Genomic DNA, 57,671 nt, shown 5'->3' with positions numbered 1-57,671 from the left:
GAACAGGCCCTGCAGCCGCTTGGCCTCCTCCTCGGCCTCGGTCTGCTCGGCGTTGGCCGCCTTCGCCTCGGCGGCGAGGGCGGAGGCCTGCTTCAGCAGCTCGGCCTTCTCCTCGCCCTGGGCGCCGCGGATCTGGTTGCCGATCAGCTTCTGGGCGTTGCGGAGCTCGTCGAAGCGGGAACCGGAGGACCTGCGCCGCTCATCAGCACTGAGGAGGGCGTCGACAAGGGCGACGTCCTCTCCTCGGGCACGCTGCGAGGCGCGCACACGGTCAGGGTCCTCACGGAGCAGGCGAAGGTCAATCACGGGGACGAGCCTACCGGTCCCGGGCTCCGCCCTGCCGCTGCTTATGCGGCGCAGCGGCCGATCCGCGGTGCGTGGGGCCGGAGGGCCTGGTGCGCGGTGGTTTGTCACATATTCGTCCCGGAACCTCACCAGGGCAGTACAGCCGTTTCACAGCAGCGTCCGCTCCTGCGAGGGTGGGGCACGGCAATCGAACGACCCCAGGGGGATGTCCATGAGCAGGATGCGAATAGCGCTGGCGGGTGCGGTGGCCGCGGCCGTGGCGGCGACGCTGGCGGGATGCGGGTCCGGCACCGCGGTGCGGGCCGCCGGGAGCGGGGCGTCCGGCTCGGCCTCGCCGTCCGCGAGCGCGACCGGGAAGAGCACTTCGGGCGACAACGTCCCGCCCGGCGGGACCAAGCCGGTCAACCCGCTGATCGAGTACACCACCGGGTCCAGGGGCCGTGTGGTGGCGCTCACCTTCGACGACGGCCCGAGTCCGGTGTGGACGCCGAGGATCCTGGCGCTGCTGGCCCAGTACCACGCCCATGCGACCTTCTGTGAGATAGGTCCCAACGCCAAGGCCGCTCCGGCGATGGTCAAGGCGATCGAGGCGGCGGGCGACCGGCTCTGCGACCACTCGGTGTCGCACAACGAGGCCATGAGCAAGTGGAGCGAGCAGCGGCAGACCTATGAGATCGCCGGCGCCAAGAAGATGATCGAGGACGCGGGCGGCGCCGGGACCCAGGTCGACTGGTTCCGAGCCCCCGGCGGCGACTTCTCCCCGCTGAACCGGCATATCTCCGTGCAGAACGGGCTGCGGCCGCTGGGCTGGACCGTGGACAGCCAGGACTGGATGCGCCCCGGCGTTCCCAAGATCCTCTCCAATATCCACAAGGAATTGGTGCCGGGGGCGATCATCCTGATGCACGACGGCGGCGGTGACCGGTCGCAGACGATGGCGGCGCTGCAGCAGCTGCTGCCGGAGCTCGTCAGCAAGGGCTACTCTTTCGAATTCCCCGTCAAATGATCACAGATTGACACTCTCTGTCCTAGTCTGACGGCAATGAGCGAGTCTGCGACAATGACGCTGCCTGGGGATAACCCCCTCCATCCTGTGGATATCTCGATGACTCCCGAGGATTCATTGATTTGTCCACAGTTGCCGAGGCGGTCCTGTGGATCGCCGGGAGGGCTGGGGATACTACTCCGAACCCGTCCCGGGGGCGGCTAAACCTCGACTTCGAGGGCGCGGGTGTGATTTTTGGCGAACCCCGGGCGGCGAAAAGGGAAACAGGCAGCCATTAGCCCGAAATGTCCGATTCGCTGGGCAGGGTCGGCTGGGCCGCCCATAGAGGGATTTGTCGATTCATCCCCAGCCTGTGGATAACTCACCCTTCATCCACACCGGGTCTGGCCTGGGGAAAACTCATACCGCCGGGCGAAGGCTCGTCAACGGGACACCGCAAAAAGGTGATCCAAAACGATCTCACATGATCACGCCAGGTTGATCACCAGGGTGGCCCGCTGCTCCGCTACTTCTCCCCGCGCCCGTCCAGGCACCGGGAGAGCCAGTCGGCGGCGTGGCTGAACTCCTCGTCCGAGGTACCGGGGCGGACCTGCGGCGCGACCTGGTCGGCCCGCGGATAGGAGCCGAGGAAGCGCACCTTGGGGCAGATCCGGTGCAGGCCCATCAGTGCCTCGCTGACCCTGCGGTCGGTGATGTGGCCTTCGGCGTCCACCGAGAAGCAGTACTGGCCCAGGCCCTCGCCGGTGGGGCGGGACTCGATCCGCATCAGGTTCACCCCGCGCACCGCGAACTCCTGCAGCAGTTCCAGCAGCGCGCCGGGGTGGTCGTCGGCGAGCCAGAACACGGCGGAGGTCTTGTCGGCGCCGGTGGGCGAGGCGGTCCGGCCGGGGCGGCCGACCAGGACGAAGCGGGTGGTGGCGGCCGCCGCGTCGTGGATGTCGGTGGCCAGCGGCTCCAGGCCGTACAGCGGCGCGGCGAACTCGCCGGCGAAGGCGCCGGCGAAGCGCCCCTCCTGCACCAGCCGGGCGGCGTCCGCGTTGGAGGCGGCCGACTCCCAGTGCGCGGTCGGCAGGTTCTCGGCCAGCCAGCGGCGCACCTGCGGCTGGGCCACCGGGTGCCCGCTGACCGTCTTCACGTCAGCCATCGCCGTCCCCGGCCGTACCAGCAGCGCGAAGGCGATCGGCAGCAGCACCTCGCGGTAGATCATCAACGGCCGCCCGGTGGCCAGTTCGTCCAGGGTGGCGGTGACCCCACCCTCCACCGAGTTCTCGATCGGTACCAGCGCGCCGGCGGCTTCGCCGTTGCGCACCGCGTCCAGTGCCGCGGGCACCGACACCGAGGGCACCAGCTCCCGCGTCGCGGCCTCGGGCAGCGTGCGCAGCGCCGCCTCGGTGAAGGTGCCCTCGGGACCGAGGTAGGTGTAGCGGGTCGCAGACAACCGGGGCCTCCGTGGGACGGGGTGCCGGCCATCGGCCGACGACAGTGGACCACAGCAACGTTAACCACTGCCGCCCCCCGCAGTCCCCCGGTCTCATCCTGTGGTCGCTACTGGGGAAGTGAGTAGTAACCCTCCAGGTCGGCGATCACGTCGACGCTGCCGACGGCGTTGTAGACGGTGATGCAGCCGTCTGCGCCGATGGGCACGGTGGCAAGGACGGGCCGGGTTTGGCCGGGGACGAGATTGATGTTGGAGGCACTGGGAGTGCTTCCGCTGCCGTAGGCGGTGAGATAGGTGGCGGAGGTGGGCCCGGTGCCGGTCAGATTGACGATGACGGCGGTGGCATTGGCGGGGATGCCGTGGGTGTCGGTGACCTTGATCCGCAAGGTGGAGTTCGCTCCGAGGCGCTGCTTCGTGGTTCCGAGCCCGGAGCGGGTGTCCAGCAGTCGGGTGGGGGTGACCGGGATGTAGAACGAGCCGATGGGGTTCGCGTTCGAAAAGGTGCCCAGGACATCCGCGATGATGGCGGTCTGACCGGCCCGGTTATAGAACTTGATCGTGTGGGAGCTGTCCACGGGGATGACGGCCAGGTTGGAGGTGGTCTGGCCGGCGTCGAAGTTGAGATTGGACGTGGTCGGCAGTGTTCCGTTACCCGGGTAGGCCGCGATCCAGCCGCTGGCAGTCGTCTGAGTTGCTGTCAGATTGACCACGGCCGCAGTGGTGCTGGTGTCCACCAGGGACGCGGGCAGCGTCAGTGTGGTGGTGCTGCCTGGCGCTGCAGGCTTCGCAGTCGCACCGATGCCGTGGCGGGTGTCGAGGATCCGGTTGTAACGTTCAGGATGGTGACGCCCGCGACTTCGAGGTCGTCGACCCCGTCCGCGTTGACGGCGGCGCCGACCGACAGCAGCGCGTCGCTTGCCAGGACGATATGAGCTGCCCCAGCCTTGGCGGCTATCGCGCTCCCTGAACTGCCTTGGCTCTGGGAGTGGCTGATCACGACATCGGACGACGAGCCGTCGATGTCGACACCGTCTGCGGGGGCCGTGTTGGGAGCAAGGGTGGTGTCGGAGCCGATCACGTCGACGTGATCAAGTTTGATGTGCTGAGAGTTGATGGAACTGACCGCTGTTTCCGCGTGCGACTCGAGCCGCATATTGCTCAGCGAGACGTACTGCGCGTTCTCGATGGAAACCAGGACCTGACCTGTGTTCGGCCCCGAGGGCGCGGTGAGGGCGGTGAAGTCGGGCGAAGTGCCGGAGCCGACGAAGGAGACGGGTGCGTCCGGCGTGCCGGATCGACTGATGACTATGGGTGCCGTCGGCTGAGCCGAACTCAGGATGTGCACGGTCTGCCCAGGGTCCACCACGTCGGCGGCCTCCTGGACGGAGCAGAACGGAATCGCCTGAGTGCCGGGGCCGGTCTGGTTGCAGGTACTGGAACTGCTGTTGACGTAGAGGTCCGTGACCGGTGTGTCGGCATGGGCCGTGGCTGTGCCGAGGGCGCTGAGCAGGAGGGCGGCAGTGGTGACGGCAGTGAGTGCGCGGGTGCGCTGCATCTGGGAGGTTCCCTCTGGGCTGTTCGGTCCGGCGGGGCGGCTAGGGAAGCGGTGCGGCGGGCGCGTAGTAGCCCTCGAGGTCGGCGACGACGTCGACGGTTCCGGCGGCGTTGTAGACGGTGATGTAGCCGCTGCTGTCGACGGGGACGGTGGCCAGGACGGGCCGGGTCTCGCCTGCGGTGAGGTCGATGTTGGACGCGGTGGGGCGGGTGCCGCCGCTGTAGGCGGTGAGGTAGGTGGCCCTGTCGCTGCCGGTGCCGGTCAGGTTCACGGTGACGGCGGTGGCGCCGGCCGGGATGCCGTTGGTTCCGGTGACCTTGATGCGCAGGGTGGAGTCGGCGCCCAGACGCCGCTTGGGCGCCCCGGTGCCGTCGCGGGTGTCGACGAGGCGGACCGGCGCGACCGGGAGGTAGCCGGTGGCGGGTTGCTGTGCCAAGGAGAAGTAGTACCCCTGCACGTCGACGATCAGGTTCACATGTCCCGCGTGGTTGCAGAACTGGACGGTGTCGTCGGGGACGGGGACGACGACGAGGTTGGAGGTGGTCTGCCCGGCCTGGAAGTTCAGGTTCGAGGTGACGGGCTGAGCTGATTCCGAGGGGTAGACGCCGATCCAGCCCCCTGAACCAGCCCCTGTCGCAGTGACGTTGAGCGCCACCGCCGCCACCGCGCCGCTGTTGGGCAGGACTGCTGGGAACTGATGGGAGAGGCACTGACCGGGCGTCAGCGGGGCCTTCTGACCGCCGGTGCCGATCCGGGTGTCGACGACCCGGGTCGGCGTCGTCGGCAGGTAGTAGGTACCAGGCGGCTCGATGTCGTTGGTACCGGCCACAGGGATGTTGCTGAAGAATCCCTGGATGTCGGCGGCGAGGTCGACCGTGCCGCTGGCGTTGTACAGGTCGACGTAGCCGTCCTGGCCGACCTGGACCGTCACCAGGTTGGGGTTGACCTGCCCGGCGCGGAAGTTGAGGTTGGAGGTGCCCGGTCGGGCCGAGCCGTCCGGGTAGGCGGTGACCACGCCGCCGGTGGAGGCGTTGACGTCGGTCACGTTCATCGTGACCGCTGCCACTCCTGTGGACGGTATGCCCGCCGCACCGGCGACCTTGACCTTCACGGTGCCGCCGGGGCCGAGCTTCGCCCTGGGCGCCCCCGCGCCGATACGGGTGTCGAGGAACCGCTGCGGGGTCGTCAGCGAAACGTAGGTGGTCCCCACTGTCAGCGGCTGGCTGACGGTCGCCGTCCGACCGCCGGCGTCCGTCGCGGTGTCGGTGACCGTGTAGGTGCCCGGCCCGGGGAAGGTGTGCTGGGGCAGTTGGGGCTTGGGCCCGTCGGCGTGCACCACGGGCGAACCGTCACCGTAGTCGACGGTGTGGCCGGTCACCGCCCACGGTGAGGTGGCGGAGGGCGTGGTCCCCACGGACACCGGCTTCCAGGATTCCGTGGTGAAACCCAGACGCGGGACCAGCGGCCCGGGGCTGCCGACCTGGATGGTTCCCGAACCCTTGGTCGACACACCGTCGGCCCGGTGCGCGGTGACGGTGACGGTGTACGTCCCGCCGGCGGGGGCGACGGGGTTCTGGAACGTGTGGCTGACGCTCGGTTCCGTGGAGTCCTGGGTCGGACTGCCGTCGCCGAAGTCGAAGGTGTAGCCGGTGACGGGAGTCGACCAGGTGTCCTGGACGGTAGCGGTCACCGTCACCGGGAGGGGCGCCGGTCCCTGGGTCGGCGCCATCGCCACGGCCGAGACGCTGAACGGGTTCTGGAACTCGCTGGCGCCGCGATCGGTCGTCCCGGCACCGGTCCCCGTGTTGGGCACGAGCGGGTCGTCGACACGGGCATGTCCGCCGAGGTCGGTCGCGGACTCGCCCGGGGCGTCGGCGTCACCGGAATCGATCAGCGGGGACCCGTCGGCGACAGCGGGGAACGAGTCATCCGTCAGGGTGTCCAGATCGTGCCGGCCCTGCCCGGTGGCCGCGTAGAAGTCCGCGCTCGAGGCGTACCTCTTCCCGCCCCAGTTGTAGGCGGTGAGGTAGGTGTAGCTGCCGGTGTCCGCCCTGACGGCGTTGTAGTCCGCAGTGATCGAGGCTGCCGACTCGGCTGCAACCTTGATCTGTGTCAGGGACCGCGGTGAGATCGCAGTGTTCTCGATGGAACCGGTGGAGACTCCGGTGATGCTGACACCTGTCCCGTTGTTCGAGTCCACGCTGACGCCCGCGACACGCAGATCTGTTGTGCCCTCCACATCGAGACCGGTGCCGTTCGCCTGAAGGACATAGAGCCGAGAACTGGCCAGGGTGATGTGGGACGCGCTGGCGGCCACCTTGATCGCGGCGCCGGCGTAGGCCTGGCAGTTGCAGGCCGTCACGTTCACATCGGACGAACCGCCGTCGATGTCCAGAGCGTCCAGGGGCCCTGAGCCCGCTGCGTACAACGTCAATCGACTCAGGTTGACGTGCTGTGCATCGACCAGGCTGACCGCCGCCACATCGCTGACCGCATGCACCCGCACGTTGTCCAGATCGATGTACTGGGCGTTCTTGACGGTCAGTAGGGCACCGCCGCCGGTGTTGAAAGCACTTGTGCGACTGAAGACACCGGAGAAGGTGATCGGTGCCTGCGCCGTCCCCGAACGCGTCAGCACGACCGGTTGTGTGGTCGGCGCGCTCAGGACCATGACGGTCTGTCCGGGATCCACGGTGTCGGCTGCGGCCTGGGCCGTGCAGAACGGCACAGCACTGCTGCCTGGTCCGGTGTCGCTGCAGGCGGCGGACGAACTGTCGACATACAGGGTCGTCGGAGCGTCGGCGTGTGCGGTGGCGATGCCGAGGACGGCGAGGAGCAGGGCGGTGGCGGTTGTTGCAGCGGGCAGGGCGCGGCTGCGCGGCATGCGGAGTCCCCCCGGGCCCGGGGGCGCGAGTGCCGCGCTGCTCACCCTGGCCGGTGATTCGTGTGAGTCCTGTGTGGGCGCTGAGCGTAGCGCGTGGGAATGGGACCAGGTCAAGGGGGGACGGTGCGTTTGATCAGGATTCCAGGAGGGCCTGGCCGACATATCCCCCAGGGGTGGGCACACCGCCCGGGACGGCGTAGAGGCCGCTGGATTCGTGGCGGATGAAGACGGAGAGGGCGTCGCCGCGGGCGAGTTTGCGTTGGACCGGGACGAAGCCGGTGAGGGGGTCGGCCTGGAAGGCGGTGAAGAGCAGGCCGGCGTCGGGGGCGCCGTCGCTGCGGAAGCCGTCGTGGTAGGAGTAGCCGCGGCGGAGCATGGCCGCGCCCTGGTTGGCGTCCGGGGTGGCGACCCGGATGTGGGCGTCGCCGGCGACGGCCAGTGAGCCGTCGGCGTTCTGCCTGTCCAGGTCGACCGCGGTGGTCTCGGTGCCGCCGGACAGCGGGGCGCCGGAGCCCTTGCGGCGGCCGATGACCCGCTCCTGACGGTCCGTCGACTGCTGGTCCCAGCTGTCCAGCAGCATCCTGATCCGCCGGAACACGGCGTAGCTGCCGCCGGCCATCCACTGCGGGTCGCCCTTGGCCGGGACGAAGATCCGGGCGTCGAAGGTGGCGTCGGTGGGCTTGGGGTTGTTGGTGCCGTCGATCTGCCCCATCAGATTGCGTCCGGTGTGCGGCTGCGCGGTCGCGCCGGGGGAGCGGCTGAAGCCGCTCATCTGCCAGCGGACCGTTGCGGCCCCGGCGGCCAGCCGCTGCAGGGTGCGCATGGCGTGATGGGTGACCAGGGCGTCGTCCGCGCAGACCTGGACCCAGAGGTCGCCGTCGCTGCGGCTGCGGTCCAGGGCGTCCTCGGGGAAGGCGGGCAGCGCCGCGAGCGCGGCCGGGGCGGTGGCGGAGATCTTGGGGAAGACGGAGGCCCCGAAACCGAAGGTGACGGTCAGTGAGGACGGCCCCGCGTCCAGGGCCACGTCGTCGTCGGCCAGGCCGGGCGGGGTACGGCCCTCGGCCATCGCCGCGGCCGCTGCGGACCAGCGCTTCATCAGCGAGACCAGGCCGGGCCTGGCCGTGCCCGGGGTGAGGTCGAAGGCGGTGGCGACCAGCCGGGACTGCATCGGCTGGACGATCCCGGCCTGGTGGGCGCCGTGGAAGGGGACCCGGTCCGCCCCGAGGGCGGTCAGGGCGGTGGCCGCCCGGACGGCCGGTGTGGCCGCCAGGGCGTGCGCGCCGAAGCCCGCGCCGGCGCCGACGGCCAGGCCCGCGGCGCCCGCCGTCCCGGCGGCGGTGAGCAGCCGCCGCCGGGACAGCCCGTGGGTGTTCTCGTCGTTCTCGTCGTTCGGGTCGTGGGGCATCTCAGTTGCTCACGTTCATGGTCGCGGTCACGGTCGTCTCGTCGATGGCGTCCGAGCGGACGCTCACCGCCAGCTGCCAGCTGCCGGCCATCGGCAGTTGCAGACCGGAGGCGGCCCAGTGGCCGATGTCGAGCTTGGACAGCTTCACCGGCAGCGGGCCGAGGCTCTTCGCGGGGAGGGTGAGGGTGACGTCCACCTCGGGCTCGTCCACCGGCTTGCCGCTGCTGTCGTAGATATAGGCGTGCAGCACATTGGTGCCCACCCGGGCCGGGTCGACCTCGATGCTGACCTTGCCCTTGGCGTTGGCCCCGGGGCCGCCGGTGTCGAACGGCAGGGTGAGGTCGGCCGGTCCGCTGGTGATCCGCTTGACCTGTCCGGCGGCCTGGGACTGTGCGGTGACGGAGCGTCCGGGCGGGGCGTTGGTGAGCAGGGTGGTGACGATCAGCACGATGACGGCGAAGGTGACCTCCAGCAGGACGGAGCGCAGCAGCATCCCGCGCGCCGGGCTGGCCTCGCGGACCCGCTGCGCGGTCGCCGTACGGCGGGCTGCGCTCTGGCGTTCCAGCTGGGCCCGGCGCACCGGGTCGGGATCGACGGAGCCGTCCTCCACGGCGGCCTGCACCATGGGTTCGGCCGCGGGCTCCGGCTCGCCGGCGAGCAGTGCGGTCCAGCGCCGGGACATCCACGCCGCGGCGAGGATCACCACCACCGCTCCGACCTTCACCAGCAGCAGTCGGCCGTAGGTCGTCGAGACCAGCGCGCCCCAGCTGCCCAGGCCGCGCCAGGCCTGGTAGACGCCGGTGGCGACCAGCGCCGAGACGGAGCACATGGCCACCGTGGAGAAGCGCCGTACCTGCGCGACGCCGATGCCTCCTTCGGCAGCCGGGGTCCGCAGCCCCACCAGCACGGTGGCCAGGCCGCCGAGCCAGAGCGCCATGGCCAGGATGTGCACCACGTCCAGCGGGACGGCGAGGGGGACCTGGATGCCGACCGAGGCGTGGTCCGCCAGTGCCCAGGTGCAGGCCAGGGCAATCGCGATGACCGCGCCCGCGACGCCGAGGGTGGCCCGCAGCCTGGCCTCGGCGCGGGGGTCCGGTTCTTCGTTCGGTCCGTCCGACGGTTCGTCCGGGGGATTGTCCGACGGTTCGTCGGACGGCTCTCCGGACGCGTCTCCGTCCGGCTGGCCGACGCCGTTCTGGCCGCCCAGCATCGACAGGAACACGCCCGCCGCCGCCAGCAGCAGCATCCGTACCACCAGCATGGTGCCCAGGTGCTCGCCGAGGGTGTGTTGAATCACCGTCAGGTCCACCGCCCGGCCGATCCCGCTCGCCGCCTCGTACGGCCCGCGCAGCAGCAGCTCCGTGACCGTGGCCAGCAGCAGCCCCGCCCAGCCGGCCAGCATCAACCGCTGCACCGAGCGCCGCCGCACCCCCGCGGGCCAGCACAGCAGCACCAGTGCCACCGAGCCGACCAGCAGCGCGAACGCGCCGTACTGCAGCGTGCGCGAGCCCCCGTAGAGGGCGCCGACCAGGGTGGTGCCCGTGACCGGCTGCTCGCCGGCGACCGGGGTGGTGCTGGAGGTGTGCCCGTAGGAGAAGGTGAAGGCGCCCGAGACGGGGTGGGTGTCGGCGGAGATCGCGCGCCAGGCCACCGTGTAGGTGCCCTGGGCCAGGCCGGGGACGAGAGCGACCCTCGCGGTGGTGGTGTCGCTGCCGTTGTGGCCGGTCGAGCCGCTGTCCACCCGCTTGCCGCTGGGGTCGAACACCCGCATGTCGTCGGCGGCCAGCGTGACCTGCTCGCTGAAGTGCAGCACGACCTGGGTCGGAGCGGTCTGCACCACGGCGTTCTCGGCCGGGTCGCTGGACAGCAGCGCGGCGTGCGCGGAGGCGCCGCTCGCGCCCGCGAGCATCAGCGCGAGCAGCAGCCCGAGCAGGGAGACCAGGGCGGCGACTCGGGTACGGGGGGCAGTCTGCAGGGCCATGGCCGTCACTTCGTCGAAGACGCGGGGGTGGGGGCGGAGCTGGGCTGGTAGGTAAGCGGCTGCACGGTGGCCTCGACGGTGACCGTGCCCGAGTGCTGGAACGACAGCCGCAGCTGGACGTGCTGACCCAGCTTCGGCGCCGGCTTGAGGCCCATCAGCATCACATGCGTACCGCCCCTGGCCAGTTGGGTGCTGCCGTGGGCGGGCACGTCCACGCCGTCGATCTGCTCCATGGACGTCTCGGTCGACCGGTTCAGCGCCGCGCTCTGCACCGAGGGGCTGCTGACTCCGGTCAGCCGGTCGGCGCTGCCGCCGGTGTTGCTGATGTCGAAGTAGGCGACGGCCATGTCGGGGGTGGCGGACAGCGGTATGTAGGCGTTGCTGACGCTGATGCTCGCGGGCGAGGCTGCCGCGGACGTGCCGGCGGCGGAGCCGGAACCGCCGCAGGCGGTCAGTGCGAGGCTGCCCGCGAGCACCGCCGCACCCGCGGCGCCGGCCAGCGCGGTCCTGGGCAGCCTCATGCCGTCACGCCCTTGATCAGCAGCGGCAGGTCGTGCAGGTAGGTCGCCGAGGTGGTGCCGCTGGTGTAGAGGATGTGCGCCTTGTCGTCGGTCGGCGCGTACGCCAGCACCTGGGCGCCGTGCACCGGCTCCTGGCCCTTGGCGGGGGCCTCCACCGCAACGCCGACCGACTTGGCGGCCGCGATGATGGTGTTGATGTCGCCGGTCAGCCCGATGAAGCCGCTGTTGAAGGAGTTCAGCCAGCTGCGCAGGGTGGCCGGGGTGTCCCTGGCCGGATCGGTGGTCACGAACACCACCTCGACCGACTTCTGCTGGGCCTTGGGCAGCTTGGAGATCGCAACCGCGATGTCGCCGATGGTGGTCGGGCAGACGTCGGGGCAGTGGGTGTATCCGAAGTAGAGCAGTACGGCCTTGCCGGCGGTCTGCTTGGCGATGTCGAAGGGCTTGCCACTGGTGTCGGTGAGGGTGGCGCTGGGCTTGTCGAAGCTGCGGCCCAGGCTGACGCCCTGATAGGCGGAGCTGCTGCCCTGGCCGTTCAGCTGGGTCACGGCACCGGCGTTGCCGCCGGAGGAGGAGCCGGACGAGCCGGAGGAACTGCCGCAGGCGGCGAGCAGCAGGCCGGCGGAGGCGGCGACGGCACCGGTGAGCAGGGAGCGGCGGCTGAGGTGCGACATCTGGGGGTCCATTCGTACTACGTGGCTGGTGGTCAGGCTGCGGTCTGAGGACGACGTGTTGCCGGTGGCGCGGGTGGGGTGGGGCCCTCGGGTCCCGGGCCCCACCCCCGCGCGACCGCTGACTACCCGGCGGACCTGCCGCCGGTGCCGCCGCGGCGCCAGCCGAGGAAGCCGAAGCCGACGCCGAGCAGGCCGACGACCAGGCCGACGCCGGCCAGCACCCGGGCGGTGGTGTCGCTGCCGGACGAGCCGGAAGCGGTGGTGGTGGTGACGGTCGGCCGCGCCGAGGCGGAGGCGCTGTCAGTACTGGCGGAGGCGGTCGCGGCGGTCAGCCGGAGCACCGGGGCCGGGTTGGCCGGCTCAGCCTGGCCCGCGACGGTCGGCTGGATCCAGCGGACGACCGAGCCGTCGCTGTAGGTCTGCAGCGCCTTGAAGGTGAGCGAGTCGGTGTCGGTGGGCAGCGGGCCCAGCGACAGCGCGAAGTCCTGGAACTGGCCGGGCTTGATCGTGCCGCCGGACCAGGTGATCTCCGAGACGGCCTCGGTGATCTGCCCGTCGTCGGTCGTGATCGGCTTGCTGAGCTTGGTCTTCTGCACGGTGGCGGTCCAGCCGGGGACGTTCTCCGTGGAGACGGAGGCGATCGGGTGGTCGGTCGGCAGATAGAACTCGATCTTCGTGGTGTCGGCGCCGGTCTCCTCGTTGGGGACGCGGACGTTCACCTCGGTGTAGCTGCCCTTGGCGGCGCTGCCGGGGTTGACCGTGACGTGCGCCGAGGCGGGCCCGGCGATCAGCAGCAGTGTTGCCGCGGCCAGGCCGGTGACGGTGGCGGCGCGGCTGCGCAGCGCCGTGCGTGGGGGGGACGACAGGAAGGAACGCATGGTGGCAACTCTCCATTGCAGGAGGGACGGGGGCAGGAAGGCATGGCCGACCTGCCCTGCCCGTACCGCCGGAGGGGTGCCTCGGGGCGCGTCGGGACCGGGTCAGGCCGGGAGGGCCCGCAGCGGGGGCCCGCGCCGGACGACCTGATGCCGCAGCAGCGCACCGCGGGCCCGTTGCCGGGGTTCCCGGCCGTGGCCGCGGCGGAGCGCCGTGACGCCCCGGTCGAGGCTGCCGAGCCGGCCGCGCAGCAGTGCGGCGGCCAGGGCGAGCAGGGTGCGCAGCGGTGCGGTCCAGCTCTGCGCGAGCACCTCGGTGACCTGGGCGGTGAGCCGCAGCAGCCGCCAGAGCGCCGCCTCGCCCCGGCTCAGCCACCAACCGGCGGTGAGCGCGGCCAGGAGGTGGCCCAGCAGCATCAGCGGGGTGAGGCCGAGCAGGCCGCTGTCGGTCCAGAAGGGCGCCAGGTGCGGGGCGCCGCCGATGACCAGGTGCGGGTCGAGCCCGGCCTGGGCGACCAACTGGGCGGCGGTGGTGCCGCGCGGCAGTGCGGTGGCGGGCGTGCCCGCCGGGTTGCAGAGCAGCTTGGCGGCGAGGGCGGCGAGGCTGCTGCCGGTACCTGCGGTCGAGCCGGTCATCCCGGCCATCCCACTCATACCTGCTATGCCATCCATGCTGCTCATGCCAGACATGCCTGACATCCCAGCCATGCTTCCCATGGAACCCATCGAGCCCATGGCCGTCTGGTGGAACAGCAGGTGCAGACCGATCTGGCCGACCGCGAGTGCACCGGCGATCGACGGCAGTCGGCGCTCCCGTCCGGCCAGCGCCACCGCGACCGCCCAGACGGCGAGGCCTCCGAGCAGCAGCGCGGCCACCGGGATCGGTCCGCCGCCGGCCAGGCAGTGCCCGAACGCGGACACGACGACGCAGACCACCGCGAAGGGCAGTGCCCTCAGCATGCGGAGGTCCAGTGCGGCGGCGCGGCCCGGCGTGGCTGCCGGGGCGGCTGGGGACACAGACATGACGTCGGCCAGTGTCTCACCGAGCCTGGGAGCGCCCGCGCCTGGGTGCCGGGAACCCGCCCCGGACGCCGTGCGGCGCTGGAGCGCGCGCCCCGCGCACACTCCCGCAGGACACACCCCGGGGTGCTGTCGCGTACCTGTTCCACTCCTGTGCGTCCGCCAAGGGTGTGACAAGTTTCCGTCGTGACGATTGATTCCCCTGACGGTCGGTTATAGGTAGTGGTATGTGGAGCCGCAGCCAGGAGGAGCCTGCCGTGGACATCTGGTGGTCTCTACACCTTCGGCGTGAGCCGGCGAGCGTCCCGCTCGCCCGACGCATCCTGTTGGGGACCATGGCCTCGGCCGGCGTCGATCCGGACATCTCGCACGAGGTGGGCGTCGCCCTGACCGAAGCCTGCGCCAACGCGGTGGAGCACGCCGCGCATCTGACGGACACCGGAGAGGACAGCGGGTTCCAGGTCACCGCGACCATCGAGGACGGCTGTCTGCGGGTCGAGATCACCGACACCGGACCGGGCTTCTCGGCCGACCCGGGCTGCGCCTCACCCGCCCCCGGGGCTGCGGCCCAGTCGTCGCCGGCCCGGCCCCTGTCGGCCCAGTCTCCGTCGGCCCCGCCTTCGTCCGCTCAGTCTTCGTCCGCCCGGCCCTCGGCGACGACCCGGATCCGTCCCTGCACCCCGGCCCGCGGGACCCGCGGACGGCGTCGGACGGCGACACGGCCGCGGTCGCGAGCAGTGGCGGTACCGGCGGGGATGCGGTCGCTTCCGCTGGACCTGGGGCTCGACCTCGGCCTTGACCTCGGCACCGATGTCGACCTCGGCGCGGACATGGCGGCCTTCGCCGAGGCGGGCCACGAACTCCCGGACCTCTGCGCGGAGAACGGCCGCGGGCTGTTCCTGATCCGGGCACTGATGGACCACGTGCAGTTCCGGAACCACCCCCGCAGCGGCGCCGTGGTCTCCTTCGACAAGATGCTCAAGTACCGCGACCGCCCGCTGCTGCACGCCTCCTGAGGCCGCCATTCCCTTCCGGGCCCTCCGGCTTGACCCTCACGCGACGTGAGGAACCAGGCTGGACGGCGGAAGGGAGAGAGAGCCATGAGCTACTCGGTAGGCCAGGTCGCCGGGTTCGCCGGAACCACCGTGCGCACCCTGCACCACTACGACGAGATCAAGCTGCTGTCGCCGAGCGGCCGTACCGCGGGCGGCTACCGCCGGTACGACGACGCCGACCTGGACCGGCTGCAGCAGATCCTGTTCTACCGCGAGCTCGGGTTCTCCCTCGAAGAGATCGCCGGCATCCTGGACGACCGCGAGGTCTCCCCCTCCGAGCACCTGCGGCGTCAGCACGCGCTGCTCACCGGGCGGATCGAGCGGCTCCAGCAGATGGCGGCGGCCGTGGAGGAAGCACTGGAGGCACGGAGTATGGGTATCAACCTCAGCCCCGAGGAGAAGTTCGAGATCTTCGGTGAGGGCTACCAGGAGTACGAGGACGAGGCCCAGCAGCGGTGGGGCGGGTCCGAGGCGTGGAAGCAGTCGCAGCGGAGGGCGGCGGAGCTCAGCAAGGACGACTGGATCCGGATCAAGGCCGAGGGCGACGAGATCATGCGACGGATCTCGGCCGCGGTACGGAGCGGCGTCGCCTCGAACAGCGGTGCGGCGATGGACATCGCCGAGGAGCACCGGCAGCACGTCTGCCGCAACTTCTACGACTGCAGCTACACCGTGCAGCGGGGCCTCGCCGAGATGTTCGTCGCCGACGAGCGCTTCCAGGCCACGTACGAGCAGTTGGCCGAGGGGGCGGCGCAGTGGTTCCACGACGCCGTCATCGCCAACGCCGACCGTCACGAGGTCCGCTGAGGGGCTCCTCCGCCGTTGCGCGCAGTTCCCCGCGCCCCTGAGGGGGCGCGGGGAACTGCGCGGACCTCGACCGCCGGCCGACGCGCACCCGCTCACGCCGCGGTGCCGAAACTGCGGCGGTAGGCCGTAGGCGTGGTCCGCATCGCGCGGGCGAAGTGGTGGCGGTAGGTGGCCGGGCTGTCGAAGCCCACCGCGGCGGCGACCTCCTCGACGGAGCCGCCTCCGGCTTCCAGCAGCGGGAGGCTGGCCGCCACCCGCTGGGCGATGACCCAGCGCATCGGGCTGGTGCCGTTGCGGCGGGTGAAGTGCCGCAGGTAGGAGCGTTCGGACATGCTCGCCGCGCGGGCCAGCACCGGCACGGTCAGCGGTTGTGCCAGCCGGTCCAGGGCCCAGGCCATGCTGCGGCCCACCCCGTCGTCCTCCTCCGGCACCGCCCGCACCGCCGCCTCGATGAACTGGGCGTGCCCGCCCTCCCGGTGCGGCGGCACCACGAAGCGGCGGGCGACGGTGTTGGCGACCCTCGCGCCGTGGTCGCTGCGCACCAGGTAGAGGCACAGGTCGATGCCGGCCGCGCTGCCGGCGCTGGTCAGCACGGCGCCGTTGTCGACATAGAGGACGTCGGGATCGACCTGGACCGCCGGGAACCGCTCGGCCAACTGCTGGGCGTAGCGCCAGTGCGTGGTGGCCCGGCGGCCGTCCAGTAGTCCGGCGGCGGCCAGCGCGAAGGCGCCCGAGCAGATCGACACCAGCCGTGCGCCCCGCGCATGGGCCGCGCGCAGGGCGGCGACCAGCGCCGGTGACGCCTCGCCCCGGGCGTCGGGGACGCCCGGCACGATCACCGTGTCCGCGGCCGCCAGCACGTCCAGGCCGTGCTCGGCCTTCAGACTGAATCCGCCGACGGCCCGCAGATCACGTCCCGGCTGCTCGGCGCAGACCTTCAACTCGTACCAGGGCAGCTCGCCGAGTTCGGGCCGGTGCAGCCCGAACACCTCGACCACCACGCCGAGTTCGAAGGGAGTCATGCCGTCGAAGGCGAGCACGGCGACCGTGTGCGCGGTCTCTGACGGCGGCCGTGCGGCGATGGTCAGCATGGCGGGATCCTAACGGGGCCCGCGGTTACCGCCATCGCCACCACCACCACCACCGCCGCCACGGCCGCCATCGCCGTGGACCGGCTGTCAGTCCTTGAGGCCGGCCATCCAGGCCTCGACCTCGGTCGAGCTGCGGGGCAGCGCGGCCGAGAGGTTGAGGCTGCCGTCGGCGGTGACCAGGATGTCGTCCTCGATCCGGACGCCGATGCCGCGGTACTCCTCCGGCACCGTCAGGTCGTCGGCCTGGAAGTACAGGCCGGGCTCGACGGTGAGCACCATGCCCGGCTCCAGCACGCAGTCGACATAAGCCTCGGTGCGCGCCTGGGCGCAGTCGTGGACGTCCAGGCCGAGCATGTGGCCGGTGCCGTGCAGGGTCCAGCGGCGCTGCAGCGCCAGCTCCAGCACGCGGTCCACCGGGCCCTCGACCAGGCCCCACTCGACCAGGCGCTCGGCCAGCACCCGCTGGCTGGCCTCGTGGAAGTCGCGGTAGCGGGCGCCCGGCCTCACGGCCGCGATGCCGGCCTCCTGCGAGTCGTAGACCGCGTCGTAGATCTTGCGCTGCAGCTCGTTGAAGCTGCCGTCGATCGGCAGGGTGCGGGTGACGTCGGCGGTGTAGAGGGTGTGCGTCTCGACGCCGGCGTCCAGCAGCAGCAGCTCGCCGGGGCGGACCTCGCCGTCGTTGCGGACCCAGTGCAGGGTGGTGGCGTGCGGTCCCGCCGCGCAGATGGAGCCGTAGCCGATGTCGTTGCCCTCGACCCGGGCCCGCCGGTAGAAGGTGCCCTCGATCCAGCGCTCGGAGCTGGCCACGGCCTGGGCCAGCTCGCGCACCACGTCGGTGAAGCCCTTGGCGGTGGCGTCGCAGGCGGCCTGCAGCTGGGCGACCTCCCACTCGTCCTTGACCAGGCGCAGCTCGCTGAGGAAGACCCGCAGCTCCTCGTCGCCGTGCTTGGTGGTGTGCTCGGCGAGCGCGGACTCCAGTGCGGCGTCGTAGGAGCGGACGATCCTGGTGGCGGCCGGCTTCTCCTCGGCCGCCAGGGTCAGCTCGGCGACGACCTGGCGGACGTCGCGGGTGGGCAGGCCGAGCAGCGCCTCGCCCTCGGCGAGGCTGTGCCGGCGGCCGACCCACAGCTCGCCCTGGCCGTCGAGCCAGAACTCGCCGTTCTCGCGGTTGGAGCGCGGCAGCAGGTAGGCGGTGGCGTCGTGGCCGCCCTCGGCGCGCGGCTCCAGCACCAGTACGGCGTCCTGGGTCTGGTCGCCGGTGAGGTGGACGTACTCGGTGGCGGCCCGGAACGGGTACTCGGTGTCGTTGGCGCGGGTCTTCAGGCTCCCGGCCGGGATCACCAGGCGGTCGCCGGGGAAGCGGGCGGACAGCGCGGCGCGGCGCTTGGCCGCGTAGGCCGACTGCTCCAGCGGTGCCAGGTCGCGCAGCTCGGTGTCGGCCCAGCCGGACTTCATCACCTCGGCGAGCTCGTCCGAGAGCGCCGGGTAGAGGCCGTTCTTACGGGCCTTGATCGGCTGGTCCTGCTCCTCGTCGACGGCCTCGACAGCCTCGGCGGCCTCGGTCGTGATCGGCTCGGTCGCGGTCGCCTCGGTCGCGTCGTTCACCTGCGTCGCCTCCTGCTCGTGCGGGACCACCCGCTGACGGGGGCGGTCCCTACGATCCTAGGACCTGGGAACAGGTGGTCGAAAGGGGCGGAGGACCTCTTCGTCCCTTACGTCGGAGCTACTACGCCGGACCTGCTCCGTCAGACCTGCTCCGTCGGAGCTACTACGCAGGCGCTGCTCGGCCGCTGCGAACAGCCGCCTACTCGAAGCCCGCCGCCAGCAGCACGATGTCGTCGGCTCCGGCCGGGCCGTCCGCGCCGTCCAGGCAGGTGCTGAGCAGGTGGGCGCAGAAGCGGTCCGGGTCGTGCCGGGCCTCGCGCGGGGCCGCCGCCGCGGCCGAGCGCAGCTTGGCCTGTCCGGCGTGCAGCGAGCTGCCGCAGCGGCGGGCCAGGCCCTCGGTGTAGAGCAGCAGGAGGTCGCCGCGGTCCGCCCGGAGCTCCACGCCCGGGGCCTCCCAGCAGCTCAGCATGCCCAGCGGCGCGGACAGCGAGGTCTCCACGAAGCTGGCGCCGAAGGAGGTCACCAGCAGCGGCGGGCACTGCCCGGCACCGGCGATGGACAGCTGCCGGGTGCGCGGGTCCAGGTAGGCGTAGAGCGCGGTCGCGGTACGGGCCGGCTCGGTGGTCTTCAGCAGCAGCTCCAGGTCGCCGAGGACGGAGACCGGGTCCTCGCCCTCCAGTACGGCGTAGGCGCGCAGCGCCGCGCGGATCCGGCCCATCGCGGCGGCGCAGTCGGGGCCGCCGCCGTTGACGCTGCCGACGCTCAGGGCCAGGCTGCCGTCCGGCAGGGCCAGCGCGTCGTACCAGTCGCTGCCCGCGGAGAGGTCCAGCCCGGCGGGCAGGCAGCGGGCGGCGAGCTGGATCCCGGGGACCCGGGGGAGCCGGTCCGGCAGCAGGCCGCGGCGCAGCGCCTCGGTGGTGCGGCGGAGCCGGTCGCGCTCGATCTCCTTGGCGATCAGCCGGGAGGCGGCGGAGCAGTAGAGCGCGGCCAGGCGCTGCTGGCCTTCGGTGGGGACCGCGGGCTTGTCGTGTTCCGCTCTCCCGGGGCGCGACGTCCCGTACCCCTGTGCACCCCAGACCGGGAGAACCTCCGCGGAGTCGAGCGCGCCGGGTGCGGCTGAGAAGAACCAGATGGCCGCGCCGAAGGGTTCACCGACTTCACCGGGGGCCGCGAGAGGGAGGGCGAAGGAGGCGTCGATGCCCATCTGTGCGGCCACCTCGCGGAAGCGGTCACCGACGACCCCGGCGCTCGCCCCGGCCGCGGCGGGCTCGGGGCTCAGCAGCCCCCAGGTCATGGCCTGGCTCGCGCCTTCGAGCAGGCCGGCGTAGGGGCCGCTGTCGCGCGGCACGGTCTCCAGCGCGCCGAGGGAGGGACGGTCCAGGCCGTAGCCGATGGTGGTGCCGGGGGAGTCGATAGTGCCGAACGCGGCGAGGCCGTCCGGGGCGTCGGGTACGTCGGCGCTGTGCACAGGGGCGTCGGCGAGCAGCAGCATGCCGCGCTGGGCGCCGAGGATGGCGGCGCCGGCCTTGAGGGCTCCGCGCAGGGTCTCCTCCAGGCCGGAGGCCGCGGTCAGTCGCTCGGTCAGCTCGTAGAGGGTGGTGAGCTCGGAAAGCTCGGACTGTTCGGCGCCGGCCCTGGCCGAGGCGCCGGTGGGGCCGTTGGTGGGGACGCCGGTGGGGCTGCCGGTGCGGCCGAGGCCGGTCGGTGCCGGCCCGGTGGAGGGCGCCGGGACGGCGGTCGCCTGCCCGTCGAGTGTGCGGCCGGAGCGGGGTGAAGGGGAGTCAGCCATGGTGTGCGCCCTTCGCTGCGGGTGCGGGCTGGAAGGGGGACGCACCGAGGGGGAAGACAGAGCGTGAATGGATTTGTCCGAAATAACTAATTTTGCACCCCCGTGTCATGCCGTGAGGCAATTAGTGACTTACTTCTACACACACCGATCGGGTGATGTCCAGGACTGTGAGGTGCCAGGTGATTGGTGTCTTTGCCCGAATATCTGGCCGAAAAACATCGCTGGTCATCCGCGGTGCGCGGAGAGCGTCCGGCCGACCTCGCGCCATTGCCCGAACTCCCGCAGCGCGGCCCGTACTCCCCGCCGTCGCGGCCGGTGGGACCAGTCGACCTGCACGTCGGCGACCCGGAATCCACGTCGCATCAAGTCGATGATCAGACCGGCTGACGCACCCGCTCCGTCGGAGAGCGGTTCGGCGGCCGCAAAGGCCTCCCTGGTCAGGCATAGTTCGGTCGCGACGGGACGGCCGACGGGAAAACCGGTGGCCCGCTCGATGCCCCGGCGCGCACGGCGCGCGGCAGCGCCGGGCTCCGGTTCCGCGCCCCCGACCCGGGCGATCACGGCATCGGCCTCGCCGGCCTGGACCGGCTCCAGCAGCCGGACCGCCTCGGCGGCGCCGGACTGGATGTCGGGCTCCAGGAGGAGCAGATGCCGCGGGCCGGACCGCCCTGATCCGGCCACCGCTGATCCGGCCTCCGTCGCCGCCGCCTGCGCTGCTGTCGCCGCCTGCGCTGCCGCCGCCGCAGCGTCCAGCTCTGCGACCCTCGCCACGCCGCGCAGCAGCGCCTCGGTGCGCCCGGTCCGCGCCCCCAGCCGGAGCACCTCGGCCCCGGACTCCTCGGCGACCCGAGCGGTGGAGTCGCCCGAGCCGGCGTCCACCACCACGACCAGGTCCACCCCGGGCAGCCGCCGTGCCGCGAGCACGGTCAGCGCGATCCGTGACGCTTCGTCATGGGCCGCCATCACCACGGCGACAGCGCGTTCGGCCGGGCGTTCGGCGGGGGTGTCCGTGGTGCCCGCGGAGGGCGGTTGCGCGTCCATGAGCGGATCGTACGAGCACGAGGGGTCCGGCGTTGCCTGTTCCGCGCAGTGTCTCATCTGGAGCATGCCAAGTCGCTGACCGCGGCCGCTGCGGCTCAGGGCAACCCGTTCGGTGGAACCGTCGCCGGTTCTTCCGCGTCATTCCGGACGATGCGTCAATCTCGTGAGTGAGCGCGTTCGTGAGGCCCGACGGCGGGGCCGCCCGGGGAAGCAGCCCGAAAACATCCCGCAAGCCGGAGCGGGAATGCTGAGGCAACATCCGGGTTCCGGGGTACAAGTCCAGACAGGGCCGGCGAAACAATCGCCACCCTGCGCCACCCCCCGCCAGGTTCCGCAGAGCGCGTCGGGCGTGGTGCGCTTCTCGTTGCGCGAGATCACGTACCGATCCTTGACTGGTCACGGAAAGGAACGAGTGCTCATGCGCGGGGTTCTCAGCACGATCCGCCCTCGGAACCTGCTTGTACGAGGGCTCGCACGGGCGCTTTCCGCCGGCCGCCGCCGGGAGCGGTCACTGCTCCTGTCCGCGGCCACGACCATCGCGCAGGACTGGGGCTGGCCGGTGCTGCCCGGGGCCGCCGCAGGGTGGGAGGGGTGCGGCTGCCCGCGCCCCGACTGCCCCACTCCGGGGGCCCATCCCTTCGATCCGCCGCTACTTGCTGCGACCACCGACTCCAGGATGGTGCGCTGGTGGTGGCAGCGGCACTCGGACGCACCGCTGGTGCTGGCGACCGGCGGTCCGGTTTCCGCGGTGAGCCTGCCGGCCTCGGCCGGGGCGCGGGTACTGGAGTACTTCGACGCGCTGCGGATCAGGACCGGCCCGGTGGTCGCGACGCCCACCAGGTATGTCCTGCTCGTGGCGCCCTACTCGATGCAGGAGCTGGCGGAGCTGCTGATCGCCCAGAAGTGGGTGCCGACCAGCCTGCGCTACCACGGCAGCGGCGGGTACGTGGTGCTGCCGCCGTCCAGGACCGGGGCGGGGGTGCTGCGTTGGGCCCGGGAGCCGGTGCCGGACCCGGAGGCCGGGGGGGCGCCCTGGCTACCCTCGGTGAGCGATCTGATGGGTGCTCTGGTCGCCGCCAGCGCGGCCGTCCCCGACGGGGCCCGGCTGGCCTACTGAACGGCGCTGCCGGGAGTTCTCACCGGCACAAGACAATGCTCGGCCGCTGGCGACGGGGGATGCACCAGCGACCGAGCTGTTTAAACCGTAACAAGTTTTGGCGCTCAAGCAAATTCCCCGGGAGGAGTCGGAGGCACTGTTTTCGGCTCCACTCGGGGAATTGTGATGCACATCACGGGCTAAATGGGTCAGTGTGCCCGCATTGTCGCCCACCGTGGCCGATCGGACGCAATCCGTAAAGGCGGACTTCCGACGGGCCGTCAGCCGAGGGTGACCTGACGGTTCACCAGACCGGCGCGCGCCCGGCGCTCCGCTGCGGTAAGCGGCGCGTTTTCGGCGAGTGCGCCGGCAAGGCGCTCGACAAAGGCGGCGGCCGGCTTCTCGCACTCCTCCGCCGTCATCTCCGCCGGCAGGTCCCAGACCGGCACGGTCAGCCCGTGCGCCCGGAACGAGCCGACCAGCTTGGTGTCCGCGCCCAGGCCGGCCCCCGCGTCGGCCGCCGCCACCCCGGTCCGACGGGCTTCGCCCGGCGCCTCCTGATCCTTCGCCGCCAGCCGCGCCAGCGCGTCCAGCAGCTCGTCCTCCGCGTACGGCATCACCCAGCGCAGGTGGTTCTTGTCCGTCACCGAGCACCAGTAGGCGGTGTCGACCGAGGTCAGCCGCACGGTCGGGATGATGGTCGCGTTGGCGGACTCCAGCGAGGCGGCGACCTCGCCGGTGGCGGACTCCGCGTCGTCCAGCCAGAACTCGAAGCCGCTGTGCAGGACCGGCTCGAACGGCGCGGAGTGGTCGAGCAGCTCCTGCAGCCGCGGGGCGTCCGCGGCCGGGCGGCGCGGCGGCACCGGCGTGCCCGGCTCCACGGCCAGCGCCTGGACCAGCGCGTCGCCCAGGTCGCGGCTGATGTCGCCGGAGGAGCCGTGCGTCTGCAGACCCAGCAGCACGCTGCCGTCCTGACGCCGCATCGCGGGCCAGGCCATCGGCAGCACCGTCGCCAGCGTCACCGAGGGGACCTCGCCGTTGGCGCCCTTGAGGGCCTCGGCGGTCAGCGTCAGCGGCACCGTCGCGGCCGGGACCAGCTCGCGCAGCGCCACCCAGTCGCCCTCGCCGGCCAGCCCCTCGAACGGACGCGGCACCAGTTCCTGGACGGCGTGCGAGGCCTCGCGGCCGTGGCACGCCTTGTACCGGCGGCCCGAACCGCAGGGGCACGCCTCGCGCGCGCCGACGACGGGGATCCCACCCGCGACTGCGGTGGCGGCGTTGTTCGATCCGGCGCGCGCGGGCGCCTTCTTCGCGGGCTTCTTGGCCATGGTGCGGTTTCTCCCGGTGCGGCAGCGGCTTGCTTCGCACCGAGCCTAGTGGTGCGCCGGTGCCCTCCGGTCACGGTGCTTCTCCGACTGCGGCGTGTGCGTGGTCGGCCGCGCAGTTCCCGCGCCCCTGTCCGGCTGCAACCGGACCACGGTCCGCAGTCGAAGGTCCGTCAGAACCGCGAACGCGCTGACGCGGCGTCAGCCCGTGGCCACCCCGTCGCGCCGGGCGTGCCGGGCCCGCACCGGCAGCACCGCCCAGACGGTCACTTCGCCCGGGGCGTCCCTGACGCCCCAGTCGCTGGCCAACTGTCCGACGATGCCCAGGCCTCGACCCCCGCGGGCGGTCAGCGAGGGGCTGCCCCGGCGCGGCCGGGTCGGGCCGCCGCCGTCCGTGACCTCGACGGTCAGCAGTCCGTCGCTGTGCAGTTCCCAGCCGACCACCACCAGGCCGGAGTCCGCCTGGGCCGTGCCCTGTCCCAGCCACGCGGCCTGGGCATGCGCCCGCGCGGTCGCATCCGCGGTGGACCCGGGGTGCAGCCCGTCGTGCGAGGAGGCCGGTACCGGCTCCAGCGGCCTGGCGTGCCTGCAGGCATTGCTCAGCAGTTCGGAGAGTATGAGCACCGCGTCATCGATGACGACGTCCGGCACCTGCCGCGCGGCGAGGTCCTTTCGCAGTCGACGCCGCGCAGCGCTCACGCTCTCAGGACCATGGGGCACGGCCATGGTCGCCGAAGAAGTCGGCACATCACGCGCTACCACCAGCGCCACCCCCGGACCTCCTCCTCAGCTGTCAGCCAGGGTGTGAATGCCCGTTGCAAGCGCGGCGGAAACGAGAACAGAAGCACCTCGACATGCCGAAATAGCGCGCGAAGTCGAAGGCGCGCCACCCATTTTACTATGCGTAGTCGGATCGTCACGGAGGGTTTGTCGGGGGTGGTGAAGAATGGCGATCCGGGTGAATTTCCGGCCATTCCGCTGCGCCCGCGTACGCCTGTCCACGCAGGCTCCCGACTCCGCCATAGTCCGTACTAGCGGCCCAACTGGTCAAGTACCCGGCGCGGATGATTGGTGATGATGGTGTCCACGCCGAGCCGCAGACACAGCTCCACGTCCTCCGGATCGTCCACCGTCCACACGTGGACCCGCTGCCCGGCCCGGTGCAGTGCGGCGACATAGCCGGGGTTGGCCCGCACCAGGTCGATGCCGGGTCCGGCGATCCGCGCACCGTGCGGAAGGCTGCCGTCGCGGAACCGCAGCGGGACGCGTTCCATCAGGAACACCGTCGGAATGGCCGGGGCGAGCTCCCGCACCCGGCGCAGCGAGAGCTGACTGAAACTCATGATCCGGACCGGGGTGCGCTCGCCGTCCGCCGGGGTGACCAGATCGAAGCGGTGGAGCAGCTCCAGGAGTTTGCGCTCGACGAGGCCCGCGTAACGGGTGGGGTGCTTGGTCTCGATCGCGAGTTCGATGCGGCGGCCGCAGGTGGTGGCGAATTCCAGCAGTCGTTCCAGGGTGAGCACCAAGGTGTGCTCGACGTCGGCCCAGTCCGCCTCGTCGGGGTCGATCGCCGAGCCGACGCGGGAGTCGGCCGCCGAGTCGACCTGGGACTCGGCTGCCGACCCGACCTGGGAATCCGCCGCCGAGTCGGCCGCGGCGCCCCGTCCGGCCTTCCACGAACCGAAGTCCAGTTCCGACAACTGGGCCAGCTCCAGGGTCGAGACGACGCCCCGCCCGTTGGAGGTCCGGTCCACCCTGCGGTCGTGCACGCAGACCAGGTGCCCGTCGGCGGTCAGCCGGACATCGCACTCCAGGGCATCGGCCCCCTGGTCCACGGCCAGCTTGTAGGCGGCCAGGGTGTGCTCGGCGAGCGTGCCGGAGGCGCCGCGGTGGGCGACGACGCGGGTGGCGGTGCGATTGGGCAGCACCTGCTGCCGACGGGCGTTCGACTGCGGGGCGTTCGACACGCCACCAGCCTAGGACGGACGCCCGTGCGGTCCCGGCAGCGGCAGATGAATTCTGACGGTGTGACCGGTTAACGACCCCGGTCACAGCCCCTTGCGCAGCAGGGGCGTCAGCGCCCAGGTGATCAGCGCCGGGACGACGAAGGAGAACAGCGACGCCGACGTCCACACCTGCGGATGGATGTGCAGGACGTTCTGGGCGTGGGCCCAGAAGGAGGGCCAGAAGCCGGCCCACCCGGTCAGCTGGGCCGGGGCGATCAGCTGGTACACCACGAATCCGACCGCCCACGGCAGCAGCGTCAGCCACCGCGTCGGCGCGGTCTCGCTGAGGTCCCAGCCGCCTTCCCGCTTCCCGGCCCCGAAGTAGAAGTCCACCGCCAGCACCGCAGACAGCGGCACGAACACCGCGCCGATCAGCCCGAGGAAGGACTCGTACCCGCTGAAGTCGGTCACCAGCAGGGCGAGCACGGTGACCAGGAGGCCCAGTCCGACGGTGAGAATCCGCCGGTCCACCCGCGGCAGCAGGTTCTGCACCGACATCGCCGTCGAGTAGACGTTGGCGAAGGACTGGTCCGCCTCACGCAGCACCAGCACGGCGAAGAACAGCCAGCCGGCGGTGATGCCCATGAAGGTGGTGAAGATCTTGTCGGGGTCGCCGCCGACCTGCAGCAGCGCCAGCAGCCCCACCACGTAGCACCACACCTGCGAGACGGTGTAGCCGCTGAACGCGCCCCAGAACGAACTGCGGGTGGTCCTGGCATGCCGGGTGTAGTCGGCGGCCAGCGGCACGAAGGAGATGGAGACGGCGATCACCGAGTCGACGGCGGGCAGGAAGCCGGTCCAGTTGCCAGGGGCCGGGTCGTGCACCCCGTGCCGCAGCAGCTCCACTGTGAAGAAGAGCATCGCCACGCCGACCGCGACGGCGACGTACCTGCGCAGCACCGCGATGGCGCCGAGCGGACGGATCGTCATCGCCGTGGTCAGCACCCCGGCCAGCACGACGTAGAGCCAGTGCGGGCCCCCGCCGAAGAGCGCGTCCGCGCCCATGGCGATCACGGTCAGTTCGAACACGCCCCAGCCGAGGCACTGCACGATGTTGAGCACGGTCGGCAGATAGGACAGCCGGGTGCCGAACAGCCCACGCAGGATCGCCATGGCCGGCGCCCCGGCCCTGGTGCCGATGACCGCGGCGACGCCGAGCATCACCGCGCCGATCACGGTGCCGACCACGATCGCGGTCACGGAGGCGGCGAGGGAGAGGTCCTTGCCGTTGAAGACCAGTACGGTCGCGGCGCTCTGGAAGCCGATCAGGCTGACGCCGAGGTTGGTCCAGAAGGCGGCCTGGTCGCGGAAGCCCAGCGTGCGCGGGGGCGCGGTGTCCAGTACCAGCGGCGCCTCGGCGCGCGGGGACCCCGGTGCCCGGTCCAGGACAGGAGAGGGGGAAGGGGACGGCGAAACGGACGTCACGAGGCTCAGCTCCCTACGCCGGCATTACCCGGTCAGGTTCAGGCGGTCGGCACCCCGTGTTCGGCGCCCTCTCAGCCTGGATGGGTCCAAGCTCCCGCGTATGTGTTCGAGGACATGCTAGGTGCAGTCGAGCCGCTGGCCAAGGATGAATGTCCGATGAGCTGTAGATGAGCTGTGGGCGGGCGGCGTAAGGAAGCTCTCAGATCGGTGCGCTATAGATGCGCCGAGGGGAAGCGCATGGCTGGCCCTTACGATGCCCTGACAGTGGGTGGGCAAAGCTTTGGGACGCGGAGTCCCGCAGGAGGAGGTCATTCGTGAGCACCGAGCACGAGGGTGGGGCTGTCCCCACCGGCGGGGAGCCGGTGGAACCCTCCCTGGACGCGCAGTCGCAGGACGTGCCGAGCGACGCAGCGCCCGCAGCAGCCGCACCCGCCGCACCTGCCGCTGACGACACCGTCGTCCAGCCGGTCAGCACCGACAAGCAGGACCGGCCGCAGGCCGCACAGTCGCAGGACGTGGTCGCAAACACGGCCGACACGGGCGCAGGCACCGTCGCGAACACGACCGCGGACACGGTCGCCGACACCCCCGCGCTCCCGTACGGTTCGGTCGAGCCGCCGGCCGACCCGGCGCTCGCGGCGTTCCCGCCGCCGGCCCCTTCGGCCCAGGCCCCGGCCCCGACGCAGGCTCCGCACCAGGCCCAGCCTCCGGCCCCGGCCCCGGCTTCACAGCAACAGCAGCCCATAGCGGATCCCGTGGTGCCCCCGGTTCCCCCGGCCCCCGTGGCCGCTGCTCCCGCTCCCGCCGCCCCGGCGTACCCGCAGGCCGCGCATCAGGAGCAGCCTTACCCGGCCGCGCCCTCGACGCCGCCCGCGCCCCCGACGGGAGCGCCGGCGCCCGGCAGCGAGCCGACCACGGTCCAGCCCCCCTACGATCCGGCCTACGGCGCCCAGCAGTTCCCGTACGGTGCCCAGCAGCCCCCCTACGGCGGTCAGCCCCCGTACGGCGGCCACCCCGGTCTGCCCTACGGCGGCTACGGCCAGCCCGTCCCGCCGCGCAAGAAGCGCCGTGGCGCGCTGATCGCCCTGCTCGCGGCGACCGCGATCATCGCCGGCGGCATCGGCGGCGGCATCGGCGCGGCGCTGGAGAACAACGACAGCTCCAGCGGCTCCACCACCGTCACCAGCAGCGTCGACCCCAAGGCGCTCAGTCGCGCCCCCGAGAGCATCGCGGGCGTCGCCGCCAAGGCGCTGCCCAGCGTGGTCACCATCTCGGCCAGCAACTCGCAGGAGTCGGGCACAGGCACCGGGTTCGTCTTCGACACCGACGGCCACATCCTCACCAACAACCACGTCGTCGCGCCCTCGGACAACGGCGGCAAGCTCTCGGTCAAGTTCTCCGACGGCACCAGCTACCCGGCCACGATCGTGGGCCGCGCCTCCGGCTACGACGTCGCCGTCATCAAGATCGTCGGTACGCCGAAGAAGCCGCTGGTCCCGCTGGCTCTCGGCGACTCCGACGCGGTCGCGGTCGGCGACACCACCATCGCCATCGGCGCCCCCTTCGGGCTCTCCGGCACCGTCACCTCCGGCATCGTCAGCGCCAAGAACCGCCCCGTCGCCTCCGGCGACGAGACCGGCGCGCAGACGTCCTACATGAACGCGCTGCAGACCGACGCCTCGATCAACCCGGGCAACTCCGGCGGCCCGCTGATGAACGCCTCGGGCCAGGTCATCGGCATCGACTCGGCGATCCAGTCGACCGGCAGCAGCACCTCGACCGGCACCCAGTCCGGCAGCATCGGCCTGGGCTTCGCCATCCCGATCAACCAGGCCAAGTGGGTGGCCCAGCAGCTGATCAAGACCGGCAAGCCGACCTACCCGATCATCGGCGTCCTCCGCGACGACACCTACACCGGCGACGGAGCGAAGATCGCCTCCGCCCCGGTCCAGGGCAGCGCCCCGGTCACCGCCGGCGGCCCCGCCGACAAGGCCGGGCTCAAGCCGGGCGACATCATCACCTCGCTCGACGGCGTCCACATCGACAGCGGCCCGACCCTGGTCAGCGAGATCTGGTCGCACCACCCGGGCGACGTGGTCACGGTCATCTACACCCGCGACGGCCAGAGCCACACCACCAGCCTCACCCTCGGCTCCCGCGTCGGCGACCAGTAACCAGCCAGCCCGCACCGCGTACCGCGCGAGCCCCCTCACGACCCCATAGCCCCGTACGGCACAGGCACCACCGCCGTACGGGGCTATTCGCTACCCAAGCACGCCCCCAAACATGAGAAGATCCCTGAGCGCGGGCAACCACCGGGGGCGCGCCCCCATCGTGCTGCCCACCCGCGCAAGGAGAGCTGCCCGAGCGGCCTAAGGGAACAGTCTTGAAAACTGTCGTCACGGGGAACCGTGACCGAGGGTTCGAATCCCTCGCTCTCCGCAGGTAGAGAAGTACAGGTCAGAGCCAGTATCGAAGTTTGTCAATGCTGGCTGTTTTCGATTCTTGACGTACGTCCGTTCGATTCCGAGGGCCCGAGACGGCCCTCTGTGGACCAGGCGTGGACCAGATCGGCTGCTCGGCGCCGCGTCCTCGGACGTGTTCGCAGGTCACCCCCCGCTATCGCCCGGTGACGGGAACAGTCGGGGCGGCTGTCGCGATGGTGCTCCCACGTGCGCGGGGGTGCCCCTGGCGGTGGTGTTCGCGGTGGTGGGGATCTGGGTGAGTCGGACGGCGTAGGTGACGGCCCACGGTGCCGGGTTCGCGCTCTGCGAGCCGTCGGCCTCGTCGCGCGCCCACGGAGTAGGTGAGCCGTGGACAACCCCGGGTGAGATGAGGGTGAGCCCGGGCAGCCCGAACCCGCCGCCAACGGCGGTCGCCCTTGCTCGGCGATTCGGTCAGGGCCAGGGCTTGACGGCCGGCGACCTGGCCCAGGTCGAGGCCGCTATCCCCGGGAGCGTCACTGGTGGGACGTGAATTCCCCCGTGACGCCTCGCCTTGGAGTGTTGCTGTGTGGGTGAAATATGCGCACCGAAGTACATAGGCACGTTGATGTACTTCTCTGGCCTGCTTGTGCATCTTTCAGATGATCTTCTATCACGGTCCGGCTTCGATTCGCCCTGGGGATGGCAGCGAAGGGGACGTGATGTGCCGTCAGACGACGAAGCATCAGTGGGGCAAATCGGGTCTAACCCTTTTTCGAGTAACGATACGTCACACCACGAACACCCGAATGGACGTCGGGTTGCGAGCGGGGGCACGTAACTGGTGCTCGGGCTGACGGGGGGCGGTTCGGATGGCAGGGTCCACGAACGAACATGTGGTTTTCTTGTGCGCGTCCAGTGGTCAAGTTTTGTCGAAGCTGCAAGAGAGGCTGACTCTCCGTGCTGTCACGCAAGTTCGCGGGCGGGCTGATATCCCGGCCTGTTCGCAGGTGGGTGTCCGTGATGGCGTCGGCCACTCTGGCGGCCTCGTTGCTGTCCGTGCTGTCGGTGGCCGCGCCTGCGGTGGCGGCGACCCCGGGTGGGGATTTCGTTGCGGTCTCGCCGTCGCAGAAACTGGTTGACACCGCCTCTGGTGTGGGGATCTCGACGACGCTCGGGGCTGCTTCCACGACGGCGTTCCAGGTTCTGGGGCAAGCGGGTGTGCCCTCCAGTGGGGTGAGCGCGGTCTCGGTGGACGTGGAGGCGACCGGTTCGAGCGCGGGGGGCTATCTGGCGCTGTGGGCGGACGGCACCGCCAAGCCGTCCACGAGCACGGTGAACCTGACCACCGGCGTGACGGCCGACAATGCCGCGATCCTGGCGGTGGGCTCGGACGGGAAGGTCGACGTCTACAACGCGGCGGGCACGGTGGACGTGCGGGTGGTGGTCAACGGCTACTACACCACCACGGCCGGAACCGTCGCCCCCGGGGGCTATGTGCCGATCGCGCCGACCCGGCTGGTGGACACCCGGGTGGGCACCGGCGCTGTCATGGCCCAGGTGCCTGCTGGCGGCAGTATCGACGTCCAGGTCGACGGGGTGGCCGGGATCACCGGTGAGTCCGCGGTGTTCGCCAACCTCACCGTGCCCCTTCCGGCCGCGGGCGGAAGCCTGTACGCCTACCCGAGCGGGGCCGCCAGCGGCGGCCAGCCGATCATCGACTTCTCCAGCACCACCCGCAGCAGCGGCGCGATCGTGGCGGTCGGCTCGAACGGGAAGATCACCCTGCGGAACGGTTCGACTACCGCGGCGATCGACGTGATGATGGACATCTCCGGATTCTTCGCCGCCGCCGCTTCCACCGGCGGCGGCTTCACCCCGGTCGCCGCGCGCCTGCTGGACACCCGCACCACCGCAGCGATCCCCGCCAACAGTGCGGTCAACCTCCAGGTCGGCGGCACCAACGGCATCCCGGCCCACTTCGGAGCCGCCGCGCTGAACCTGGTGGCCATCAGCGGGAACAGCCCGGGCCACCTGGTCGCCTGGCCTACCGGGCAGAGCATGCCCACGCTCTCGCTGGACCAGTTCCAGGCCAGCGCTGTCACCGCCGCGATGAGCGTGGTGGCAGCGAACAGCACCGGCAGTGTCAGCGTCTACAACTCCAGCGCGGCCCCCATCCAAGTGGTGGTGGACCTGCAGGGCTGGTTCGCCTACATCCCGCCGCCGTCGAACGGCGCGGCGTTCGACCCGGCCGCGGCCGCGCAGGTGCGCGAGGACCAGTGCCTGATGTCCACGATGGTGCGCTTGGGCGGTCCGGTGACCCGTCAGGTCGCCACTGCCGGACTGGACGGCACCGACGCGCAGCTGCACACCGCGGCCGATCGCAACTACGCCAATGAGACCGCGACCCCGCTGCACGCCGGCTACACCCAGGACGCCGCCGCCTACAAGGCCCAGGGCGCTGCTCTGTTCAATGAGGACGGCGTCTGGGAGAAGCCGCTGCAAGGCCTGCCGGTGCCGCTCGACTACCCCTCGGACGCCGCATTCCTGCAGGCGCCGGGGCAGCTGGGTGGTGACAGCTACTTCGACACCGTCGGTCTGGGACCGTGGCTGGAAGACCGGATGGGCAGCAGCGAGGACAAGCTGTACACCGACCCCACCCCGCTGGCCGGCGCTGACTCGGTGACGGCCGCAACCGCGCTGGGCAACGCGCTGTACTCGCAGCCGACCGACGGCAACGATCCGAACTTCGCGCGCGAGTACAACGAGTACAACGCCTGGCAGGACATGACGTTCATGCACGGGCTGTTCGCGGACGACACCCGGATGCTGCTGGAGAACGGCGGGTTCGCTCGCACCGCGTCGGCGCCGGGTACTGCGGAGTTCCGGGTGGCGGTGGAGGACCTGAAGACCCGGTTCGCGTCGTGCGAGTGGCGCAATCCGGAGGACCCGAACAACGTGCTGGGCGCGGAGGTGCAGGCGGCGTCGACCGAATGGCAGGCGGAGATCGCAGGCCAGGTCGAGCAGCGCGACGCGGTCTTCGCCGACAGCACCAAGGCCACCGCGGCCCTGGCGGCCGGCTCGAAGGCGCTCGGTGAGGCCCTGGGCCAGTCCTGGTCGGCCGACCACCTCTCGCACTGGCAGGCCTACTGGGGCCCCGGGGGCGCCGGTTTCGCCGGTACCGGGCCGATCACCTTCCAGTTGAAGTCCGCGACTACCCAGTGCCTGGACGACAAGGGCGGCTCGACCGCCAACAGCGCCGTGGTGGAGTCCTACACCTGCAACGGCGGTAGGGCGCAGCAGTGGACCCCCACCTCCAACGGAGTCCTGGACGGGCCGCTGGTCAACACGGCGGGCAACACCTGTCTGGACGTGGACGGCACCCACGGCCCCCAAGTACCGGGCACCGTGGTGCAGTTGTACAAGTGCAACGGCACCGCCTCGCAGCACTGGCAGTACACCACCACCGCCGGGGTGACCCGGCTGTACAACGTGGGCTCCAAGCTCTGCCTGAACTTCGCCTCCACCGCGCAGGGCGCGGGCGCGACCGTGGGCACCTGTAACGGCAGCGCGCCCGAGCAGTTCACCGCCCAGCAGAACAACACCGGCACCAGCACCGGGATCTACAGCCCCAGCTACCCGACGGCCGCGCAGTTCACCTCCGTGAAGAACGCACTGCCGGTGGCGCAGGCCGCAGCGAAGGCACAGCTGGTGGTCGCCCAGCAGCAGGCGGCTATCGCGCAGCAGGCGGCGGACGACACGACCACCGTCGAGCAGCAGGCCTACGCCATCGCGGACTCGGCCGGTGAGCCGCGCGGACGCGGTCTGCTGGCGGCCCAGCAGGAGGCCCAGGTCACGATGGCCTCCTCGGCTGCGCTGCAGGCGATCGTGAAGGCCACCGAGACCGCCTACCAGGCCACCACCGCGTCGGCCGCCGACGCTGCGACGCTGCAGGCGCTGGCGGAGACCCAGACCCATGCCTCGACCGCCGCGTTCCGCCTGGCGGCGGCGAATGAGGCCGACGCGCAGGCGAAGGCGGCCGCCGCCGGTGCAGCGCAGCAGGCCAAGAACGCCGCGGCGGCGAACACCACCGCCCAGGGAGCACTGGCCACCGCGCAGCAGGCCGAGCAGACGGCGAAGACCGCTGCCGACACCGCGCACGCCAAGCGGCAGGCCGCCGAGGCCCAGCAGGCGACCGCGGCCGCGAAGAAGAACGAGGCCGCAGCCGACGAGGCCACCGCGGCAAGCGACCAGGTCACCGCGGACCAGGATGCGGCCACCGCCGCCACCGCGCTGGCCGCCGCCCAGACCGCGGGAGCCACCGCCGCCCAGAAGCGCACCGCGGCCACCCAGGCCGACCAGGCCGCCACTACGGCACGTCAGAACGCCTGGGATGCCGCACAAACCAAGAACGCTCTGCAGGCCAAGGCCGACGCGGCGGACGCCTACGCGGACGCGGAGGACGGCAACGCCGACGCGCAGGACGCCCAGAGCGCCGCCACCGCAGCCGACACCGACGCGGCAAACGCGAGCACCGCGGCCGACGGGGCGTCGACAGCGGCCGACGCCGCCACCACCGCGGCGCAGGCCGCTGATGCCGCGGCCACCCAGGCCGAGGCTGCCGCCTCGCGGGCGCAGTCCGACGCCGACGCCGCCCAGGCGGCGAAGGCCACCGCCGACGCAGCGGTCAGGACCGGCGAAGCCGCAGTGGCCACCGCCGTGGCCGCCTCCCAGCAGGCCTCCAGCGACGCCACCGCCGCCCAAGCCGACGCCGCCACCGCCGAAGCCCAGGCCAAGCAGGCCCAGACGGACGCCATCGCCGCCGGCACCGCCGCCCAGGCCGCCCAGACCAGCGCGGCCACCGCAGCCGGCTACGCCTACACCACCGCCCAGGCCGCCGGCGCCGCGGCCAGCGCCGCCGCCCAGGTGATCGCCCCGGCCAACGACGCCATCCAACTGGGCGCACCGTATGTCAACACCGACGCCTCCGCCGGCCTGGCTGTCCTGTCCGCCCAGGCCTCCAAAACTGTCGCCGACCAGCAGCAGGCCGTCGCCCAGGCCAAGTCCGCGCAGGCCGCGCAGGCCGCCCAGACCGCCCAGGCCATCGCCGACGCCGCCACCGGCGACGCCAAGGCAGCCCAGGTCCCGGTCGCCGACGCCGCCGCCCAAGCAGCCCAGGCCCAGGCCTCCGCCCAGCAGGCCCTGGCCTCCGCCGCCCAGGCCCAGAAAGCCATGGCCGACGCCCAGGCCGCCCAGGCCCAGACCGTCGCCTACGACACCGCCGCCACCGCGGACGCCGCAGCCGCCCAAGCCGCCGCCCAGGCCGCAGCCGGGGACGCCACCGACGCCCGAGCCTCGGCCAACGCCGCCGAATCCGACGCCACCGCCGCCCAACAGGCCGCCACCACAGCCCAGACCGCCGCGGCCACCGCCCGTGAGGTCGCCCAACAGGCCGACCAGGACGCCACCGCCGCCGAAGCAGCAGCCAAGGACGCCGACGCACAAGCCGCCAGCGCCCAACAAGCGGCTACGGCAGCCGAACAGGCGCAGGACGCGGCTACCGTCACCAGCGGCGGAGCCACCGGCACCCCGCAGATGTTCACCACCGAGAAGGTCACTCCCATCGGCGACCCCGTCCCCGACAACGACTGCGTGCTGGGTCTGGGCAGCACCGGCTGCGACGTCACCTTCACTCTCAACTTCACTCTGACCATCGACTTCTACCTCTGCGACGCCGACGTCGCCCCCACCGACCTCACCGCGGCCGGCTGCCCGGCCGACAACACCACCTTCCTCGACAGCCAGAGCCAGCCTGCCTCCCAGAAGGTCACCCACCACTTCAGCACCTGGGACATCACCAAAGCCATCGACGAAGGCGTACTCAAGGGCCTCTGGGACAGCGTCACCGCAGACTTCGTCAACTGCGCCCACGGCAACATCACCAGCTGCGCCTGGGCCGCGACCTGGTTCGTCCCACAATCGAAGATCCTCGACGCCATCAAACTGGTCGGCAAACTCAACGACGCGATTCGCACCGGACTCGGCATCGATGACGCCCTCAAGGCCGTCGAGGCCATCGGCCTGGACGCCAAGGCGATGGCCGAGCTCAAGGCGGAGGTCCAGGCCACCGACGACGCTCTCACGGGATGCGTGATCAACAGCTTCCCGAGCAGCGCCCAAGTGCTACTGGCCGACGGCAACCACAAGGCCATCAGCTCGGTCCGAATCGGAGATCGGCTGCTCGCCATCGACCCTGCCACGGGCCGGTCTCAGGCCGAACCGGTGACCGCCACTTTCGCGCACGACACCGACACCCTGCTGGACATCAAGCTCAGCGGTGGAAGTACGCTCAGCACCACCACAGGGCACCGCGTCTACGCGGTGAACCGGGGCTGGATCCTGGCCGCCGACCTACGGCCGGGAGACCTGTTGCAGGCCGCCAACGGATCGTCCTCCGCCGTCACTGCCCTGAGCACGCGCACCGGTCTCGCTCCCCAGCAGGTCTACGACCTGACCGTCGACGGACTGCACACCTTTTACATCCGCAGCACTGGCGCCCAGTCCCAGGACCTGCTGGTCCACAACTGCAACAACCTGGTCGACGACGCAGTCAAATACCCGGACCTGGCCCATACCCTGAGCGACCACGTCACTGACGCGGCGACGGCCATCGCCAAGGCTAAGGCGGAACTGGCGGCAGGAGGAAAGGGCATAACCAGTGTCTTCGTCGACGCGCAGACGGCCCAGCAGGTCGTGGACTACGCCATCGCTAGCGACGCCGAGAAGAACCCCAAAAGGCTCGCAAACTGGCTCTCCCGGTCCAAGAACAACCCCACCGAGCTATACCCGATCACAGGTACCTTCGGGGCGAAGAACTCGATCGGAACGATCTACAAAGCCGACGAGTCATTCCGGGCGGCGGGCAACGGGTACACCGTGCTGCTCAAGCGAATGCCCGGCCACCCCCGGGGCTACATTGTCTACACCGCATACCCGACGGCGTGAGGCCGACCATGACTGAGCGCTATACCGAAGCCAACTTCGGCCTGACTGCCCTGACCGCTCAGTTCCATCAGGGCTGGGGCTGGAATGGAACAACTGTCGAGGACTTGGTCCGCGGCGTCGCGGACAGCTACGACGGTGCGGGGGCGCGGTCGCTGCTCGACGATGTGCTGCGTTTGCTGGAGTCACCGCTGGCGGACTCCGCCATCACCGGCGTGTGGAATGCGGCCAGTGGCGGGGAGTATCGCATCGACCGCCTGGGCATCGACGGCCGGGACTGGATGCGCCGGATGGCGGAGATCTGCGTCCAACGCATCCGCAGGGACGATCCAGCCTTCGCCGTCAGCATTCCAACCCCAGCCTCGGACGAGTTGGCCGAGGCGGTGCTCGACGAGCTCCGACTGATCGGACCCGCACTGGCGGCTGCGGCCGCCAGCAAGGACCCCCAAGTATCCGGGCTGGTGCCGGCCCTGGAGCTCATCGTCACCACAGCCGGACCCGACCTCGGATTCCGCCTGCTGCTACGGATCCTAGCCAAGTACTGGGTGCCGATCGACCGGCCCCAGTACGACCGGATGCTCGCCCTCGGCGAGGCGCTCGACTACGGCGAGGACCTGGTGAACGATGTGCACTTCCTGGCCGACATGGACGCGGAGTAGCGCCGACTGGAGGCTGACCGATTTGGTGGACACGTTTGCTGGCGGGGGCTGTTGTCAATCTGTTCCGGCGTGTCCCATGGTGCATGGACCGGTCGTGGACCATGCGGTTCGCAGAGATAGTGGAATATCACCATTCGCACAGGTCAGGGCGTTTTCCTTCCCGAGTCTCGCTGTGGGCTTGAAAACTGTCGTCACGGGGAACCGTGACCGAGGGTTCGAATCCCTCGCTCTCCGCACGTCGGAACATGCAGGTCGGGGTGGGTCTCGGGGAATTCCCCATACCCACCTTTTCGATTCCCGTCCCACGGGTGTTCGCCCGGTCCCAGCGTCGACCAGTGTTCGTGGTGTGCGTGCCGAAAACCTCATCCACGCTGGTCAGGCGGCATGGTGGTACTCGTGGAGGGTGCCGCCGAGGCGGTCGTGGCGGCGTATGTCGAGGTGGGCGATTTGCCCGGGTTCGGTGATTGGTTCGGGTAGCGCGCGCAGGGGTGCGGCGCTGTGGAGCGTCCGGTGGGTTCGATGTTCGTTGTAGAACGTCTCGTAATCGCGAAGTGCGTGGAGCAGGTGTCGCTCGTTCCAGATGAGCGTGCGGTGCAGGAGTTCTCGGCGGCAGCTGAGTACCCACCGTTCCGTGATCGAGTTCATGCGGGGCACCCGGATGCCGGTGTCGGCCAGGACGGCGTCGAAGGCGTCGGTGAACTTCGAATCCTGGTCGCGTATCAGGTACTTGACGGTGGTGCCGGCATCATTCAGGTCCATGGCGAGGTTGCGGATGGCCTGGGTGGTCCAGGCTGCAGTGGGGTGTGCGGTGGTGCCCAGGATGCGGATGCGGCGGGTGGCGTGCTCGATGATGGCGAGGATGTACTGGCGTTGGCCGGTCAGGGTGACGGTCTCGATGAAGTCGCGGGCGAGCAGGGCGTCGGCCTGGCCGCGCAGGAAGTCCGTCCAGGTGGTGGTGGATCGCTGGGGTGAGGGGTCGATGTCGGCGTCCTGAGTATTTCCCAGACGGTGGAGGCGGCGACTTTGATGCCGAGGATGGCGAGTTCGCCGTGGATGCGCCGGTAGCCCCAGGACGGGTTCTCGCGGGCCAGGCGCAGGACCAGCGTGCGGATGGAGCGGACGGTGCGGGGTCGACCGGGGCGCTTGGGTCGGCTGCTGTTCGCGTGGCGCTGCTTGATGAGGTCGCGGTGCCAGCGGAGCATTGTGTCGGGGCGGACGAGTAGCCGTAGCCGGCGTAGGACCTCGCGTGGGAGCGGGTGGAGCAGGGCGGCGAGGAAGGCGCGGTCGGGTGCGGTGAACGCGGGACGGTCCGGGCCGAGTTGGCGTTCGAAGACGGTGATCTGGTGGCGCAGTACCAGGATCTCGGTCTCCTTGTCCCGGTCGCTCATGGGCAGGAGCCGCAGCATCGCGAACGCGTTGGTGACGGTCGGGTAGGCCAGTTTCAGCAGCACGACTGATCATCCTGCCGCGATGCAGCAGGTTGCCAGCCACGGGGTTGTGGCCTGTGGCAGAGCAAGCGCCTTGACCTGGGCAGATGGCATTACCGGCACGCACACCATGCCGGACGGCGCGGTCCGCGAGGCTGCTACCTGCTCCAACCAGGCGCGCCGGCGAGCATCGAGCACGACAACGAACGGACTTGCCAGCGCCACGGACCACCCCGAGCAGAGGTTGGTTGCGAAGAGGGTGGGTCAGCGGAGCCCGCCGGAGGCGAAGATTACGTCGCCGGTGATCCATGCAGCGTCTTGGGAGACGAGGAAGGCGACCACCTGGCCGATGTCGTGGGGGTGTCCGAGGCGGCCGAGTGGTGTGGTGGCGACGGCCCTGGCAACGTTCTCGTCGTTGATGAGGCCGAGGTCTCGGGCGCCGTCGGTGTCGGTGGCGCCTGGTGCGACGGCGTTGACCCGGATGTTGCGCGAACCGAGCTCGTTGGCCAGGACTCTGGTCAGCGTGGTGAGGGCGCCCTTGGCCGAGGTGTAGAGGGCTGAGCCGGGAGCGTGGTTCGAGATGCCGGAGGTCGAGATGTTCACTATCGACCCACCGGCCGCGGGCAACTGCTTGACGAAGGTCTGGCAGGTGAAAAACACACCGGCCACGTTGGTCCGATAGATCCGGTCGAAGTCGCTCGGCGTGACGTCCTCAAACGGCTGGAAGGAGAAGATCCCCGCGTTGTTCACCAGCGTGTCGACCGGACCGAGGGCGGCATTGGCCTGCTCGAACAGTCGCTCGACGTCGTCTGGGCTTCCGACGTCTCCGGCCACGGCCACGGCCCTGCCACCGCTGCCGATGATGTCGGCGACGGCCCCTTCGGCGGCCGGGCGGTCAGTGGCGTAGTTGACCGCAACCGCAGCGCCGGCAGCCGCAAGGGCGGATGAGATCCCCCGGCCGATGCCCTTGCCGCCCCCTGTCACCAAGGCGACACGTCCGTTCAGATCGACCATTGACTTACTCCTCGCTGCGGTGCTGACTGCCGAACGAGTTGAAGGTATCCGGCGGGCTTACTGAGAGGAAGGACATACCTTTGGGTAAGCTCCCTCCATGAGCCAGTCAATATCGGAGACGGTTGACGGTGAGGAGCTGGTGTCCTCGCAGGACGTCTTTGCTGCCGATTGCCCCGTCCGGCCAATCTTTGGCGACATCACCAGCCGCTGGGCCACCCTGGTGCTTGCCGCGTTGATGACCCGACCGCACCGCTTCTCGCAGCTGGCTGCCCGCATCGGAGGCATCAGCGAGAAGATGCTCTCCCAAACCCTGCGGGCCCTCACCCGTGACGGACTCGTCAACCGCACCGTGACCCCCACCGTGCCGATCCAGGCCACCTACGAACTGACCGCCCTGGGAACGGATCTGATGCCGCGCCTCATGGACCTGGTCACCTGGGTCGACCACCACACCAGCGCGATCCAGACGGCTCAGGCCGCCTACGACGCCGACACACCCATTCCGCCCGCCGTGGCGAACAGACACTGAAGTCGTTCGAGCCGACGGCTGCGCCTATCGGGTTACTGGGCGCGACCCCTGACGCCCGACCGCAAAGTTGAGCGCGGAGCTGCGCAACCTGGCGTCCCCGCGCGCCGCCCCAGGACGACTTCCGCCAGCTCGCGCAGGCCAGGTCGGTCTTGTCATTCCCCACGAGGCAAGCTGAGTCATATCGACTCTTGTGCTGCGACAGGCTGACGGCGGAGCCCTTCCACCTTCACTCGGTTATACGGCGCCTCGTGGCGCACGGTGACGAAGCGCCAGGATCTCGGCGTCCCTGTCCCGGTCGCTCATGGGGAGAGGCCGCAGCAGCGAGAAGGCGTTGGTCCACGGTCAGGTAGGCGAGTCGCAGCAGCACATCCGATCATCATGCCGTGCTCCCCGACCACGGTTGCAGGCCGGGTGACCTGCACGGATGGGGATCTCGGCAGGGGCAACCCAGGAAGTGCCCGGAAAGATCGACACGTCGCCCTATTTGCCTGCGAGGGGCATCAGCGGCAGTCGCCAATGCCGAGTGGGACTGAATCTGCTCAAGGTCCGCCGGGCGGTGCGGGCCGGACGGGAAAGGCGGTGGCCAGCGCCCGGATCGAGCCCGTATCCGCCTCCTTCTCCATTGCGTCGTTCTTGTCGGAGACCTTCAGACCGTTCCCCATATCAGTACCGGGCACGGGCCCCCGCTCCTGTTGGCCGACGTGAATCAGCTCGTGCAGCAGGGTCTTCTTCCTGGAGACGTCTCCGACGATCTTCTTTCGCGAGGTGAAGGCGACCGCGCCGAGGGCTCGGGCCACCTCCTTGTCTCTCGGGCTGTCGTGGATCTCGACGGACTGGAAGCTGCCCTCGGGAACCCCCAACCGGCCTTCCGCCTCCCGCTGGACCGGCTCCGGCAGCATGCGGCCCCGGGACCCGAGGACCTCCCGGACCGTGTCGCGCTGGATCTGCGCGACGGACTGCCCGTGCCCGCAGTCCGCGGTGTGGCGGTGCTCCTTCCGCTGCAGCACACGGGCCACGGCCGCGTTGCCGACAGTCCGCTGGAGCTCGTGGATCGCGGCCGCCGTGGTGCCGGCCCGGCCGAACGGCGCCGGACCCGGGGCGGTCGAGGCGACGGTCGAAGCAGCGGTCGAAGCGGTGCGGGACGCGGAACGGCGCGGTTTCTCCGCTTCAGTGGCCTTGCCCGGGTCTTGCGCGCGCATGCGACGAGCCTTTCCGAGAGCGTGAGGAGTCCCCCACAGGAGTCCCACACCACACATACGCGACCGGTGGAGCGGCCGGAAGGGAATCGAGGGCACTGCCCACTGCGCCTTCGGGGCAGTAGGGCAAGCCTGTTGGGACGCCGACTGTGTCCCCTGGCCTGCTGACCGGACACCTGCTCCGCGGATAGCTTCGCAAGGTGAGCCTCTGGACTTCCCTTGAACCGGCATCGACCACCGTGGACGCGGGTGGTACCGCCACCGTGCGACTGCGGCTTCGCAACACCGCAGACGTCGTCGACGAGTACCGCTTCGTTCCCGTCGGCGAGATCGCTCCCTACGTCACCGTCGAACCGCCGACCATCCGGCTCTACCCGGGCACCACCGGAACCGTCCAACTCACCTTCGCACCACCGCGCAGCCCCGACGCCACCGCCGGGCCGAACCCCTATGCCGTCCAGATCATTCCGACGGAGCACCCCGAGGCGACCGCCGTCCCCGAGGGCAACCTCACCATCACCCCGTTCGCCGAGATGCGGGCCGAGCTCGTCCCGCACACCGTCAAGGGACGCTTCCGGGGACGCCCCAAGCTCGCCATCGACAACTTCGGCAACACCACACTCACCGCCTCCGTCACCGGCAACGACAACGGAGACCAGCTCTCCTACGACATCCACCCGGCCAATGTCCAGGTCGAACCGGGACGCGCCGCCTTCGTCAGTGCCACGCTCAAGCCCCGTCGGCTCATTTGGTTCGGCCACAAACAGCAACGGCCCTACCGCCTCGCCGTACGCCGCTCCGGCAGCACACCCCTTGACGTCGACGGCACCTACGTCCAAAGCGGATTCCTCCCCCGCTGGCTCGCCACCGTCCTCACCCTCCTCTGCACCCTGGCCCTCGCGTTCGTCGCCCTCTGGTACACCAAGGCAGCTCCCGTCAGCAGCCAGGCCACCGCGGAGATCCAACAGCCCGTCGCCACCACCCTGCCCGCACCGCCCCCGGTACCGTCCTCCGCGACGCCGAGCACGACCCCGTCCGTGGCACCGTCCTCTGCCCCGGCCTCGGCGCCCGCCTCTGCACCGGCCAAGACGCAGGCCGCCGGAGGCGGGGCGAAGACCCACCCCAGCGCGCACGCCACGGCGGTACTTCCGGACACTGCGGGAGTCGCTGTCACCAAGCTGAACGCGAGCAGCCCGGGGCGACACATCTGCTACCGGGCCTACGTGGACGGCATCGGCTGGCAGCACCCGGTCTGCGACGGCGCCACAGCCGGCACCCAGAACCAGAGCCGCGCCATCCAGGCCCTCGACATCGCCGTGTCCGGCACCTCGGCCGCGGCCAACGGGTACATGGAGAACACGGGTTGGCAGCCCGCCTGGCAGAGCGGGCCCGCGAAGGCCGACGTCACCATCGGATCCCCCAACTCGCAGCTGCGCATGGAGCAGTTCACAGTGAGCCTCGGAGTGGGCGTCGTCTGCGGCAACGGATGGATCCAGAACGACACCCAGTGGCAGGGACAGACCTGCGACACCCCCGGCGGCCCCCGCAGCTGGATCACCGTCGGGACTCAGGGGAAGTCGCTCCGGCTGGAAGCCGTCCAGCTCACGGTCACGGCGTGAAGGAACTGACGGGTGCGAAGATCACCAGCCGCCGTCGTCCAGCACCAGCCGTCCGGCTTTGCGGTACTCGCGCTGGGCGCCGGCCAGCAAGTCCGCGGTGGTGACGTCGCCGCCACGGCCGGCGGCTGCGTACGCCGCGGTGACCACGGCGCTGCGGATGGAGCCTCCGGCCAGCTCGAATTCCCGGGCGCACGGCCCCGGGTCGATGTCGGGCGCGCAGGGCACCGAAGCCAGGCTGTGGCGCCACAGCGCCAGGCGCTGGGCGGGGTCGGGGAACGGAAAGTCGACCACCAGGTCCAGCCGCCGGGTGAACGCGTCGTCGATGTTGGCCCGCAGGTTGGTCGTCAGCAGAGCGATGCCGTCGAAGGACTCGAGCCGCTGCAGCAGGTAGGCGCTCTCCAGGTTGGCGTAGCGGTCGTGCGAGTCCTTGACCTCCGAGCGCCTGCCGAAGACGGCATCGGCCTCGTCGAAGAGCAGGACGGCATCGGTGCGATCGGCCTCGGTGAAGATCCGCTCCAGGTTCTTCTCGGTCTCACCGACGTACTTGTCCACGATGGAGGAGAGCTGCACGACGTAGAGGTCGAGGCCGAGTTCGGCGGCGACCACCTCGGCGGAGAGCGTCTTGCCGGTGCCGGACTCGCCGGCGAAGAGCGCCAGCACGCCCCGGCCCCGTCCGCCGCCGGCGCTCAACCGCCAGTCGCCGAGCACCTGGTCGCGGTGCCGGGCCCGCAGCGCCAGTTCACGCAGGTGGGTCAGGGGGCCGTCGGGCAGCACGAGATCGTCCCAGCTCACGGCGGGCCTGATGCGGCGGGCGTGCTGTTCCAGGCCGGACGCGGACTGCTGGCGGGCGGCCAGCCGCAGATGCGCGCCGGAGAGCGGGCTGCCCTCGAACGCCGCCAACTCCTGCGCGGCCCGGACCGCGCGCCGGATCCGGTCGCCGCCCAGCCGGTAGGGCGCCACCACCGGCGCCAGGTCGAACCCGGGCGCTCCCGCTGTGCCGACGCCGGCCGTCCCGATGGCGGCGGACCAGGCGTCGAGATCGCCCGAGTGCTGCCGGGGCGCGTCCAGCACGAGGGGGTCGCGATGGCGGTCGCACCAGTCCGGGTCGTACGGGCGGGAGCCAACCAGCAGCACGGGCACATCGGGCACCGCGAGCGCCCGCACCAGCGGCCCCGGACGCTCCGGCAGCGGGGCCACCACGACGGCGCAGCCGCGCAGCCGCGCCTCGCGGAGCAGTTCCGGGATCAGGTGGTGGTCGTAGTCGGGCTCGGGCTCGCCGCGGCCGCGCTCGTGGTCGCCGGAGAGCGCGGGCCGGCCGGGGGCGGCGGGCGTGTCGGGGGTGAAGTGCAGTGCTTCCAGGCCAGCCGCGCCCAGGGCGGCTGCGGCACAGGCGAGCCCGTCGCCCTCCCGGAGTTGGCGCAGGTAGACCGTGAGCGGGCCGGACGCGAGGCGTTTGGCCAGTCGGTCCGTCAGCGCGTCCAACGGCGGCCGCACGTCCGCCGTCGGCAGCGGCCGGGCGTATCCGTCGAGTGCGGACTCCTGCGTGTCGTCGCCCAGCAGATGGGCGGTGACCCGGTCGGGGACGCGCAGCGAACGGCCCAGGAAGGGTCGTTCGGACTCCTCCACCCGGACCAGGCGCAGCGCGAGCAGCGGCGCGGACGGGTGGAGGCGGGCCCGCGCCGCGGCGGAGTGCGCGGGCAGGCCGCAGAGTTCGAGGGCGAGGCCGACGGTCGCCCGGCGGCGGCTGACGTCGTCGTTGAGGTAGCCGTACAGCGGCTCGAAGGTGCGGTCGAGGTCGGGGGCGAGCGCGAGCAGCAAGAGGTGGACGTCCAGCCCGGTGAGGCCGAGCCGGACGGCGAGCCGATGCAGCGGGTCGCCGTCGCCCGCCGCGTACTCGCCGCCCGGCGTCGCCGATAGCGCATGGTCGTCGGCTCCGGCGGCGGCGCCGGCGGGCCGCAGCAGGCGCCGTACGGCGTCGTCGGACAGGTACAGGCCGCGCAGCGGGTCGTCGGCCGTCGGATCGTCGGCGCTGCGCAGCTCGACCGACTGCGCCACCCGGTCGCGCAGTCGTGAGAGCCGGTCGAGCAGTGGGCCGGACGCGCTCACTCGGGCACCGCGTCGCCCGGCGGAGCCTCCGCGCCGGCCGGACGCCGCGGGTGGTAGCGCTCGGCCGAGCCGTCCAGGCTGCCGTCGGTCGCGCGGACCCGCACCGTGAACTCCTCGACCGGGGGTCCGGCGTCGTACTCCGGGAAGGACAGGATCGGCACGGTGACCGCGACGTCGATGGACGGCTTGAGTTCGCCGCCGAGCGCCGACCAGACGTCGGCGCTGGAGCGTGCGTCCATGGTCCCGGCGACCGAGAGGGGCACGGTGAGGCCGAGCGCGGCCAGCGGCCCCGTCAGTTCCTCCGGCAGCAGCAGTTCGTGGGGCACCAGCGTGGCGAGCACCGCGGCGAGCATCCGGTGCTCGTCCTGCGCCCGCTTGGTCCAGGCGGTGACGAGGTACGACAGCCGGAACCAACGCGGCGGCCGGCGCAGGCGCAGCACCGCTCCCCGCTCGTCCCTGACCTGCATCGCCCCGCTCTCCCGCCGCTTGACGTCCTCGCGGATGTCGTACAGGTAGGCGTCGATGGTGGGGGAGTTGCGCCGGGCCGCCCAGTCGCGGGTCGGCGCGTCGAAGGCGATCTCGACACCGGTCCCGGCCAGGGCGCCGCCGGACAGCAGTCGCTTGAGGACCTCGTCCACCTCGTGGATCACTGCCGCGCCCTTCGCTGTCACCGGAGCCGATCCGCCGCTCGGCGCGGCATACCCGTCAGCCATCATGCCTCGTCGGAGCGCTGCCGCGGCAGGCACACCGAGGACGGTTTCGGGGCAGCTCCGGTTGCCCCGGGGGCCCTCGGTGTGGGTCCGAACCGTCAGATGTAGCCTTCCCGAAGGGCATAAGCCACGGCATGTGCCCGGTTGCGAAGCTGCAGCCGGGTCGTGAGGCCGTGCATCACGTTCTTGACGGTGCGTTCGGAGTACGAGAGCTTGCTCGCGATTTCCCCGGTATCCATTCCCTCGGCGACCAGCCGGAGCACATCGACCTCGCGCGGCGCCAGGCCGTGCACGGGAGCGTCGGACAGGCCGGCGGTGCCACGCTGCACGGCGCCGCGCTGCATGGTGCCGACCTGCGTGATCAGCCGCCCCAGCAGGTCCGCGGGGAGGTCTCCGTCACCACGGGAGGCCGCCACCACCGCTTGCTGGAGCCGGTGCCCGGTGGCCTCGCGCCGCCACACTATGGCGCCGACCCCGCATTCGATCACCTGGAGCAGATCCGCCTCCCGGATGGTGCTCGCAACCAGCACGGCCCGGGTGGCGTCGTTTCTGATCAGCCGCCGCAGCGACGACAGAGTGGGCTCGTCCAGCGTGTCGGCCACCAGGATCGCCACCGCACCCGACCGACCGACCGCCTCCTCGACCAGCTCTATCGACGGCTGATGGCGCAGCTGGCTCTTCACCCCGGCGAGCGAGACCGGGTCCGACGCGTGCACCGCGACCGGTATGGCGGTCGCGGCTGCGGCTGCTCCACAAGACGTAAGCACAGCCTCACCCCGACATCCCTTTGTCGTGGCCATGTTGACCACGCGGAGTCCCCACTCTCTGTGATCGGTACGCCGTTCGCAATCGTGGGCTACCACGAGACCGACCACGAGATCGGAGGATCTGATGACGCCGACCCGCCCGCCGACCACCCATGACGGCCCGCTCCGCGAGCGCCGGGATGTCCTGGAGCTGCTGGCCGCGGAGGCCGAGCGAGCCAGGACCGGATCCGGGCGGATGACGGTGCTGAGAGGCGCCACCGGGATCGGGCGCAGCGCAGTGCTGGAAGCCGTCGCGGACGACGGCGCGGCGCACGGCATGCGGGTGCTGCGCGCTCGCTGCTCGGCCGAGGATACCGGCACGGACCTCGCCACCGTGCGCCAACTGCTGGGCTACGACGCCGATTGCCGCCCGGAGGATCGGCCCGGCTTCGGCCGGTTCTGGCGGCTGCTGCGCTCGGCCGCGGCCGACTCGCCGATCCTTCTGGCTGTCGACGACGCCCATCTCGCCGACCACCTCTCGCGGCGCTGGCTCGCCGAGGCGGCCCGGCGACTGGACGAGTTAGCCGTCCTCATCGTGGTGACCGAACGCAGCCAGTACGACATCACGCCGCCCGCGCCGGGGCTCGCCCACGCCCTGTCGCCCACCCTGGTCCACGTCCACACGCTCGCCCCGCTGAGCTGTACAGCCGCCGAGACCATGGTCCGCGACCGCTTCGGGCCGCACGCCCCGGACGCCTGGGTGGACGGCTGCGTACAGGCATGCGCCGGCAATCCGCTGCTGCTCCGGGCCCTGCTGGACGACCTGGGCTCACCGACCCGGGACGGGCACGCCGCGGCGGGGTTTCCGGACAACTGCGCCGACCTCTATCCGGGCGCCTTCGCGGCCGCGGTCGCCTGGTGGCTGGAGAGCGCGGGGCCCGGGACCGCCGCCGTGGCCCGCGCCCTGGCCCAACTGGTGGGCGGGCAACTGGCGTACGGGCAGCCGGCGGAGGGACAGATGGCGGATGGGCAGTCGGCGTACGAGGAGGACGGCGTCGAGCTTCTCGCCGGGGTGACCGGGGCCGACCCGGCCAGGGTGTCGGGCTGGGTCACCGCGATGCAGCGGCTCGGGCTGTTGCGGCCCAGGCACCTGCGCGACGACCCGGGGCCCGGCCGCATCCGCTTCGCCCATCCGCTGCTCCGGGACGCCGTGCTGGACGGCTGGCCCCGCCCGCAGCGGCAGGAGGCCCACCACCGGGCCGCCGCGTTCCTGTACCGCCGGGGGGGCACCGCCGAGGCGGTGGCCGGCCACCTGCTGCAGACCCCCCTGGTGGGAACGGAATGGGCGGTGGACGCCCTGCAGGACGCGGCGGCCACCGCGGCCCGGGACGGCCGGGCCGGCGACGCCGTCGACCACCTGCGCCGCGCGCTGGACGAGCCGATGGCCCGCGATCGCAGGGCGGAGGTCCTCACCGAACTCGGCTCGTTGGAGTTCACCGCCGTACGGAGCTCCGGGATACCTCGGCTGACCGAGGCGCTGCGCCTGCGGGAGCTGCCCCGGGAGCGGGTCCAGGCCACGGTCACCCTCTGTTCCGCGCTGGCCCAGCGGGGCGAGGCGCACGCCGCGTTCGACCTGCTCCACGACCTGGACCTGGATGGCGGCCTGGCGGACGAACCCCTGCTGGCCCGCACCGTCCGGACGGCGTCCGTGCTGCTCTCCGACCACGACCCGGAGGTCCGGCTGACGGTCTACGCCGGACTGCGCGACACCGCCGCGCGGTCCCCCGCCCTGCTCGGTCCAGCCGAGCAGGCCCTGCTGGTCAGATACGAGGCGACCGTGGGACTGCTGACGGCCGATCAGGCGATGCGGCGGATCCGTGCCCTGCTGTCCGCTCCGGAGGACCCGACCCTGACGCCCTACCTGATCGGCACGGCCGCCGCCGTGGCCCAGTGGTCCGACGCGCTCGACGACGCCGACCGGCTCGTCCGGTTCGGTCTGGCCGGGCCGGGCCTCTCGCCGCTGCATCCGATGCGCCGGGCCCTGCTCAACGTCCAGCTGGACACCGCCGCCGCGCGCGGTCGCTTCGCCCCCGTACCGGCGGGCCTCGGAGCCGACGGCGTCCCGGCGGACCTGGCCGCGCCCGACGGCCCCAGCAACCTCCGGGCCCACTCCCTGCACGCGCTGGTCGAATCCGGCCGGCTGGCCGACGCCCAGCGGCTCGCCGGGCAGGTCGACGTCCAGGACGCGCACGACAGCTGGGAGTTGAACAGATTCCTGTATGCCCGAGGCATGCTGCGCTCTGCCTCGGGCGACGTCGAGGGCGCCCTCGACGACTTCCTGGAGTGCGGCCGGCGGCAGACCGCCAGACAGGTCCTGAGCCCCATCGTCACGCCGTGGCGCTCGGCCGCCGCCGAGTGCCTGCTGGCACTCGGCTCCCCGCAGCGTGCCCTCCCCCTGGCCGAGGAGGAGTACCGGCTCGCCACCGCGTGGAACACACCCCGAGTGCTCGGTCGCGCCCTTCGCGTCCTGGGCGAGGCGAGCAGCGGCCGGCGTGGACACGAGCTGACCGCGCAGGCCGTCGAGATCCTCCGCGGCACCTCCGAGGGCAGCGAACTGACCGCCGCGCTGATCTCCCGGGGACGGAAGCTCACCGCCGCCGGGCAGCGCGGAGAGGCCAGGTCCCTGCTCCGGGAGGCCACGGCCACGGCCGAACGGCTGGGCGCCGTACGCCTGTTGACCCTCGCCGAGCAGGCGCTCGGCGAGGGCGGCGCCCGGCGCCGAACCGCCCGTGCCACCGGCGTCGGGGCGCTGACCGAGAGCGAACACCGCATCGCCGGGCTCGCCGCCGCCGGCCGCACCAACGCCGAGATCGCCTACCTGCAGCACCTCGCCCGGCGCACCGTCGAAACCCATCTGACCAGCACCTATCGCAAACTCGGCATCCGCCGCCGAAGCGAGCTCCCCGCCGCACTGGACCCTGACCCGAGCGAGGTCCCCCACGGCCGGGTATGCCGTTACGAGCCGCCGCCGCTGGACGGCCCGAAGAACTCGATCTCGGCGATGGCCACCTGCTTCAAGGCCGAGGCGCCGTAGGCCGAGCGCAGGATGAAGCGGACGGAGGTGACGTCACTCGCCCGGAAGGCTCGGGTCTGCCCGCCGCTGGCCTGGTCCAGCGTGAGCAAGCGGTTCTGGGTCCGCCCGTCCGCCGTAGTGACGACAGCCTCGATGGTGTGGGGGAGAGCGGACTTGGACAGATCGCTCGGCAGGGTCGACTCACCCGAGGTGATGACGACGTCGAGCAGGTCGGCCGGCTGGCTGAAGTCGGCCTCGACCCACTCTCCGGCATCGGACTCGGTCAGGCCCGGCCCCCACCAGGTGTTGTTGAACTTGTCGAAGGCGAGCCCAGGGCCGTGGCCGGCGAAGGAGCGGGACGCGCGATAGGAGTCCGGTGAGATCGGGGCCCGCTTGGTGAAGTGGTCGCGCACCGACTGCACCGCCGTTCCGGTGTTCAGCGCGGCGGTCACCAGCAGCGCCAGCGCCACGGCGCCGACCACCCAGCTCAGCACGCGGCCCAGGCCCCGGCGCAGGCGGGGCCGTTCACCGGCCCACGGCACCCGCCGAACGCCGAGGCCCGGCAGTCTGCGCCACCAGGGCCGACGGGCCGGATCCGCCGGACGGCCGTCCATGGTCATGGCGCAGCGGCGGCAGAAGTGGCGGTCGGGCCTGTTGCCGGTGCCGCACCACGGGCAGCGGGCGCCGTCCTCGTCATCCTGCTGCTGGAGGCCCTGGACCTGCGGTCGCGCGCTGACTGGACGGCCCGGCAGCACGGGGGCCACGGACAGTGGAGCGGCCGCCGGCTCCGGGTCGGTGACCGGGATCAGCAGGGCCCTGGCCCGTTCCGCGGCGGAAGGTTCCCATCCGCCGGCGGGGAGGGGTTCGGCGGTCCGATCGCTGGGCGCGGTGGCGGGCGTCGGTACGGTGGGGGCTTCCGGGTCGGCGAAGGCTGGAGCGCCGGGGCTGTCGGCGTCGGCCCGCGCTCCGATCACGCCCCGGAACGGGACGGCCGAGCGCGCCGGTTCCGGCGTGGGCGGCTCGGCGGGGTCGTTGACGGCGACACCGTGCACCGGTGTGTCGTCGTTGCCGGCCCTCCGGCCGTCAGTCGTCTCCTGGCGGTAACCCGTGCCCGGGGTCCAACTGAGCACCGCGCCGCAACTGTCACAGAAGGATTGCCCGGGGGTCGGCGGCGCGCCGCACTCGGCACACGCGGGCGCCCTGTTCTGTCCGGGGTTCGGTCCCCGGCCCGCGTTGGCGGTCTGGTCGGTCACCTGTCAAGGTTCCTCTCAGCTTCGGTCACCTGGACCGTGTACGGCATGTGGGCAGGACGGGCGGCGGCAACCAGGGTTTCCAGCCGGTGCCGGTCCTGAGGAGTGGGGTCGGGCAGGGAGAGCGTCACGTGCAGCCGCGGGCGACGTTCTCCGGGAACCGGGCCGAGCGGCCTGGCGTCCCAAGCGGCGCCGCCGCTCTCGGTGATCTCCGGCTCCACCCCGAAAGCGAGACGTACCGCCTCGGCCAGGCCGCGGCGGGTGCCGCGGATGCGGTGCAGGTGCGCGGCGGCCGCGACCGCCGCACGCAGCAGCACCTCGTCCTCCGTGCCGTCGGTCTCCGCACCGACCCAGTCGCTGAGCCAGCGGACGAAGTCCACGGGGGCCAACGAGGGGGTGAAGTAGGAGTCCAGGCAGTCGAGGACGTTGTGCAGTGGGGCGAGCACCTCGTCGAGCCCGGCGACGAAGCGCTGTGCCAGGTCGTCGTCGGCGAAGACGGCGGGCAGCATCAGGCCCAGCGGCGCGGAGGTGCCCAGACCGTCGATGGAGCCCCTCATGACGGGTCGCCGATGACGCGGACCCGGTGGTCGAAGGAGAAGACCAGGGCCGGCGCGTCGAGGTTGATCCGGTCGGTCGGCTCCCCGCGCTTGCCGGTGAGCGGGTCGGCCGGGTGCAGCAGCACCTGGTCGACTAGTTCGACACCGGGTACCCGTTGCAGGACGGCGAAGATCTCACCGGACTGCACCGGTCGGCCGAAGGGCCAGCCGGTGCCGTGGCTCCCCCCGGTCAAGGGGTCGAGGTGCCGGTAGAGGGCATCGTGCGCCTGCCGCCGGACCCGGTCGGCGTCGGTGCCGCGGAAGGCATGCACGGTGGCGACGACGGTGACGCCCTGGTAGTAGGGCGGGCCGACGGCCAGCCGGGTGCCGATCAGCCGGCGGTCGTCGAGATACTGGGTAATCCGCCCCAGCAGCGCGTCCCCGGGGACGAGTTGCTCGAAGCGCAGGTGCCCGCCGGCGTCGGCTACCGCCTGCGGGACGACCAGGACCCGTACCGCATGGGCACCGTGCTCGTCCGGGTCGCCCTCGAGGCAGGTGATCCGGGCAGTCTCGGGTGCGGCACGCCGGGCGAGCTCCTCGTAGTCGCGCAGGGTCACGGCGCGGTCCTGGGCGCGTAGCGTGATCGGGGCGCGGGCCTTCGCCTCGGCGACGGTCTCGGCGTCCACCCCGCCGGTGGCGGCCTCGCGGTTGACCACCTCGGAGACGTAGGGGACGGAGTTGCGCACCACCTGGATGGCGCCGCGTGCGACGTTCCCCGCCCTGCCCCCGCCGGTGCGGTACCGGCGGGCGCGAATGACCGCGCCCTTGGGCGGCACGGCACCGTACTGGCGCAGGCTGCCGTCGGGTTCGCGGACCGCGGTGCCGAAGGCGAGCTCGCCGGTGGCCGTGTCGAGGGTGAAGTGGCGGTCGCCGGGACCGGAGGCGGCGAAGTGCGGGACGGCCTCCCAGTCGGTCCACCCGTCGTTCTCGGCGACCTGGAGGTGCAGCGGGGGTGTGTCGCCGACGACGGGGGCCCGGGCCAGCCGCAGCCGCTGGCCGGGCAGCCCGGTGGACTCCCCCAGCGCTTCGTCGCGGACCGTCTCGGCGTGGACGGCGCCGGTGGTGCCGCCGATGGTGAACGCCTCGGCCGACCGCACGGTGGGCGAGGTGGTGTAGAAGGGCTGGTCGGGCAGCGGCTCCGTGACGCGGCAGCGCAGCCAGCCGGCCTCGCGCCGTCCGGTGCGGGACAGCACGTGGCCGCCGGGGACGTGCAGCACGACCTCGCCCGGGCGGTTGAGCCCGCCGGTACCGTCCCGGTCGACCTCGCAGCCGGTCCAACCGTCCTCCGTCCAGGCCTCCCAGACCAGCGGCGGCTGCCGGGGGTCGACGCCGACACCGTCGACCCGGCTGTCGAGCGTGAGCGCCACCGCGCAGTGCGGGACTGCGGCGGTGAGCCCGAAAAGCAGGCAGTCCCCGGGCCGCGGTGACTCGGCAAAGCAGTGCAGGTCCTTGCCCTCGGCGAGGTCCGAGGTCCGGTCGATCACCGCCTGCCCGCTCTGCTGAACCACGAGGTACGCCAACTCGCTGGGCACCACTGTGAGTTCGCGCTCGGTGGCGAAGACCACCGCCTCCTCGCTCTCGGTCCGGGAAGTGGCGACCTCGGTGCCGATCGGCAGCCGGACGGCGTCGCCCAGCGGCGAGGACAGCCAGAAGGTGACCGCGGCGCGCGCGGCGGAGGGCGGGAACAGGGTGATCCCGATGAGGTCGAGGAAGGCGAGGTGGTTCTTCTCCGGCACGCGGTTGAGCCGGTACACGATCTGGTCGGCCATGTGCGCGACCGTCTCGACGAGCGTGACGCCGGGGTCCGACACGTTGTGGTCGGTCCACTCCGGGGCGCGCTGCTGGATGTAGCGCTTGGCGTCGTCGACGAACTGCTGGAAGCGCCGGTCGTCGAGGTTGGGGGAGGGCAGTGCCATCAGCGGTCGCTTTCGGTGGCCGGTCCAGGTCCAGGTCCAGGTCCAGGTCCAGGTCCAGGGTCCGGGGACGGCTCGTCGTGGGAGGGGATGACGTAGAACGGGAAGACCAGGCTGCGCGGGTTGTTGGTGCCGCGGATCGAATAGCGGACGTCGATGAAGAGCACCCCCGGCTCCTCCCCGGCGGTCACCTCGACGTCCTCGACCTCGATGCGCGGTTCCCAGCGGTCCAGGCTGCCGCGGACCTCGTGCTGGATCCGGCCCGCGGTGGCCTCGTTGACCGGGGCGAAGACCATGTCGTGGATGGCGCAGCCGAATTCGGGCCGCATCGGCCGCTCGCCCGGTGCGGTGGCCAGCACCAGCCGCATGGCCTCCTCGATCTCGCGCTCGCCGCTGACCATGGCGATGCCGCCGGTGGGGCCGATGCGCATCGGGAACGCCCATCCGGTGCCGACGAACTGCTCGGGCATCAGGGGATCACCATGACCTGCGCCCCGTCGAGGGTCGCCTCTCCCAGCATCTTGATGATGCCGGCCAGTTGGATGTTGATGCCCTGGATGTCGAGGTCCGCGACCGAGGAGAGCTCCAGGCCGACGTCGCCGCTCACGCTCGTGTTCACCGCGTTCATGCTGAGCGCCGCCCCGCCCTTGACGGTGACGACCTCCCCCTCGATCGACAGGTCGCCGCCGCTGCTCATGGACAGTTTCTCGCCCGCCTTCAGCGAGATGTCCGCCGCCTCGACGGACACCTTCCGAGTGCCCTTGATGGTGACGCTGCCCTTGCTGTCGATGGTTATCTCGGTATGGGACCGGTCCAGGTTGACGGTCAGCCGGTTGTCACCGGTGTTGAGCCGTACCCCCTGCCTGCCTCCGGTGCGCTGGTCCAGCAGGTCCAGGCGATTGCCGCTGCGGTCGGCGAGGGTGCGCCGGACGGTCCTGCCGCTGGTGGCGTCGTACGGCTGGACATCGACGTCGCCCGGCTTGTCCTTGCCGTTGTAGAGGCCGCCGATGACGAACGGGTGGTCCAGGGCACCGCGGTCGAACGTCACCAGCACCTCGTCGTCGACGTCCGGGCCGATCAGCCCGCCGCCGTTCACCCCGCCGAACTGCACGGTACGGGTCCAGTCGCTGACGTAGGTGTCGTCCAGCCAGGGGAACCGCAACTTGACCCGGCCCTGTCTGAGCGGATCCTTGATGTCCGTGACCAGGGCGTTGGCGACGCTCGGCAGCCGGGGCATGCTGCCGACACCACCCGAGGTGAGGCCGAACAGGGAGCGCCACTGGCGTCCGCTGACAGTCAGGAACGTCTCGTATCCGCCACCGCCGAGCCCGAAGCTGTGGCGGGCGCCGGTCACCGTGTACTTGCCCTCGAAGGGGTCGCCCACCCCCGCGAGGGCGACCGGGACGCCGGGTCGCAGCTCGGGGTTGCCGGCGGCGGTCACCTCCAACTCGGCGAAGGCGGCGGTGACGTCGTCGGCGAGGGCGGCTGCGGCGTTCTTCACCTCCCCCTGCTTGTCGTAGGGGGTGTCGGTCTCGACGAGCGTGGCGGTCCCGAAGGCGGCGACGGCGTCGGTGGGGGTGATCCCGATCGCGATACCGGGGTTGGCGACAGTGGGCGACTGACCGACCAGAGTCTTCTTCGTCGTCACGTCCCAGCCGCGGGCCCGGACCTCGGCCACCTGGTCGGCGGAGGTGACGGCGGCCCGGCAGCGCCGGATGGACTCGCGCGCCAGCACGTGCGGGCTGCTGTCGCTCAGCGAGCTCGCCGCGGGCGCACCGGACGCGGGGTCGCGCTTGACGAACTGGAAGGTGCCCCGGGCGCTCAGGGACATCACCATCTCGTTCTCGTCGGCGAGGCGGCAGAGGAAGTCCCAGTCGGTGATGTTGGCCTGGGTGACGAACTCGTAGACCGTCGTGGTCCGGTGGATACTGCCGATCGGGACCTTGTCCTTGCCCGCCAGCTGGCGGGCGATGTCGGAGGCGGTCATGTTGCGGTACGCCGCCACCCGGCGCTGCCGCAGCATCCGGTGGCCGAGGTCGTAGCCGCGTACGACGGTGAAGCTGCCGGTGCCGTCGTAGTCGCTCTCCAGACCGGTGACCTCGCCGCTGAGCAGCGGGTACTGCGCGCCTTGGCCGGCCGCGACCGGCGCCAGCACCACCTTGGTGCCGAGCCTGATGCCGGCCTTGGCCAGCACCAGCCGGTCGGGGTCCCGGAAGTCGAGCTGGAAGGAGCCGGGCACACCGGCGCCGAAGTCGACCCAGCCGGACACCAGCAGCGGGGCGATGTCGTCCGCCAGTTTCCGGCCGTCGAACGTGGCATGGAAGATGTTGGAGTAACTGATCCGGCTCATCAGGCGCCGACCTCTTCAGCGGCGGGGAGCATGAGTTCGGTACCCGGGTTCAGCTGCGCCGGGTCGTCGATACCGTTGGCCTCGGCGATGGTGCGCCAGGCAGTGGCGTCCCCGTACTCGCGCCAGGCGAGGAACTGCAGCGAGTCGCCTGCGACCACCCGGTGCACCCGCCGGGCAGTGAGCGCGCCGGAGGTGGGGTTCTGGCCGGCGGTCTTGCTCGGGATCTCGTTCAGGTGCACCTGGCAGACAGCGCGGGTGGGCAGGCCGGTGGAACTGATCTGGACCTCCTGCACCTCCACGGAGCTGACGTAGGCAGTGAAATGGACCGTGGTGTTGCCTCCCCAGTCGAAGACCACCCACGGGGGTGAGGGCTGCTTCGCCGCGATGCTGGCAGTGGTCGTCTCGCAGCAGGAGAAGAGCAGTTCGACGTTCTTGAGCACGTCGTGGCTGTCCGGTTTCCCGGAGCGGTCCAGCAGGATGTCCACCGTCATGTCGCGGGGCACGGGACCCATGAACTCCGGGACCGCGCCGGAACGCACGGCGGCGCTCGGGGTGGTCTTCCACTCGGCTCGGCGGCTGAGCGTCAGCTGGGACGGGTTGTAGTCGAAGTGCAGGGTGCTGATCAGGGAACCCGGTGTGGTGCCGTAGCCGATGGGCGGCTCGTGGATCGCCAGCGAGGCCCGCGTCAGGCTCTTCCCGGCACCGGTGCTGCCAGTCATCTACGCGGCCCCCCAGTCGGTGAAGCCGTGGTGGGTGATGACCAGGGTCTCGATGGCCACGGCCGGCGTCTCCGGATTGAACGACGGCCCGTTCCAGCTCACCGGGAGCACTTCGATCAGCCCCCAGCGGGCGACGGTCGAGCCGTCCGCGCGCTTCGCGGCGATCTGTGCGGTGGGGCGGGTGATACCGGTGGTGATGGAGGTGATCCAGGTCCCGACCTTCCCGGTCTCGGGGGTGAGCGGGCGGGTCAACGTGATGTTGGAGAAGGTCACCCGGGACGGCAGCTGCCACACGAAGCCGTTGTTGCCCCCCTCCTGGTGCTGGTAGATCTCCACCGCGGCGGCGAGCCCTTCGCAGGTGTTGAAGCGGCCCAGGTCCTGGCTGTCGATCGTCAGGTCGAAGAAGATGGTGGACCCGGGGTCCAGTTCCTGGGGCATCGGTGCGGCCTTCCTGCGGATGGGTCGAGGTGGTGCGGCAGTACGTTTCGTCAACTCAGCGGCTACCGCTCAGGGGCGGCTCACCGGCCATTCAGGGGACAATCAGCGGCGGGGATCGCGCAGCCTGCCGATCCGCTCACGGTCGAGTCGCAGCTCGGTGCGGAGCATCCTGGTCAGCGGTCCGATCAGCTTGTGGGTCAGCTCGTCGACCTGTGCGTCCTTCAGCTTCCGGGCGTCGAAGCGGGACGTGACGGAGACGGAATCGTCGACGCCCGGCGCGGACGTAAGGCCGGCCGGCCAGCTGTACGGGGGGCTGGACGATGGGTTGTACGGGGGGCTGTACGGGGGCGGTGGGTCGTACCGGCCCCCCTCGTCGCTCGCACCGGCGCTCCCGCCGCCACTCCGACGGGCCACAACGGGCGTCACCTGTGGCTGCGCGCGGCGGGCCGGGGAAATGAACCCGCTGACCAGGCTCGGCACGGACGGGGTCGCGGGCGTCCGCTGCACCGGCAGCGCCATCCGTGGCGCGGGCGCCGTTGCCAGGAGCGGAACCGCAAGGTCGCGCCTGTACCCCTGCGGCGCTCGCGGCACCACGGACCCGCCAACGGGCAGTACCGACCGCTGTAGCGGGAAAGCATCCGCCACAAGCGGAACCGCAAGGTCGTGCCCGTACGCCTGCGGCGCTCCCGGGACCACGGACCCGCCAACGGGCAGTACCGACCGCTGTACCGGGAAAGCATCCGCCACACCGCTGAACCGCACGCCGTCAGTGCTGCGTTGCACCGGGGCGCCATCGTGCGGGACGGCGGCCGGGTACACCCCCGGGCCGAGAACGGGACCGGGGCCGCCGGGCGCGGGGCGGGCAGCGGGCAGGGGGGTCGCACCGAGGGCTGCGGGGCCCGGCGCTGTGGTAGCGGTGGCAGCCGCAACAGCGGCGGTAGTGGTGGCGGCGGCCGTGGTAGCAGCCGCGGCCGATGGTCCCGGGAACGTGCTCAC

The 57,671-nt window shown here is 71.2% G+C and carries 42 protein-coding genes, 1 tRNA gene, 1 pseudogene and 1 riboswitch (1 of these 45 running past the window's edge); of the genes and pseudogenes, 11 read left to right on the top strand and 33 right to left on the bottom strand.

Annotated elements, in window-relative coordinates:
• Nucleotides 1–306, bottom strand: the start of a protein-coding gene (serS, locus tag TR46_RS20760) for a serine--tRNA ligase (RefSeq protein ID WP_084718777.1). Its footprint begins 972 nt before the window's first position; only the first 306 of its 1,278 coding nucleotides appear in the window; its start codon is at nucleotides 304–306; its stop codon lies beyond the left edge, outside the window.
• Between the two features lie 211 nt (nucleotides 307–517).
• Here serS and TR46_RS20755 point away from each other — a divergent pair, with 211 nt between their 5' ends.
• A complete protein-coding gene (locus TR46_RS20755; RefSeq protein ID WP_042403480.1) occupies nucleotides 518–1,312 on the top strand; it encodes a polysaccharide deacetylase family protein in 795 nt (264 codons plus the stop codon).
• A gap of 505 nt (nucleotides 1,313–1,817) precedes the next feature.
• On the opposite strand, the gene pheA is transcribed toward TR46_RS20755, so the two are convergent.
• The 10 genes from pheA to TR46_RS20705 form a co-directional block, all read right to left on the bottom strand.
• Nucleotides 1,818–2,750 (bottom strand): prephenate dehydratase, encoded by a 933-nt coding sequence (gene pheA / locus TR46_RS20750; protein ID WP_042403426.1) that lies wholly within the window; start codon nucleotides 2,748–2,750, stop codon nucleotides 1,818–1,820.
• Between the two features lie 107 nt (nucleotides 2,751–2,857).
• Nucleotides 2,858–3,484: a hypothetical protein gene (locus tag TR46_RS20745; protein ID WP_042403425.1), complete on the bottom strand. Its 627-nt coding sequence runs from the start codon at nucleotides 3,482–3,484 to the stop codon at nucleotides 2,858–2,860.
• A gap of 17 nt (nucleotides 3,485–3,501) precedes the next feature.
• Nucleotides 3,502–4,305 carry a hypothetical protein gene (locus TR46_RS20740; protein ID WP_042403423.1) on the bottom strand — a complete coding sequence of 268 codons (804 nt, stop codon included), beginning with the start codon at nucleotides 4,303–4,305 and terminating at the stop codon, nucleotides 3,502–3,504.
• A gap of 40 nt (nucleotides 4,306–4,345) precedes the next feature.
• Nucleotides 4,346–7,189, bottom strand: a complete 2,844-nt coding sequence (locus TR46_RS20735) for a PKD domain-containing protein (RefSeq protein WP_042403422.1) — start codon at nucleotides 7,187–7,189, stop codon at nucleotides 4,346–4,348.
• Nucleotides 7,190–7,322: 133 nt separating this feature from the next.
• Entirely contained in the window at nucleotides 7,323–8,594 is a 1,272-nt protein-coding gene (efeB, locus tag TR46_RS20730) for an iron uptake transporter deferrochelatase/peroxidase subunit (RefSeq protein WP_042403420.1), read from the bottom strand.
• A gap of 1 nt (nucleotide 8,595) precedes the next feature.
• A complete protein-coding gene (locus TR46_RS20725) occupies nucleotides 8,596–10,575 on the bottom strand; it encodes a copper resistance protein CopC (protein ID WP_042403418.1) in 1,980 nt (659 codons plus the stop codon).
• Between the two features lie 5 nt (nucleotides 10,576–10,580).
• Nucleotides 10,581–11,096, bottom strand: a complete 516-nt coding sequence (locus TR46_RS20720) for a copper chaperone PCu(A)C (protein WP_042403416.1) — start codon at nucleotides 11,094–11,096, stop codon at nucleotides 10,581–10,583.
• Nucleotides 11,093–11,770, bottom strand: a complete 678-nt coding sequence (locus TR46_RS20715; protein WP_042403413.1) for an SCO family protein — start codon at nucleotides 11,768–11,770, stop codon at nucleotides 11,093–11,095. The genes TR46_RS20720 and TR46_RS20715 overlap by 4 nt, the downstream gene beginning before the upstream one ends.
• Before the next feature lie 122 nt (nucleotides 11,771–11,892).
• Nucleotides 11,893–12,648 carry a YcnI family protein gene (locus tag TR46_RS20710; RefSeq protein ID WP_174505138.1) on the bottom strand — a complete coding sequence of 252 codons (756 nt, stop codon included), beginning with the start codon at nucleotides 12,646–12,648 and terminating at the stop codon, nucleotides 11,893–11,895.
• A 102-nt stretch (nucleotides 12,649–12,750) separates the two neighbouring features.
• Nucleotides 12,751–13,668, bottom strand: a complete 918-nt coding sequence (locus TR46_RS20705) for a hypothetical protein (RefSeq protein ID WP_236655410.1) — start codon at nucleotides 13,666–13,668, stop codon at nucleotides 12,751–12,753.
• Between the two features lie 254 nt (nucleotides 13,669–13,922).
• Here TR46_RS20705 and TR46_RS45565 point away from each other — a divergent pair, with 254 nt between their 5' ends.
• Both TR46_RS45565 and TR46_RS20695 read left to right on the top strand, forming a co-directional pair.
• Nucleotides 13,923–14,681, top strand: coding sequence for an ATP-binding protein (locus TR46_RS45565; RefSeq protein ID WP_042403411.1), 759 nt, complete (start codon nucleotides 13,923–13,925; stop codon nucleotides 14,679–14,681).
• Nucleotides 14,682–14,765: 84 nt separating this feature from the next.
• Nucleotides 14,766–15,527, top strand: coding sequence for a MerR family transcriptional regulator (locus TR46_RS20695; RefSeq protein ID WP_042403410.1), 762 nt, complete (start codon nucleotides 14,766–14,768; stop codon nucleotides 15,525–15,527).
• Between the two features lie 92 nt (nucleotides 15,528–15,619).
• Here TR46_RS20695 and TR46_RS20690 read toward each other — a convergent pair whose 3' ends face one another.
• From TR46_RS20690 to TR46_RS20675, 4 genes are all read right to left on the bottom strand, one after another.
• Nucleotides 15,620–16,618 (bottom strand): helix-turn-helix domain-containing protein, encoded by a 999-nt coding sequence (locus TR46_RS20690; RefSeq protein ID WP_042403409.1) that lies wholly within the window; start codon nucleotides 16,616–16,618, stop codon nucleotides 15,620–15,622.
• An 87-nt stretch (nucleotides 16,619–16,705) separates the two neighbouring features.
• Nucleotides 16,706–18,187, bottom strand: coding sequence for an aminopeptidase P family protein (locus tag TR46_RS20685; RefSeq protein ID WP_042403474.1), 1,482 nt, complete (start codon nucleotides 18,185–18,187; stop codon nucleotides 16,706–16,708).
• A gap of 235 nt (nucleotides 18,188–18,422) precedes the next feature.
• Nucleotides 18,423–20,012, bottom strand: coding sequence for a PP2C family protein-serine/threonine phosphatase (locus TR46_RS20680; protein WP_042403407.1), 1,590 nt, complete (start codon nucleotides 20,010–20,012; stop codon nucleotides 18,423–18,425).
• Between the two features lie 225 nt (nucleotides 20,013–20,237).
• Entirely contained in the window at nucleotides 20,238–21,053 is an 816-nt protein-coding gene (locus tag TR46_RS20675; protein WP_084718774.1) for a glycosyltransferase, read from the bottom strand.
• 418 nt (nucleotides 21,054–21,471) lie between these two features.
• Here TR46_RS20675 and TR46_RS20670 point away from each other — a divergent pair, with 418 nt between their 5' ends.
• Nucleotides 21,472–22,170 (top strand): bifunctional DNA primase/polymerase, encoded by a 699-nt coding sequence (locus tag TR46_RS20670; RefSeq protein ID WP_084718773.1) that lies wholly within the window; start codon nucleotides 21,472–21,474, stop codon nucleotides 22,168–22,170.
• 260 nt (nucleotides 22,171–22,430) lie between these two features.
• On the opposite strand, the gene TR46_RS20665 is transcribed toward TR46_RS20670, so the two are convergent.
• The 4 genes from TR46_RS20665 to TR46_RS20650 all read right to left on the bottom strand — a co-directional run bounded on the left by TR46_RS20665 (nucleotide 22,431) and on the right by TR46_RS20650 (nucleotide 26,905).
• Nucleotides 22,431–23,477, bottom strand: a complete 1,047-nt coding sequence (locus TR46_RS20665; RefSeq protein ID WP_084718772.1) for a DUF5926 family protein — start codon at nucleotides 23,475–23,477, stop codon at nucleotides 22,431–22,433.
• Nucleotides 23,478–23,675: 198 nt separating this feature from the next.
• Nucleotides 23,676–24,245: an ATP-binding protein gene (locus TR46_RS20660; protein ID WP_042403404.1), complete on the bottom strand. Its 570-nt coding sequence runs from the start codon at nucleotides 24,243–24,245 to the stop codon at nucleotides 23,676–23,678.
• A 260-nt stretch (nucleotides 24,246–24,505) separates the two neighbouring features.
• Nucleotides 24,506–25,399 carry a glycerophosphodiester phosphodiesterase family protein gene (locus TR46_RS20655; protein WP_042403467.1) on the bottom strand — a complete coding sequence of 298 codons (894 nt, stop codon included), beginning with the start codon at nucleotides 25,397–25,399 and terminating at the stop codon, nucleotides 24,506–24,508.
• 123 nt (nucleotides 25,400–25,522) lie between these two features.
• Nucleotides 25,523–26,905 (bottom strand): purine-cytosine permease family protein, encoded by a 1,383-nt coding sequence (locus TR46_RS20650; protein WP_084718771.1) that lies wholly within the window; start codon nucleotides 26,903–26,905, stop codon nucleotides 25,523–25,525.
• Nucleotides 26,898–27,013: riboswitch (TPP riboswitch) on the bottom strand. It overlaps the preceding gene by 8 nt.
• 206 nt (nucleotides 27,014–27,219) lie before the next feature.
• Between TR46_RS20650 and TR46_RS20645 the strand changes: the two genes are divergently transcribed.
• The 4 genes from TR46_RS20645 to TR46_RS20630 all read left to right on the top strand — a co-directional run bounded on the left by TR46_RS20645 (nucleotide 27,220) and on the right by TR46_RS20630 (nucleotide 36,989).
• Nucleotides 27,220–29,079, top strand: coding sequence for a S1C family serine protease (locus TR46_RS20645; protein WP_369406001.1), 1,860 nt, complete (start codon nucleotides 27,220–27,222; stop codon nucleotides 29,077–29,079).
• 179 nt (nucleotides 29,080–29,258) lie between these two features.
• Nucleotides 29,259–29,347, top strand: a tRNA-Ser gene (locus tag TR46_RS20640).
• Nucleotides 29,348–30,564: 1,217 nt separating this feature from the next.
• The gene (locus TR46_RS45070) at nucleotides 30,565–36,333 is read left to right on the top strand and encodes a polymorphic toxin-type HINT domain-containing protein (protein WP_052432960.1); all 5,769 of its coding nucleotides are present in this window, start codon (nucleotides 30,565–30,567) and stop codon (nucleotides 36,331–36,333) included.
• Between the two features lie 8 nt (nucleotides 36,334–36,341).
• On the top strand, nucleotides 36,342–36,989 hold the full coding sequence (locus TR46_RS20630) for a hypothetical protein (protein WP_042403402.1): 648 nt from the start codon (nucleotides 36,342–36,344) through the stop codon (nucleotides 36,987–36,989).
• A 375-nt stretch (nucleotides 36,990–37,364) separates the two neighbouring features.
• Here TR46_RS20630 and TR46_RS20625 read toward each other — a convergent pair.
• Together TR46_RS20625 and TR46_RS20620 are read right to left on the bottom strand one after the other, a co-directional pair.
• Nucleotides 37,365–38,440: pseudogene (locus tag TR46_RS20625) on the bottom strand (transposase family protein).
• A gap of 240 nt (nucleotides 38,441–38,680) precedes the next feature.
• Nucleotides 38,681–39,430, bottom strand: coding sequence for an SDR family NAD(P)-dependent oxidoreductase (locus TR46_RS20620; RefSeq protein ID WP_042403401.1), 750 nt, complete (start codon nucleotides 39,428–39,430; stop codon nucleotides 38,681–38,683).
• A gap of 97 nt (nucleotides 39,431–39,527) precedes the next feature.
• Between TR46_RS20620 and TR46_RS20615 the strand changes: the two genes are divergently transcribed.
• Entirely contained in the window at nucleotides 39,528–39,959 is a 432-nt protein-coding gene (locus TR46_RS20615; protein ID WP_042403398.1) for a winged helix-turn-helix transcriptional regulator, read from the top strand.
• Between the two features lie 539 nt (nucleotides 39,960–40,498).
• On the opposite strand, the gene TR46_RS20610 is transcribed toward TR46_RS20615, so the two are convergent.
• Entirely contained in the window at nucleotides 40,499–41,158 is a 660-nt protein-coding gene (locus TR46_RS20610; protein WP_052432959.1) for an eCIS core domain-containing protein, read from the bottom strand.
• A gap of 197 nt (nucleotides 41,159–41,355) precedes the next feature.
• Between TR46_RS20610 and TR46_RS20605 the strand changes: the two genes are divergently transcribed.
• Entirely contained in the window at nucleotides 41,356–42,774 is a 1,419-nt protein-coding gene (locus tag TR46_RS20605; protein ID WP_042403394.1) for a COG1470 family protein, read from the top strand.
• Between the two features lie 21 nt (nucleotides 42,775–42,795).
• Here TR46_RS20605 and TR46_RS20600 read toward each other — a convergent pair whose 3' ends face one another.
• From TR46_RS20600 to TR46_RS20590, 3 genes are all read right to left on the bottom strand, one after another.
• Nucleotides 42,796–44,880 (bottom strand): ATP-binding protein, encoded by a 2,085-nt coding sequence (locus tag TR46_RS20600; RefSeq protein ID WP_042403392.1) that lies wholly within the window; start codon nucleotides 44,878–44,880, stop codon nucleotides 42,796–42,798.
• Nucleotides 44,877–45,530, bottom strand: a complete 654-nt coding sequence (locus TR46_RS20595; RefSeq protein ID WP_042403391.1) for a Pvc16 family protein — start codon at nucleotides 45,528–45,530, stop codon at nucleotides 44,877–44,879. The genes TR46_RS20600 and TR46_RS20595 overlap by 4 nt, the downstream gene beginning before the upstream one ends.
• A gap of 158 nt (nucleotides 45,531–45,688) precedes the next feature.
• Nucleotides 45,689–46,390 (bottom strand): helix-turn-helix transcriptional regulator, encoded by a 702-nt coding sequence (locus tag TR46_RS20590; RefSeq protein WP_084718779.1) that lies wholly within the window; start codon nucleotides 46,388–46,390, stop codon nucleotides 45,689–45,691.
• A 91-nt stretch (nucleotides 46,391–46,481) separates the two neighbouring features.
• Here TR46_RS20590 and TR46_RS20585 point away from each other — a divergent pair, with 91 nt between their 5' ends.
• Nucleotides 46,482–49,430, top strand: a complete 2,949-nt coding sequence (locus tag TR46_RS20585) for a LuxR C-terminal-related transcriptional regulator (protein WP_063770639.1) — start codon at nucleotides 46,482–46,484, stop codon at nucleotides 49,428–49,430.
• Here TR46_RS20585 and TR46_RS20580 read toward each other — a convergent pair.
• The 8 genes from TR46_RS20580 to TR46_RS43185 form a co-directional block, all read right to left on the bottom strand.
• On the bottom strand, nucleotides 49,352–50,662 hold the full coding sequence (locus tag TR46_RS20580; RefSeq protein ID WP_042403383.1) for a zinc ribbon domain-containing protein: 1,311 nt from the start codon (nucleotides 50,660–50,662) through the stop codon (nucleotides 49,352–49,354). The two genes, TR46_RS20585 and TR46_RS20580, sit on opposite strands and share 79 nt — an antisense overlap.
• Nucleotides 50,659–51,216: a phage tail protein gene (locus TR46_RS20575; RefSeq protein ID WP_042403380.1), complete on the bottom strand. Its 558-nt coding sequence runs from the start codon at nucleotides 51,214–51,216 to the stop codon at nucleotides 50,659–50,661. The genes TR46_RS20580 and TR46_RS20575 overlap by 4 nt, the downstream gene beginning before the upstream one ends.
• Entirely contained in the window at nucleotides 51,213–53,171 is a 1,959-nt protein-coding gene (locus TR46_RS20570; RefSeq protein WP_042403378.1) for a putative baseplate assembly protein, read from the bottom strand. The genes TR46_RS20575 and TR46_RS20570 overlap by 4 nt, the downstream gene beginning before the upstream one ends.
• Complete coding sequence (locus TR46_RS20565) at nucleotides 53,171–53,638, bottom strand: GPW/gp25 family protein (RefSeq protein ID WP_042403376.1); 468 nt, start codon at nucleotides 53,636–53,638, stop codon at nucleotides 53,171–53,173. The genes TR46_RS20570 and TR46_RS20565 overlap by 1 nt, the downstream gene beginning before the upstream one ends.
• Nucleotides 53,638–55,518, bottom strand: a complete 1,881-nt coding sequence (locus TR46_RS20560) for a VgrG-related protein (RefSeq protein WP_042403374.1) — start codon at nucleotides 55,516–55,518, stop codon at nucleotides 53,638–53,640. The genes TR46_RS20565 and TR46_RS20560 overlap by 1 nt, the downstream gene beginning before the upstream one ends.
• The gene (locus tag TR46_RS20555) at nucleotides 55,518–56,237 is read right to left on the bottom strand and encodes a LysM peptidoglycan-binding domain-containing protein (protein ID WP_042403371.1); all 720 of its coding nucleotides are present in this window, start codon (nucleotides 56,235–56,237) and stop codon (nucleotides 55,518–55,520) included. The genes TR46_RS20560 and TR46_RS20555 overlap by 1 nt, the downstream gene beginning before the upstream one ends.
• On the bottom strand, nucleotides 56,238–56,675 hold the full coding sequence (locus tag TR46_RS20550) for a phage tail protein (protein ID WP_042403369.1): 438 nt from the start codon (nucleotides 56,673–56,675) through the stop codon (nucleotides 56,238–56,240).
• Between the two features lie 102 nt (nucleotides 56,676–56,777).
• Nucleotides 56,778–57,089, bottom strand: a complete 312-nt coding sequence (locus TR46_RS43185) for a hypothetical protein (protein ID WP_169790659.1) — start codon at nucleotides 57,087–57,089, stop codon at nucleotides 56,778–56,780.
• Nucleotides 57,090–57,671 lie beyond the last annotated feature (582 nt).

It is taken from the genome of Streptacidiphilus carbonis (assembly GCF_000787775.1).
Taxonomy (GTDB): domain Bacteria; phylum Actinomycetota; class Actinomycetes; order Streptomycetales; family Streptomycetaceae; genus Streptacidiphilus; species Streptacidiphilus carbonis.
The sequence above is the reverse complement of the archived record's forward strand: the minus strand, read 5'-3'. Positions and strand labels throughout refer to the sequence as shown.

Coding starts and splice junctions, on each gene's coding strand:
- TR46_RS20755 (WP_042403480.1), top strand. CDS start 518: ATGAGCAGGATGCGAATAGCGCTGGCGGGTGCGGTGGCCGCGGCCGTG.
- TR46_RS20740 (WP_042403423.1), bottom strand. CDS start 4,305: ATGCAGCGCACCCGCGCACTCACTGCCGTCACCACTGCCGCCCTCCTG.
- TR46_RS20735 (WP_042403422.1), bottom strand. CDS start 7,189: ATGCCGCGCAGCCGCGCCCTGCCCGCTGCAACAACCGCCACCGCCCTG.
- efeB (WP_042403420.1), bottom strand. CDS start 8,594: ATGCCCCACGACCCGAACGACGAGAACGACGAGAACACCCACGGGCTG.
- TR46_RS20725 (WP_042403418.1), bottom strand. CDS start 10,575: ATGGCCCTGCAGACTGCCCCCCGTACCCGAGTCGCCGCCCTGGTCTCC.
- TR46_RS20720 (WP_042403416.1), bottom strand. CDS start 11,096: ATGAGGCTGCCCAGGACCGCGCTGGCCGGCGCCGCGGGTGCGGCGGTG.
- TR46_RS20715 (WP_042403413.1), bottom strand. CDS start 11,770: ATGTCGCACCTCAGCCGCCGCTCCCTGCTCACCGGTGCCGTCGCCGCC.
- TR46_RS20710 (WP_174505138.1), bottom strand. CDS start 12,648: ATGCGTTCCTTCCTGTCGTCCCCCCCACGCACGGCGCTGCGCAGCCGC.
- TR46_RS20705 (WP_236655410.1), bottom strand. CDS start 13,668: ATGTCTGTGTCCCCAGCCGCCCCGGCAGCCACGCCGGGCCGCGCCGCC.
- TR46_RS20695 (WP_042403410.1), top strand. CDS start 14,766: ATGAGCTACTCGGTAGGCCAGGTCGCCGGGTTCGCCGGAACCACCGTG.
- TR46_RS20690 (WP_042403409.1), bottom strand. CDS start 16,618: ATGCTGACCATCGCCGCACGGCCGCCGTCAGAGACCGCGCACACGGTC.
- TR46_RS20680 (WP_042403407.1), bottom strand. CDS start 20,012: ATGGCTGACTCCCCTTCACCCCGCTCCGGCCGCACACTCGACGGGCAG.
- TR46_RS20675 (WP_084718774.1), bottom strand. CDS start 21,053: ATGGACGCGCAACCGCCCTCCGCGGGCACCACGGACACCCCCGCCGAA.
- TR46_RS20670 (WP_084718773.1), top strand. CDS start 21,472: ATGCGCGGGGTTCTCAGCACGATCCGCCCTCGGAACCTGCTTGTACGA.
- TR46_RS20665 (WP_084718772.1), bottom strand. CDS start 23,477: ATGGCCAAGAAGCCCGCGAAGAAGGCGCCCGCGCGCGCCGGATCGAAC.
- TR46_RS20630 (WP_042403402.1), top strand. CDS start 36,342: ATGACTGAGCGCTATACCGAAGCCAACTTCGGCCTGACTGCCCTGACC.
- TR46_RS20620 (WP_042403401.1), bottom strand. CDS start 39,430: ATGGTCGATCTGAACGGACGTGTCGCCTTGGTGACAGGGGGCGGCAAG.
- TR46_RS20615 (WP_042403398.1), top strand. CDS start 39,528: ATGAGCCAGTCAATATCGGAGACGGTTGACGGTGAGGAGCTGGTGTCC.
- TR46_RS20610 (WP_052432959.1), bottom strand. CDS start 41,158: ATGCGCGCGCAAGACCCGGGCAAGGCCACTGAAGCGGAGAAACCGCGC.
- TR46_RS20590 (WP_084718779.1), bottom strand. CDS start 46,390: ATGGCCACGACAAAGGGATGTCGGGGTGAGGCTGTGCTTACGTCTTGT.
- TR46_RS20585 (WP_063770639.1), top strand. CDS start 46,482: ATGACGCCGACCCGCCCGCCGACCACCCATGACGGCCCGCTCCGCGAG.
- TR46_RS20575 (WP_042403380.1), bottom strand. CDS start 51,216: ATGAGGGGCTCCATCGACGGTCTGGGCACCTCCGCGCCGCTGGGCCTG.
- TR46_RS20570 (WP_042403378.1), bottom strand. CDS start 53,171: ATGGCACTGCCCTCCCCCAACCTCGACGACCGGCGCTTCCAGCAGTTC.
- TR46_RS20565 (WP_042403376.1), bottom strand. CDS start 53,638: ATGCCCGAGCAGTTCGTCGGCACCGGATGGGCGTTCCCGATGCGCATC.
- TR46_RS20560 (WP_042403374.1), bottom strand. CDS start 55,518: ATGAGCCGGATCAGTTACTCCAACATCTTCCATGCCACGTTCGACGGC.
- TR46_RS20555 (WP_042403371.1), bottom strand. CDS start 56,237: ATGACTGGCAGCACCGGTGCCGGGAAGAGCCTGACGCGGGCCTCGCTG.
- TR46_RS20550 (WP_042403369.1), bottom strand. CDS start 56,675: ATGCCCCAGGAACTGGACCCCGGGTCCACCATCTTCTTCGACCTGACG.